This window comes from Rugamonas violacea, from assembly GCF_016461825.1.
Lineage (GTDB): Bacteria > Pseudomonadota > Gammaproteobacteria > Burkholderiales > Burkholderiaceae_D > Rugamonas.
The window spans coordinates 18,340-75,492 of the sequence record NZ_JAEMNU010000138.1 but is presented as its reverse complement, the minus strand read 5'-3'; the positions used below and the strand labels follow the sequence as shown (position 1 = coordinate 75,492).

The following is a 57,153-nucleotide window of genomic DNA, read 5'->3' as shown; positions in this document are numbered from 1 at the left end:
GGCGGCGCGAACCCAGTAGCCGTCGCCAGGAAAGCGCAGCCAGACGAAGCGCCACGCGTTGCGTCCGTTTGTGTGGCGGTTGGCGAACAGTGACGGAGTCAACGCTGTGCCATCGTCGGAAACGATGTGGTCGCCAACCACCTTGGCGAATTCGATGCTATCGCGATAGCTTGTTCGTAGGCTGGTTCCGTCGGGCAGGAAGACTTTCTTCCATTGAAAGCCGCGCATTGCTGTGCCATTTTTGCGCAGCGCGAGTCGCTCCATGTCAACCGCCAGCCAGCGTTGCACGAGTTCTGTCACAAAGGCTTCAGGCTTCACACCGGGACGGGTATCCATCAAATGGAGTTCTAGATCCAGGAAATCGCATGTGGGCAGGTAGACAGCTTGCTTCGGTTCACATTCCATGATTCAATCCTTCCGATATGGGTCTAAAAATTAGACTGAGCAATGGGAATTTAGTTCGTTTTAGATTTTCGCCTCGGAGAACGGGACCATATTAGACTTGCGCTGTGAATTTTTAGGCCGTTTTCGACAAGCGCCTATGAATTTCGGACTGGATTCGCCTCGAATAGCTTCAAATAGACTGAAATAGACCAATTTCTGATTTGAAGTACCCCGCCCAAGAAGGGGCCGTGAGCGCTCGCGAATTTCTGCGAAGAGGCGGTTTCCACTTAAGGTGAAAATGTGTAAGTTTGGCAGAAGAGTAAACTGCTATACAGAACGCCGTTGGCCGGCTTCGGCCAGAAGCAGCCGCACACGAACGAGCCTTTTTTTAGGAATGGCAGAGGGAAACGCTAGCACGTGCATTAATTCTGGCGACAAAATATGTGGACGGTCGCACCTGTGACGACGCGTTGGACGACGATATTGCGGCTCTCGAGAGCGTTTCGGATGAATTGAAAAGATGTTCAATGGATGAAAAGCGTTGCCTTATCCGCGTTGCAAAAGAGCTAGGATTCGAGTCGTGGCCGGATGAAATGGGAATTGTGTAAATTTAGAAATCAAACACATCTTCCGCTTACGGCCAGCAGCAGACATTGGACTAGATTTTAAGATAGAGAGGAATGTATGTCGTTCGATGTACCAGAACCATCAAAAGGTGATGTAGCACATGCTTTAACTAAGGCTGGGCTGTCTGTTATTCCCGTAGTCGGAGGGCCAGCCGTTGAACTCTTCCAATTACTAGTCCAGCCACCTCTAGAACGCCGTCGCACCGCATGGATGGAACAAGTTGGACAGAAACTCCTTGAGCTGGAAGCACAAGGGTTAGACCTGTCAAAATTGCAGGAAAACGAGCAATTTGTAACCGCTGTTATGCAAGCTTCATCTGCCGCGATTCGAACTCATCAACATGCGAAATTGGATGCGCTGAAAAACGCGATTATCCATATTGCTATAGGCGAAGGACCAGAAGAAACGTTCCAGCATATTTTGCTAGGCTTCATCGATGAGTTTTCCGAGATGCACTTCCGGGTCTTGGCTTTTGCTCATGCGCCCGTTGCACCTGCTGGCATCACAATGGGAAGTCTTTCTAATGTATTGGAAGACAATATACCTACGCTGCGTGGGAAAAATACGTTATACAACCAAATTTGGCAAGACCTTTACGTTCGTGGCCTAGTGAGCACCGAAGGATTAAATACCACGATGAGTGGGAATGGATTGTCACAGAGTAGGACTTCGCCGATTGGAGTAACGCTTTTGAATTTTATTTCTGATTCCTAAAGTGCGTAGTGCGCTTTCGACCACAAGCCGACAAATGCGATTTTTATAAATAGTGAAATAAAGTTATCAATAACAACAGAGGGCGACCTATGTCCAAGAAGATTCTCACGGTTGGTATGGAATTGGCTTCAGACAATGCTGCGATGGAAGCGTTCGACTCCAAGGTCTCGTTGCTTGACTGGGATCTCATTCTTTTTAGACCAGATATTTCTGATAGTTTGTACTCCACCGACTATTACCAAGGCAAGCCGAGCCTTGGCGACTCAGCGTCATTTTTGCTAAAGGAGAAATGCGAACATTGGCGTCGTGAAATCAAGCAAGCTGTCGACTCCGGTAAGAATGTTTTCATTTTCCTTTCCGCTATCAAAGAAGTCTATGTAGACACGGGACAGCGCCAGCACTCTGGTACAGGGCGCAATCGCGCGACGACGCGCATCGTTGACCTATATAGTAATTACGCAACGGTGCCTCTGGATTTGAAACCGGTAAATACGAATGGCAAGGCAATGAAGCTGAGCACTCTAGGGGCGGAAATACTCGCCCCATACTGGGACGAATTTTCTGAAAACTCATCTTATGCGGTGCTACTTGATAAGACGATTCCGGGAATATGTTTGACTACGAAACACGGCGACAAGCCGGTAGGAGCGATTATTCGTGCCAAGCATTCAAATGGTGCATTGGTCCTTTTACCAGACGTAGAATTCTACGCAAGCGACTTTCTTGAGGACGATGACGAAGAAGGGGCGAAATGGACAGCAAAAGCCGAAGAGTTCGCCGTTCGTTTTCTCAGCACGGTCAGCAATCTGGACAAGGCGCTGAAAAGCACAACAGAGGTTACTCCTGAGCCTCTTTGGGCGGCTGAATCGGCATATATTCTTGCCCAAGAGCAGGTGTTGAAGCTTAAACTACTAGAGGCAGAACGAAGAGTTGAAGAAGCTCAGCGAGAAAAAGAGGCGCTTCAGGACGCGGTAAATGGGGCAGGCACACCAAGAGCCTTGTTATTCGAGAAGGGAATGCCGCTAGAAACCGCCATTGTGGAAGGTCTGAAGGCTTTAGGTTTTACCGCTGCGCAATTCAAGGATGGTGCTTCTGAGTTCGATGTTGTGTTTGAATGTGCTGAGGGGCGACTGCTAGGAGAAGCCGAAGGGAAAGATACGAAAGCGGTGAATGTGGATAAGCTAAGACAACTGGCGATGAACATTCACGAAGATTTGCAAAGGGAAGAAGTCACTGCTCCTGCGAAGGGGGTGCTATTTGGTAATGGATACCGACTTACTCCGCCATCGGAGCGTAAGACTCAGTTTACGGACAAGTGCATTACGGCCGCAACTTCTCAGGTTACAGCTTTGGTCACTACTTCAAGCTTATTTAAAGCAGTGAAGTATATATCTGGTCAAGAAGATGATGAGTATGCATCCAAATGCCGAGCAGCTATGTTGATAGGGATTGGTCTTGTTGAAATGCCCGAGCCACCGAACTGCCAAGTTGTGCAAGTATCGGATGATACGTCCATCGGGAATGTGCATCAAGTTGCGTAGCGATTGTGGAGATGTTTAGCTTCGCATATTTAGGACTGACCGCTTTGGGGCGGAAGCGGAAGTTCAGTAGGCCGGCTCACCAGCCAGTTCACCGATGAACGCCTGATCCGAGGGGCGACCGTCATCTTGTCTACGCTCCACGCTCCACGCTCCAAGCCGATCCGTCCCGCGCTGCGGGCAGGAATCGCGCCATATATTCATTTCCCAATCAATAATTTCACAATATAATCTTTGCTTTCTATTACCATCTTCGGATGACCAGTTGGCAATGTATTTCCACTTCCGCAACGCGGCGCCGCGTCCTTGGCACTGCCTTTTCCTGTTTTTGCTGCTCGGCCTGCTGTTGACGCGGCCGGCCCGGGCGCTGGACCCCAACGTGCGCCTGGAGGATTTCCGCCACGATACCTGGCGCATGAAGGATGGCGCGCCGAGCGGCATCACCAGCATGGCCCAGACGGCCGACGGCTGGCTGTGGATAGGCACCCAGGCCGGGCTGTACCGCTTCGACGGCCTGTAGTTCGAACGCTATCAATCGCCAACCCAGCAACGCCTGCTGAGCAAACGCATCTCCACGCTGACCGGCAAACCCGACGGCGATCTGCTGATCGGCTACGTGGACGGCGGCGTCAGTCAAATACACCGGGGCGAACTCAGCCATCTGACGGTGAAGGGCGGCAGCCAGGTCACGATGGTGTTCGAGATGACGCCGGATGTCGACGGCAGCCTGTGGGTGGCCACCAGCACCGGCCTCATGCACTACGCGCAGGGCGTCTGGAGCAAGGCCGGCGCCGCTTGGGGCTTGGCCGAGAGGACCAGCCAGGAAAGCACCCTGGACCAGTATGGTCAGTTCTGGGTGCAGAATGACGGCTTTTGGTTCAAGCTGGACCGCGCGAACAAGCGCTTCCATGCGGTCCTCGATGGGGCGGGGGAGCAGAACGGGCCCTTGTTCTTTTCCCCCGACGGGCGCATGTGGGTGCGCCAGGGCAATCTGATCCGCAGCGTGCCGGCCGCCGCGGCCGGTCCGGTCCGGCCGCGCGTGGAGGCGCGGCGCTACTTGACCCGGCAAACCGGCAACCTGTTCGACGCCGACGGCAATCTGTGGCAGGTCTTGTCGCCGGCCGGCATCGTGCGCATCCGGCGGCAGGACATCCCGGCCGGCGACAGCTTCGACTTCACCACCTTGCCGGCCGAGCGCATGGACCAAGCCTGGCAACTGAGCAGCGTCACGCTGACCAGCTTGCTGGAGGACCGCGAGGGCAACCTCTGGGCCATGTCGAGCACGGGCTTGGAGCGCTTCCGCCACAACAAAATCCGCACCCTCCGGCCGCCGGCCGGGGCCGAGTACTTGAGCCTGGCGGCCGATGACGGCGGCACCATCCAGGTCGGCGCCGAAAACATGGACGGTGTGTGGGCCATCTCCACCGGCGCCGCGCCGCCGGCCTTGCGCCACGGTGCGCGCAGCCTGATCAACAGCGGGCGCGATGGCGCCATCTTCACCGCCACGCCGCGCGGCATCGAGCGGCGGCGGCAGGGGCGCACCGTGTTGCTGCCCATGCCGCCGGCCTGCGCCGGCACCAGCCACGTGCGTGTCAACCGCATCGTCGAGGACTTCGACTCGACCTGGGTCGGCGTCGGCGGCTGTGGCTCGTTCCGCCACGTCGACGGCGCATGGCGGCCGTTCGCCGACTATGGCCTGCCCGCCAAGGAGAGCTATATGGCGTCGGCGCCGGACGGCGGCATGTGGTTCAGCTACCGCAACGGCGAACTGTGGCGCTTCAAGGACGGCAAGACCGAGCGCTACGGAGCGGCCGAGGGCCTCAACCTGGGCGCCCTGCGCTACATCGATACCCGCGATGGCGTGCTGGTGTCGGGCAACGACGGCAGCGCGGTGTTGCGCCAGGGCCGCTTCGAGCCCTTGCGCGGCGACGATCCCGACGCGCTGAGCAACATCGGCGGCATCGCCGTGGCCGCCACCGGCGAGCGCTGGATCAATGCCGGCAGGGGCTTGTTGCGCGTCGCGGCGGCCGATTGGCGCGCCAGCATGGCCGACCCGCGCACGCCGCTGCGCTTCGAAACCTTTGCCGTCATGGACGGCTATCCCGGCACGGCGAGCATCTGGCTGGGCACGCCGAATATCGCTTTCGACGCCGGTGGCCGGCTGTGGTTTGTCGGCACCGAGGGCATCGGCAGCGTCGATCCGCGGCGCTTGTACCGCAATCGCCTGGCGCCGCCGGTGCAGATCGTCGACCTGGCCGTCGACGGGCAGCGCTACCGGCTCGATCGCGCGGTGCGGCTGGTGTCGGGGAGCGGCCGGCTGAACATCCGTTTCGCGGCGCTGGGGCTGACCAGCCCGGAGCAGTTGCAACTGCGCTATCGGCTGGAGGGCGTCGACACGGCGTGGCAGCAGGCCGGCCTGGCGCGCTCGGTGTCATACGACAATCTGGCGCCGGGGTACTATCGCTTCGCCGTCAAGGCCGCCAACGAGGACGGCGTGTGGAACGAGGCGGGCGCCACGCTGAACTTCGAGGTGACGCCGCGTTTCACGCAAACGGTCTGGTTTTATCTGCTGTGCCTGGGCGCCGTCGGCGGCCTAGGCTATGTGCTGTACGCGCTGCGCATGCGCCAGGTGGTGCGCGGCATGAACGCGCTGCTGAAGGAGCGCCTGCGCGAACGCGAGCGCATCGCCCGCGCCCTGCACGACAGCCTGTTGCAGAGCGTGCAGGGTTTGATCCTGCTGTTCCAGGGCGTCAACCGCAAGCTGCCGGCCGGCAGCGACACGCGGGCGCGCATGGAGGCGGTGCTGGTGCAGGCCGACACGGTGATGAGCGAGGGCCGCGACACGGTCATGGGCCTGCGCCGCAGCATGGTGTCCGGCTTCGATCTCGGCCCGGCCTTGGGGCAACTCGGCGCGGTGTTCGAAAACCAGTTCGGCGTGCCCTTCAGCTTGCGCGCGACGGGCCAGGCGCGGCCGCTGCGCGAACGCGCCGCCGAGGAGATCTACTTCATCGGCCATGAGGCCTTGTGCAACGCCTACCGGCACGCCGGCGCGCGGCACATCGAGCTGGAGCTCGACTACGGCGCCGATCGGCTGAGTCTGCTGGTGCGCGACGACGGCCGCGGCATCGCGCCGGAGGTGCGCCAAGCCGGCGGCAAGGCCGGCCACTGGGGCCTGGTCGGCATGCGCGAGCGCGCCGCCAGCATCTCCGCCGGCATCGAGTTCGGCAGTCCACCGGCGGGCGGCACGCAAGTGCGCCTGCACGTTCCGGCCAGCCGAGCCTACGCCGTCAAGGCGCGCTTGAGGCTGTGGCAACGGCTGCGCGCCGGCCTGTCGCGCGGCCGATTGCATGGCTAGTGCGGCAAGCTGCATTTTTCCCGTCGCTACCCGCGGATGCCCGATCAGCGCCATAGTCTTCTAGTCGCCGGTCGGATTGGGGACGGCACGTCGCCCAAGTCCGGCGCCGGTATCGGCACCCAGCGTCGCCAGCTGTTCGTGGAGTTCCACATGCCGGGGCAGGCCGGGCGCTACCTTGCTGACCTGGGCCAGGACCTCGGCCGCCTCAATCGCCAGGCTGGGGTCGTAGCCGCGCTTCTGCACGTGCGAGATCAGGATTTGCGCCGTGTTGAGCAGGACACGTAAATTGCCCGGCAATTTTTTCCGCTCCGCGCGCATCCATTCGACCGCTTCCTCCAGCCGGTCGGTCTTCCACAGCAGCACGCCTTGGTTCATGATCTCGGTCACTTCTTTGCGGGCGGCCGCGATCATCGCCGCGCCCTCGTCGGGCATGCCCACATAATCAAAGACTTTCTGCACCTCGTCGCTGATGGCCTTGACGTTGTCGTTGTTCTGGATGGTGTAGTAGAGCAGTTTGACTGCGGGCTCCTTGCCGCCCACTTCGAACAGCAGGGTGGCGATATCCATGCAGGTGTTCGGTTCCGGCAGGTCGGCGGCGCTGGCGGCGGCCAGCATGGCTTCGAGTTCCTGCCCGATGGCGCGGGCCCGGTGTGCATCGCCGTTGTCCAGGTAGATCAGGCCCTCCGTGATCCTGGCGCGCAACTGGCTCGATCCGCCGGAAAACTTCTTCTGCACCGTCGCCAGAATCTGCATGGCCTCTTGCGGCGACTGTTTGAGACCGCAGACCCGCGCCAGCCCGAAATAAGGATCTGAGGTCCTATTGATCGAGTGCTCGCCCACGGTGATGCATTTGCGGAAGGCTTTTTCGGCCATCGTCACGTCGCCCAGTCGCAGGGACACTTCGCCCAACCCTTTTTGCCGGAGCACGGAATTGGGGGACAGCTTGGCCGCCCTTTCCAGCACACCGCAGGCCTGTTCTGACTGGCCCAGGCACTTGTGGGCGGCGGCCAGCTGGTCGTAGGCGTCGAGATAGAGCGGGTTCTCGGCGATGACTTCCTGGAACATCTGGCAGGCCAGGAGGTGTTCGCCGTCCTGCAGCAGGATTTTCGCCAGACCCACCTTGGCCCAGGTGAATTCCCGCGCCAGCAGGATGTGCTCGTAGATGGCGCGGGCCTCATTCCGTTCGCCGCATTTGAGCAGCAGGCTGGCCTTCATGCGCAGCAGATCATTTTCGTACAGACTGTTGCCGGCGATCTGGAAGTCGCACAGCATGGCGGCGCCGGCATAGTCGTGCATGGCGTAAGCCTGGTCGATATTTTTGAAAACCTGTTTTTTTTCCACAAACGATTCAGGCGGGTGGTGAGGATGCCTTCGGTGATGGGTTTGATCAGGTAGGCGTCGGGCAGATGTTCCGCCGTGCCAATCACATTCTCCGCGCCTTTCTCGGCCGACACCATGATGAACATGGCGCTGGGCATGAGCGTATTTTTGCTGCGCGCCTCTTCCAGGATCTGCTGGCCATTCCGGCCTTCGTCGAGATGATAGTCGCACAGCACGATGTCGTAGCGCTTGTTGGTCAGCATGGCGATGGCTTCGGCGCCGTCCGACGCCTGGTCGATATACTTGGCGCCCATATTGCGCAAGCTCTCGCGCAGCAACTTGCGGATGCCGGAGCAATCGTCGATCAACAAGTAGTGCTTGTCGGCCCAGTTGACGGACGCGGTGGTCGACGCGCTGGGCGCGCTACGGGCAATCATGTGATCCATGCAATTTCCTCCTGCGGGAGCGAGACGCCACTGCGCTGTCGCTATCAAGGTGCGGTCCGCCAAAGCGTAAGCAGGTATTATCCTCCCAAAATCCGCTATTGCTGGAAAGGTAGTCAGGCAGGTAATGCGATTTTGCAACATCATGTGGCGGGGGCGGATGTCAACGCGACCTGGCCGCCCGAGCCGGCCTGGAGGACTGCGTTTTACTCCCGGCGGACGCGCTTGTGGCGCCCTGCGCCGGGGCGCCGCGATTGCTCCGGCACGCCGGCGCTCTTGCTCGGCGCGCGGCATTGTTACCGAGCGCTGAATCGGGTAAGCTGCCCGTCGTTAAAACAACCACCAGGCCCAGGCTAGTGACCCCAATTCAATTCAAGCTCAGCATCGCGGCGCTGGCCGTGGCCGGCGCGCTGGTCGGCGGCGTCGTCGCCTATTCCATCGCCCCGCACGGCGAGCAAGCCGCCCCGGCCGCCGCCGTCGACAAAATCGCCACCGTCCGCCTGTGGCCGGCGCGCGTCGCCACCCTGGCCGGCGACGGCAGCTCCGGCGGCGAGGAGGGCGCCAAGGCGCGCTTCGCCGACCCCTTCGGCGTGGTGCTCGACCGCGCCGGCAACCTGTACGTGGCCGACGCCGGCGGCAACAACCGCATCCGCAAGATCGCCCCGGACGGCACGGTCAGCAGCGTCGCCGGTTCGACCGAGGGCTATGCCGAGGGCGGCGGCGCGGCCGCCGCCTTCAACACGCCGTCCGGCCTGGCCATCGATGGCGCCGGCAACCTCTACGTGGCCGACACCGGCAACAACGCCATCCGCAAGATCACGCCGCAGGGCCAGGTCAGCACGCTGGCCGGCGACGGCCTGGCCGGCTTCCGCGACGGCAAGGGCGCGCAGGCGCAGTTCAACGGCCCGCTGGGCGTGGCGGTGGACGCCGCCGGCGTGGTCTACGTGGCCGACACCTACAACGACCGCATCCGCCGCATCGCGCCGGACGGCACGGTCAGCACCATCGCCGGCGGCGCCCGTCCGGGCCTGGCCGACGGACCGGCGGCGCAGTCGCTGTTCGACACGCCGTGCGCGCTGGCCTTGACGCCGAACGGCGAGCTGTTGATCGCCGATACGCAGAACAACGCGCTGCGCAAGCTGACCCTGGGCGTCAACGGCCAGGTCAGCACCGTCGCCGGCGCCGACAAGAAGGACCGCGAATCCCTGCTGCGCCGGCCGATGGCGCTGGCGGTCACGCACGACGGCGTGATCTACGTGGCCAGCGGCGGCCACGGCGCCGTGGCCCAGCTGGCGCCGGGCGCCGAGGCGGCCGCGCTGGTCGACGTCGACCATCCGGCCGAGCCCGGCTATGGCGGCGACGGCACGGTGCGCTTGTACGCGCCGCGCGGCATGGCGCTGGCGCCGGACGGTTCCTTGTACCTCAGCGACGCGGCGACCTTCCGTGTGCACCACATCGCGCCGCCCCGGCCGGGTCAGGTGGCGGCGGCGGCACCGGTGCCGGCCGCGCCGGTCTGGGCCCAGCCGATGTTGTGGCCGGTCAAGCCGCAACAGCAGGTGCACGAGGTGGTCGGGTTGATGGGCGAGGTGCGCGGCAACTTCGACGGCGAGAGCCGCGACCATTTCCATGCCGGGCTGGACGTGCAGGCGGCCGTCGGCGCGCCGGTGCTGGCGGTGGCCGCCGCCAAGGTGCGCGACCCCTTGCCGAACTGGGCTTTCGGCGGCCTCAGCGAGGGCTTGGCCATCGACAGCCTGGCCTACATCCACATGCGGGTCGGCCGCAACGCCAAGGACGAGCCGCTCGACGGCCGTTTCCAACTGCTGGCCGACGAGAGCGGCAAGCCGGGCCGCATCCGCGTCAAGCGCGGCACCCGTTTCGACAGCGGCGACACGCTGGGCACGGTCAACCGCATGGCCCACGTGCATCTGGACTACAGCCCGAACGGCGACGATCTCAATCCGCTCAGCCTGCCATTCATCGGCATGCGCGACACGGTGGCGCCGCAGATCCACAGCATCGCCCTGAGCGACGGCGGCGGACGCGAGTTGCAGCGCAAGCAGGGTGGCCGGCTGGCCGTGGCGCGCAGTCTGGGCGAGGTGGCCATCGCGGTGGACGCTTTCGACCTGGTCGACGGCAACCAGGCGCGGCGCCGGCTGGGCCTCTACAAGCTCGGCTACCAAGTGTTGGCGGCCGACGGCAGTCCGCTGGCCGGCTTCGAGCAGCCGCGCGTCATGCAACAGTACGACCGCTTGCCGCGCAATTCGGAGGCGGTCAAGCTGGCCTACGCCGCCAGCAGCGGCATCACCGTGCACGGCAGCAAGGAGACGCGCTTCGTCTATGCGTTGAACAACCAGATGCTGGCCGGCCGCGTCACGCCGGGCATGTGGCGGGTGGCCGACCTGGCGCCGGGCAATTACACGCTGCGCATCCTGGCGGCCGACTATGCCGGCAACGTCGCCACCCAGGGCCGCGACCTGGCCATCGCGGTCGAGTAAACGGCGAAACGGCGCGGCGCGGCGCGGCGGCGGCCGGCATGGCCGCCACCGTTCGGCGCGCGTCGTTCGGCACTATTTTTCGGCTGCTCATTGGACAGTTTGAGCTGCTGCTTGAGCGCGTCCCTGAGCGTGCCCGCCGGCAAGCGCGTGACGTGCTTGCTCGTCAATTGCTGGCGGAAACATCAACCAAGGCCGCCTTGTAGTCGCCCACCGCGCTGCCCAGGTCGGAAATGTTCTGGAGCGCGATCAAGAAGTTGTCCAGCGCGTTCAAGGGGTCCGCATTCGGTTCCCTGGCCGCCTTGATGAAGGCGGCATACGATACCCGCAGTCCTTCGTTTGGATCTTCTATCAGCGCGGTGCCCGACACGTTCTGCAGTTTGACGTAGCGCACCACAAATTGCGTGTAGGCGTCCGCCGCGTTCAGCTGCGGCGAGGGAATCCGCAAGGTCGGGTTGGCCCGGTAGGCGGCGAGATCGAGGTAGTGGCCAAAGGCGCGGCGCGCATAATAGGTCCGCGTCGCTTGAATCGCCGTCTCGAAGCCGCGCTCTTTCCCCAGCAAGTCCAGGGCCCGGGTGATTTCCGCTTCGTGCGCAGTGACGTAGACTTTGACCGCCTCCGCTCGCTTTTGGGTTTCCGCAATCTGGGCGATCTTCGCCGGAATCGCCAGCAGGGCCAGCAGCGCGTCCACCGCCGGCAGAAGCGGGATCGCCGAGGGTTGCAGTTGGCCGGTGAAGGCGAGGTCTTGCTTCACTCGCGGCCCGCATTTTTTTGTCAATTCCGCCTGCAGCGCGGCATAGTCCGTTGGCGCCGCCTTGGCCTTTTTGATGTCGGCGATGGCCTCGTCCAACTGGCGAATATTGCGAATCGAGGCGCCGAGCGATGCCTCGGGCGCCGCTGCCAGGGCGCTGATTTGTTCGTTGTAGGCTTGAAACACCTTGGCGGCAATTACCGCCGAGTAGAACGGTGGAGTGCAAACGGCGGCAGTGAAGGCGGCAAGCTCGTCGGCGGTGCCGCCGATTTGTTGCAGGGTCACCGTGCGGCCCCAACCGAGCGCGTCGCTGGCCCGCTGGGCATCCTGGGCGGCGCCGACCAGGGCGGTGATGTTGGACGAGGCATTGGTCGGCAGCTTGTTGACGCTGGGCGTGCTGCAAGCGGTAAATATCGTGGTGCCACACAAGATGGCGGCGATTCGTCCTGCACGTTTGCTATTTTGGAACATAGATCCTCCGTTTGGCCCGGTGAAATTGATTGTCAATTTGATAGTAATATCATACCGTAGCACATTGCCATGGCATAGGGGCATCTATGCACGGAGGGAAAAAATGCCGCGAACGGTGCGACTTTATGCGGTACAATTTATTTTGAACGGTCGTGCTTTTTTATGCCGAGAAAAATAAGGAGACAGCATGGATTTGAACTATACGGCCGAGGATCTGGCCTTCCGCGACACGGTGCGCGCCTTCCTCGACGCCAATCTGCCCGGCGATCTGCAGCACAAGGTGCGCATGCACCTGCGCCTGCAAAAGGACGACTATGTGCGCTGGCACCGCATCGTCGCCAAACAGGGTTGGGCCGCGCCGGCCTGGCCGGTCGAACACGGCGGCCCGGGCTGGAACGCCACCCGGCGCCACATCTGGGAAGAGGAGTGCGCCCGCGCCGGCACGCCGCCGATCCTGCCGTTCGGCGTCAACATGGTGGCGCCGGTCATCATGGCCTTCGCCAACGAGGCGCAGAAAGCCTACTACCTGCCGCGCATCCTGAGCTGCGAGGACTGGTGGTGCCAGGGTTATTCGGAACCGGGCGCCGGCTCCGACCTGGCGTCGCTGAAGACCACCGCCGAGCGCGTCGGCGAGCATTACATCGTCAACGGCCAAAAGACCTGGACCACGCTGGGCCAGCACGCCGACATGATCTTTTGCCTGGTGCGCACCGACGGCAGCGTGCGCAAGCAGGAGGGCATTTCCTTCCTGCTGATCGATATGAAGACGCCGGGCATCACCGTGCGGCCGATCATCATGCTCGACGAGGACCACGAGGTCAACGAGGTCTTCTTCGACAACGTCAAGGTGCCCGTGGAGAACCTGGTCGGCAAGGAAAACAAGGGCTGGACCTACGCCAAATACCTGCTGGGCCACGAGCGCACCGGCATCGCGGCGGTGGGCCGCTCCAAGCGCGAACTGCTGTTCCTCAAGAAGGTGGCGACCGAGCATCTGAAGCACGGCAAGCCGCTGCTGCAGGACCCGCTGTTCGCCGCCAAGGTGGCCAATCTGGAGATCGAGCTGATGGCGCTGGAGACCACGGTGCTGCGCGTCATCACGCAGGACGCGCACGCGCCGGGCCCGGAGGCGTCGATGCTGAAGGTGCGCGGTTCGGAGATCCAGCAATGGTTGACCGAGTTGATGGTCGAGGCGCTGGGACCGAACGCGCTGCCCTTCGACACCGCCTATCTCGACGGCAGCGCCGAGCACGCCCTGAGCGGCGACGACGCCGCCGCGCCGCTGGCCGGCTACTACTTCAATTTCCGCAAGACGTCGATCTACGGCGGCTCCAACGAGATTCAGAAAAACATCATTACCCAGATGATTCTGGGTCTGTGAGGGGACAGGCATGGACTTTACTTTCAAAGAAGAACAGAAGCAATTCGCCGACGCCCTGCGCCGCTGGGTCGACAAGGACTACGGCTTCGCCGCGCGCCAGCGGATCATCCATTCGCCGGCCGGCGTGTCCGACGCGGCCTGGGCCACCTTGAGCGAACTGGGCATGACGGCCTTGCCGGTGGCCGAGGCGCAAGGCGGCTTCGACGGCACGGCGGTCGACCTGCTGCTGGTGATGCAGGAGCTGGGGCGCGGCCTGGTGGTCGAGCCCTACCTGGCCACGGTGCTGGGGGCGCGCTTCCTGAGCCTGGCCGGCGGCCACGAGGCGGCGCTGCAACAGGTCGCCAGCGGCGAGCTCAAGCTGGCCTGCGCGCTGGGCGAACAGCAGGCGCGCCACGACCTGCACGACATCAAGACGCTGGCCACGGCCGGCGACGCCGGCTTCGTGCTCGACGGCACGAAAACCGTGGTCGTCCACGGCGGCCAGGCCGGCGCGCTGATCGTCTCCGCGCGCAGCGCCGGCGCCCAGCGCGACACGGACGGCATCTCGCTGTTCCTGCTGCCGGCCGGCAGCGCCGGCGTCAGCGTGCGCGACTACCGCACCATCGACGGCCAGCGCGCCGCCACGGTCACGCTGAACCGGGTCGGCGTGCCGGCCTCGGCCTTGCTGGGCGCGGCCGGCGCCGGCTGGGACATCCTCGACGCGGCGGCCGACTACGGCGCCACCTTGTTGTGCGCCGAGGCGGTCGGCGCGATGGACGCGATCTTCGCCGCCACGCTGGAATACCTGAAGACGCGGGCGCAGTTCGGCGCGCCGATCGGCAAGTTCCAGGCGCTGCAGCACCGCATGGCCGACATGTTCATCCACCTCGAACAGGCCCGTTCGATGGCCATGCTGGCCGCCGTCAAGGTCGATTCGGGCGACGCCGAGGAGCGCCGCCGCGTGGTCTCGGCGGCCAAGGTGCGCGTCGGCCAGGCGGCCACCTTCGTCGGCCAGCAGGCGGTGCAACTGCACGGCGGCATGGGCGTCACCGACGAACTGCCGGCGGCCCACCACTTCAAGCGCCTGAGCATGATAGCGCTGACCTTGGGCGACGCCGACCACCATCTGGAGCGCTTCATCGCCCAGCCCGGCTTCGCCCGTTATGCGTGAGCTGGCCACGCTGGAGGCGATGAAGGCCCTGGTCGGGCAGGAGGTGGCCGTGTCCGACTGGGTGGAGATCAGCCAGCAGCGCGTCGACCTGTTCGCCGAGGCCAGCGGCGACCATCAATGGATCCACGTCGACGCCGAGCGGGCGGCGCGCGAGTCGCCGTTCGGCGGCACGGTGGCGCACGGCTTCATGACGCTGGCGCTGGTGCCCAGCATGTTGGTCAACGCGCTGCACCTGGCGGACATGAAGATGGGCATCAACTACGGCCTCAACAAGGTGCGCTTCCCGGCCCCGGTGCCGGTCGGCAGCCGGCTGCGGGCGCGCCTGACGATCCAGGCCATCGAGGACATCGAGGGCGGCGCGCAGGTCGAGTGGGGCGTGGTGATCGAGCGCGAGGGCGGCGCCAAGCCGGTCTGCGTGGCCGAATTCCTGATGCGGCGCTACTGAGGCGTAAGCGGCGGCGGCGAGAAACCCCAGCGGCTGAGACTGGGGTCGGACCCCGAGGGTCCGACCCCGGCAGTTGCCGCTGGGTGGTTTTGGCGCCGCTGGCGCAGGCGGCGCTCAGTCGTGGCCGCCGGCGCAGCCGGTGCTCAGTCGTGGCCGCTGGCGCAGGCGGCGCTCAGTCGCGGCCCCCGGCGCGGCCGGTGCTCAGTCGTGGCCGCTGGCGCAAAAGCGGTTGCGGCCGGTGTGCTTGGCGCGGTACAGCAGCGCGTCGGCGGTGCGGATCAGGCCGCTGGTGTCGTTGCCGGCGCGCGGCCGCGTCGCCGCCACGCCCATGCTGACGCTGACCAGCGCGCCGGTCGGCGAGGCGGCGTGGGGCAGGGCGGCGGCCGTCACCTCGTCGAGCAGGCGCTGCGCCACCGCGCTGGCGCCGGTCAACTCCTCCTCCGGCAACAACAAGATGAACTCCTCGCCGCCGAAGCGCGCCAGCAGGTCCTGCGGCCGGCTGGCGCAGCGGCGCATGGCGTCGCACACCTGCTGCAGGCAGAGGTCGCCCGCCTGGTGGCCGTACAGGTCGTTGTAGCGCTTGAAGTGGTCGATGTCGATCATGATCAGCGCCAGCGCCGCGCCGGAGCGGGCACAGCGGCGCCATTCGTTCTCCAGCGTGTCGTTGAAGCTGCGCCGGTTGGCCACGCCGGTCAGCGCATCGGTCAAGGTCAGCTCGCGCAGCGCGTCGGCCTGGCGCTTGACGGTCAGCTGGGTGCGCACGCGGGCGCGCACCACGGCGATGTTGAACGGCTTGCTGATGAAGTCGACCGCGCCCGCCTCCAGCGCGCGCGTCTCGTCCTCCGGCTGGCTCAGGGCGGTGACGAAGATGACCGGGATGTCGTGCGTCGCGGCCGACTCCTGCAGGGCGGCGCAGACCGCGTAGCCGTCCATGCCGGGCATCATGGCGTCGAGCAGGATCAGGTCGGGGAGCTGCTGGTGGGCCAATTCGAGCGCTTTTTCACCGCTCAGCGCGAACAACACGTCGTGCTCGCCGCGCAAGGCCTGGTGTAGGATCTGGATGTTCTCCATCGCGTCGTCGACCACCAGGATGCGTCCGTTGGTGGCCAGGTTGGTCCAGCTCATGCCCAGTCCTTTCGCTGCAACAGCTCGTCCACCAGTTGGTGGGCGCGCGGGAAGTCCAGTGTCTCGAGGGCGGCGGCCAGGGCGTTGCCATCGTAATGTTGCGCCACCAGCGCCGGACGCAGGGCGTGGAAGCGCGCCAGCGCATGTAGGTTGTTATTTTGAAGCAAAGTCTGGAATTCCGCTAGCGCTAGCTTCAATGGGATGGCGTCACTGTCCGTGACCGCGGGCAATGCCGTGCTCGCCGGCGCGGGCAGGGCGTGGGCGCTGGCGCGCACCACCGCCAGCGCCGCTTCCAAGGCGCAGAGCGCCGTCTCCAGGGCGGCGGCGGTGCCGCTCGGCGCCAGCGCCGCCTCTGCCTGGGCGCAGTGGCGGGCGACGTCGGCCGCGCCCAGGTTGGCGGCCACGCCGCGCAGTCGATGCAGTTGTTGTTTGGCCTCGTCGCGGTGCGCCTCGACCAACAGCGCGCGCAGGGCGCCGACGGTGTCGCCGTTGCTGGCGGCGAAGCGTTTGAGTAGGGCCGACAATGCGGCATGGTCGCCGCCCATCCTTTGCAGGGCCGGCGCCAGGTCGATGCCGGCCGGCGCCAGCGCCGGCGGCACCGCGCTGGAGGTTGCCGCCGTCAGCGGCGTGGCGGCGCGTTGCGCCATCGCCGTCGCGCTTGCCACTGCCGCTGCTGCCGCTGCCGCTGCCGTCGTCGCCGTCGCCGTCGCTACCCGTGGTGCCGCCGACCGCGTCAGGCGGGCCAGCGTGGCCACCAAATGCTCGGCGTCGATCGGCTTGGGCAGGTGCGCGTCCATGCCGGCGGCGATGGCGCGGGCGCGGTCCTCGTCCATCACGTTGGCGGTCATGGCGATCAGCGGCAGGTCCGCCAGGCCCAGCTGACGGATCGCTGCAGCCGCCTCGTAGCCGTTCATCACCGGCATCTGAATGTCCATCAGCACGGCGTCGTAACACTGCGGGTCGGCGCGCAGCAGGGCGACGGCGCGCTCGCCGTTGGCGGCGATATCGACGCTGGCGCCGGCATGGTGCAGGATGAACTGGGCCACCTCCTGGTTGATTTCGTTGTCCTCGACCAGCAGGATGCGCAGGCCGGTAAGGCGGCCGGCCAGCGGCGTGCGCGGGCGCGCCTCGGGCGCCGGTGCGGGCGCCGCGCCGCGCAGGGCCGCCACCGCCGCCAGCAGCCGGCCGGGGGTGACCGGCTTGCGCAGCACGCCGGCCGGTGTCAGGCCGGTGGCGGCGGCGGAACCGGCGGAATCGGCGGAACCGGCGGCGGCGCCGGCCGCCAGCCATAGCACCGGCGGCAGCGCCGGCGTGGCGGCGCCGTCCAGGCCGGTCCAGGCCCGGCCGAGCAGCAGCAGGTCGAAGCGCGCCGGGCCACGCAACAGTTCGAGCGCGGCGGCGCCGTCGGCGGCGCAGCTGGCGCGCCAGCCGAAGCGGACGCAGATGTCGCCGAGCGCGGCGCGGACACTGGCGTTGTCGTCGACCACCAGCACGGCCAGCGGCGGGATGGCCGGCGCCGGCGCGGCCGCCGCGACGCGGCCCAGCGTGCAAGTGAAGCGGAACTCGGCACCTTGGCCGGGCTCGCTGCGCACCTCGATGGCGCCGCCCATCAGGTCGGCCAGACGGCGGCCGATCGCCAGGCCGAGGCCGGTGCCGCCGTAGCGCCGGCTGCTGCTGCCATCGCCCTGGTAGAAGGCCTCGAAGATGTGCTGCTGTTGATCGGCCGGGATGCCGATGCCGGTGTCGCGCACGAGGAATTCGAGGGCGATGCCGCCATCCTCGATGTCGATGTCGCTGTCGATGCCGCTGCTGCGCTCGTTGTCGTCGCTGTGCTCGCTGTCGCCCGCCCGCCCGGCGCTGCCAAGGCCGGCGTCATGGCCACGGCCGGAAGCGCAACCGCGCCGCGCCGGGCGCACCGTCAGCACCACTTCGCCGGCGGCGGTGAACTTGATGGCGTTGCCGAACAGCTTGAGCAGCACCTGTTGCAGCCGCGCGGCGTCGCCCAGCAGCATGGCCGGCACGCCCGGCGCGATGGCGAACACCGGCTCGACGCCCTTGGCCCAGGCCTCGTCGGCGAAGCGCGTGGCGACGCCGTCGAGCAGCTCGTCGAGGGCGAACGGGGCCTGGGTCAGCGCCATTTGGCCGGCCTCGATGCGCGAGACGTCGAAGACGTCGTTGACCAGGTCGAGCAGGGCGTGGGTGGCCTGCTCGATCTTGTCGAGGTGGCCCTGGGCGTGCACGCCCTGCACCGTTTCGCCGAGCAGCCTGGTCAGGCCGACGATGGCGTTCATCGGCGTGCGGATCTCGTGGCTCATGTTGGCGACAAACTCGCTCTTGGCCCGGCTGGCCGCCTCGGCGCGGTCGCGCGCCAGCACCAGCTCGTCGTTCAGCTCCTGCAGGTGCAACTGGCTCTCCTTGAGCGCGCTGACGTCGGCCACCAGCACGAAGATGCCGCGCACCACGCCGGCCTGGTCGAAGTCGGGGATCAAATTGGTCCAGGTGTGGCTGGTGTCGCCGGAGGGCCAGCTGAGCTCGCCGGCATAGCCCTGCGGCCGGCCGTCCAGCGCGCCCTCGACGTAGTGGCGCTGCTGGTCGAAGGCGGCGGCGCCGAGCACGTCCGGCATGGTGGCGCCGTCGATGCGTTCGGCGTCGCTGCCGTGCCAGTCGAGGAAGTAGCGGTTGGCGAAGCGGCAGCGCAGCGCGGCGTCCCAGTAGGCGACCATGCCGGGCAGGTTGTCGGTGATGGTGCGGATGAAGTGTTCGCTGCGCGCCAGCCGCTCGGTGGTGGCGCGCAGGTTCTGCTCGGCCTGCATGCGCTCGGTGACGTCGATGGCGATGCCCAGCATGTGGGTGGCGCGGCCCTGCTCGTCGCGCAGCGCCACCTTGCGCGTGGTCAGCAGGCGCAGCTCGCCGCTGGCGGTGCTGACCTGCTCCTGCTCGGTCTCGCTGACCTGGCGCGTGGCCAGCACGTGGCGGTCGGCGGCGGCGAAGGCGGCGGCCTGGGCGGGCGGGAACAACTCGTCGTCGGTCTTGCCGAGCAACTCCTCGCGGTTGCGCCCGAGCAGCAGCTCGCCGTGGCGGTTGAACATTTCGTAGCGCAGGTCGTCGGCGCGCTTGACGAACAACATCGCCGGCATGTTCTCCACCACCGATTTGAACAACTGCTTCGACTGGCGCAGCTGGGCCTCGGTGTTTTTCTGCGTGGTGATGTCCTGCAGCAGGGCGCTGATGGCGCGCAGCACGCCGTCCGGCCCGAACTGCGGGTAGTAGCTCAGCACCCAGTGGCACAGCTGGTTGGGCGAGCCGGGCGCGGTGCCGCTCAGGGCGATGCCGGTCAGCGGCCGGCCGCTCTGGATCACCTGGCGGTAGTGCTCCAGCACGGCGCGGCGCGCCTCGGGGTCGGCGATCATGTCGGCGATCGGCTTGCCCAGGTGCTCCTCGACCGGGCGGCCGTTGACCGCCGCCAGATAGTCGTTGATGCGCACCACGCGCAGCTGCGGGTCGACATAGCTGAGGCCGACCGGGGCGGTGGCGTAGACGGTTTCCAGCAGGGCGCTGGAGCGTTCCAGCGCGGCGGTGCGCTGCTGCACCAGGCTTTCCAGCTGGTGGCGGTGGCGCAGCAGGTCGGTCTCCAGCGCGCGCAGGGCGTCGGCCACCACCTCGGTCTCGCGGCAGCCGGTCGAGGCCAGGGCCAACGGGGCGCCTCTGGCCAGCGCCTGGGCCGGCGCGGCCAGCGCGCGCACGGCGCGGCCGATGCGGCGCGCCAGCAGCCAGGCCAGCGTCAGGCCGGCCAGCAGCGGCAGCGCCAGCAGCAGGGCGAGCGGCTTGAGCATTTGCAGCAGCGCCTGGTCGGCGCGCATCTGCGGCGTGCTGACGACGACGGTGGCGCCGCTCAGCGCGGCGCGGTGGAAGCCGAGGAAGACCGCCGTGCCGTCGCCGCTGCGGGTGTCGAGCAGGCCTTCGCTGGCGTAGCGCATGTCTTCGCGCAGCTGGGGCGCGGCGGGCTGTTCGGTCCAGGCCGGGCCGGGGCCGGACTGGGCCACGGCGGCGCCGGTGGCGTCGAGCAGCAGGATGCTCAGCGCCGGCGCCACCGGCTCGTCGTCGAGGATGCGGGCCAGGCGCCCCGGCTGGAACACGGCGCTCAGGGCGTAGCCGTCGCGGCCGGCCAGGCGCACCGTCAAGTCGAGGGCGAGCAGGCCGTCCTGGTGCAGCGTCAGTCGGGCCGCCGCCGCCGGCCGGGGCGCGGCGAACAGTGGCGCCAGCCGGGCGGCGTTGCTGGCCGGCGACAGGGCGGCGGGCGGCGGCAGGGTTTCCTTGTTCACCAGCATCAGCTGCTCGCCGTCGGCCTTGCTCAGCAGAAAATAGGCGACCGGCAGCTCGGCCACCAGGGCCTGCGCCTGGCGCCGCAGGGCGCCCAGGTCGCCGTCGGCCAGGCTGGGCGAGCCGGCCAGCGCGAGCAGGGCGCCTTGGCTCTGCGCCAGCTCGCGGTCGATGGCGCCGGCCACCGAGCGGGCGGTCTGGCCGGTGTCCTGCATCAGGTCGAACAGCTCGCGCTGGTGGGCGCGCTGCGCCAGCGCGCCGATGGCGAGCAGCGCCGGCAGCACGCAGGCGAGCGCCAGCAGCACGAAGTGCGAGCGGATCGAGAGCAGGGTCGGGCGGCGTTTTTCTTGCACTGCGAAAACCCCTGTTGCAGCGGCGTCAAAGTGGCGCCGGCTGGCGTGCGAGTGGAATGCTTGCACCAAAATACTATCCGAGCCGGGCGCTTTGCGGAAGGTGCGCGGCGCCGTTGCGGCGAAAAAACACCGCGCCGGTCACGGCTCATGGCGGGGGAGGGGGAAAGCCGGCGGCGCGCGCCGCCGGCCTGCTGTGGCGAGCGCGCGGCCGTGGCAAATGTGCCACGCACCAGGCGGCACGGCGCGGCCGTGCGGCGGACTCAACTGCGGGTGATCGGCAGGCCCAGGTCTTCCTTGGCGGCGGCGTACTTGGCCAGCTCCAGCTTGGCGACGGCGTTGCGGTGCACCTCGTCGGGACCGTCGGCCAGGCGCAGCGTGCGGTTGCCGGCCCACTGGTAGGCCAGCGGGAAGTCGTCCGACACGCCGGCCGCGCCGTGCGCCTGGATCGCCCAGTCGAGCACCTGCTGCGCCACATTGGGCGCCAGCACCTTGATCATGGCGATCTCGGCCTGGGCGCCCTTGTTGCCGACCGTGTCCATCATGTAGGCCGTTTTCAGGGTCAGCAGGCGTGCCGTGTCGATCTGGATGCGCGCCTCGGCGATGCGTTCGCGCCACACGCCCTGGTCGGCCAGGCGCTTGCCGAAGGCGCTGCGGGCCTGCAGGCGCAGGCACATCAGTTGCAGCGCGCGCTCGGCCACGCCGATGGCGCGCATGCAGTGGTGGATGCGGCCGGGGCCGAGGCGGCCCTGGGCGATCTCGAAGCCGCGGCCCTCGCCGAGCAGGATGTCGCTGGCCGGCACGCGGACATTCTCGAAGCGGATCTCGCAATGGCCGTGCGGCGCGTCGTCATAGCCGAACACCGGCAGCGGGCGGACGATGCTGATGCCGGGCGTGTCGGCCGCCACCAGCAGCATCGACTGCTGGGCGTGGCGGGCGGCCTGGAAATCGGTCTTGCCCATGGTGATGAACAACTGGCAGCGCGGATCGCCGGCGCCGGAAATCCACCATTTGTGGCCGTTGATGACGTAGTCGTCGCCGTCGCGTTCGATGCGGGTTTCGATGTTGGTGGCGTCCGACGAGGCGACGCCCGGCTCGGTCATGGCGAAGGCCGAGCGGATCTCGCCGCGCAGCAGCGGTTCCAGCCAGCGCCGCTTGTGCTGCTCCGTGCCGTAGCGCTCGATGGTCTCCATGTTGCCGGTGTCCGGCGCGGCGCAGTTGAACACCTCGGGCGCCCAGGGTACCCGGCCCATGATCTCGCACAGCGGCGCGTAGTCGAGGTTGGACAGGCCCTCGGGCGCCCGCGCCGACTTGGGCAGGAACAGATTCCACAGGCCCTGCTGGCGCGCCAGCGGCTTGAGCCGTTCGATCAGCTCGGTGGGAATCCAGCGGTTGCCGCGCTCGGCGCCGTTGCGGTCGACCTCCTGCTTGAAGGCTTGCTCGTTGGGGTAGATGTGCTGGCCCATGAAGGCCAGCAATTTTTCCTGCAGCGCCTTGCAGCGCTCCGAATACGCGAAATCCATGCCTGTCTCCCCTGTCGTGTGGTGGAACTGCTCAGATCGGTTTGCCGCAGGCGTAGGCCCAGCCCAGCTCGGCCATCGGCCGCGCCATCTTGCCCGACTCCAAGGCCTGGGCGCTGGCGGCGGTGCCGTCGACGTAGCGTTTCATGATGCCCTGCATGATGCTGGCCAGGCGGAACATATTGAAGGCCAGGTAGAAATTGAAGTCCTCCAAGCGGATGGTCTTGCCGCTGCGCTCGGCGTAGCGGGCGATGTACTCCTGTTGCGTGGGGACGCCCAGCGCCTTCAGGTCGAGGCCGGCGACGCCGCGGAACTGGCCCGGCTCGATGTGCCAGCTCATGCAGTGGTAGGAGAAGTCGGCGAAGGGGTGGCCCAGGGTCGACAGTTCCCAGTCCAGCACCGCCAGGATGCGCGGCTCGGTGGGGTGGAACAGCAGGTTGTCGAGGCGGTAGTCGCCGTGCACGATGGCGGTGTCGTCGCCGGCCGGAATGTGCTGCGGCAGCCAGGCGATCAACTGGTCCATCGCCGCGATGCTCTCGGTCTGCGCGGCCAGGTACTGCTTGCTCCAGCGCTCGATCTGGCGGGCGAAGTAATTGCCCGGCTTGCCGTAGTCGGCCAGGCCGATGGCGGCGTAATCGATGGTGTGCAACTGCGCCATGACGCGGTTCATCTCGTCGTAGATGGCAGTGCGCTCGGCCGGCGTCATGCCGGGCAGGGCCTGGTCCCACAGCACGCGGCCCTCGACGAACTCCATCACGTAGAAGGCGCGGCCGATGACGTCCTCGTCGGTGCACAGGGCGTATTGGCGGGCGGCCGGGAAGCCGGCCTTGCTGAGCGCGTCCATCACGCGGTACTCGCGCTCGATGGCGTGGGCCGAGGGCAGCAGCTTGGCGGCCGGCGCCGGCTTGGTGCGCAAGACATAATGCTGCGCGCCCTTGCTCAGCTTGAAGGTGGGGTTCGACTGGCCGCCCTTGAATTGCTCGACCGTCAAGGGGCCGGCCGGGTAGTCGGCGATGTGGGCGGCGAGGTAGGCGTCGAGCGCGGCGACGTCGAACTGGTGGCGCGCCGATACGGCCTTGGTGCCGATGAACTCTTCGAACATGGTGTCTCCTGCGGTCTAGTTAGAAGACCATTCTAGCCGAAAAAAGAACGGGCGTACTTTTATCCGTCGAATATTTTTCACGCCGGCTGTGGCGACGCGGGCACGGCGGTTTGAGCTTGGACGAAGGGCTGGCGGACATGGCGGCCTGCGGTGGCCGCGTCCGCCGCGCGGGCCGGCGCGGCGGTGGCGGGGAACCTAGAAGAACAGCGCGGTGCGGCTGACGATGCTGCCGTTGTTGGTGTAGTTGCCGGTGGCGCGCACCGAGCCGGTGTTGAACTTGCCGTCGTCGAGCTTGCTGTCGATCTGCTCGGCGAAGGAGTCGGGCAGGTTGTCGAAGCGGATGCCGTTGCCGCCACGGCCGGCGACGATGTCGTTGTAGATGTACACGGCGCCGCCCTGGGCGCTGGTCATGAAGTCGGTGCTGCCGTTGTAGGAACCGGTGATGAAGCCGGCCAGCGCCAAGTGTTGCGGCGCCAGCTGGTATTCGGCGATCTGGCCGTCGCCGTTGCCGTTGCCGGTGGCGGACGGCGCGTGCAGCGTGGCCTGGACGTCGTCGCCGGGCAGGGCGCGGAACTTGTCCTGGTAGGCGTTGACGGCGGCCGACAGCGAGTTCGACTGCTGGATGATGTTCTTCACCTTGGCGCTGTCGATCAGGCCCTGGCCCTTGAGCACGCCGCCGAGCAGCAGGCCGATGATGACCAGGACGATGGCGATTTCCACCAGAGTGAAGCCGGCTTGGGCTTGGACTCGCGCGGGGGTGCGTTGCATAAGGGATTCCTTTCGTGACATAAGGCTATTCTACAATTCTTGGACTCATTGCGCATCATAAAGAAGGGCCAAGGAGAAGGGCCAAGGCGGGGGCGGCTCCGCTCAGCGTGGCGGTGGCGGCGCCAGCACCGGCGCCGCCGCGCGCCGTGGCGCGGCGGACGGGGTGGGCGCAGCGGGTGGAGTGGGTGCTGGGGCCGCCAACGCGTCGAGCCGGCGCGCCAGGAAGCGCAGCTCGGCCGGATCGGTGATCAGGCCGTCGTGCAGCAGCGCGCCGATCAGCTTGCGCGCCGCGTCGAGCTCGTTCATATCCTCCAGCACGAACAACTCCAGTTCGCGCGCCCAGGCCGGTACGCCGGGGCCGTCGGCCTGCTGGCGGATGGCCTGGGCGTAACGGCGCGCCAGCGGCAGGTCGTGCAGGCGGTGGCGCGCGACGATGGCGGCGTGGGCCAGCCACGGCCAGCGCCGGTTCGGGTCGGCGCCGAAGTGGCGGTAGACGAAGTCGAGCATCAGGCGCGAGCGCAGCGGATCGTCGACCGCGCCGTACACCTCGCTGGCGACCAGCAAGGGATACTGGCTGCGCGGGTCGAGCGCCAGCGCGCGGTCGAGCCAATCCAGCAGCGTGGCGTAGTCGAGCGTGCGCCAGGGCTGGCTGACACCGTTCTGCTCGTCGAGGCCCTGCACATACAGCACCAGCAGGCGCGACAGCGCGGCCGATTCGCCCAGTCCGGCCAGACGCAGCAGCGCCAACGGCGGCGCCGGCGGCAAGGCGGCGACGGCGCGGCCGGCCGGCGGCGCCGCCAGCTGCCAGCCCAGTTGCAGCGCCAGCGCCGCCGCCAGCAGCAGCGGCGCGGCGCGCGGCACGGCCGACCAGGGCTTGGGCGCCATCAGACGCTCTTGCGGTACAGGTCGACCAGCGCGGCGCCGGCCAGCAGCGCCAGGTAGATCGCGCTCTGCGCCGCCACGGCCAGCAGCTCGGCCGCCGTGCCGCCGTGGTAGACCAGCCAGTCGCTGCGGGTGAAGCGCGCCAGGTGCGGTAGCAGCAGCGCCAGCGCGTCGATGCCGAAGGCCAGCGCGCGTTGCGCCGGCGCGGCCGCCGCGCCGCCCTGGTGGGCCAGCAGTTGCAGCGTGTCGATCAGCCGCGCCAGCAGGTAGAAGCCGGCGCAGGCGGCCAGCGCCGGCACCACCTGGCCCAGGCCGAGCACGCACAACAGGCTGAAGGCGGCGACGATCCACAACTCGCACAACAGCGAGGCGCCCCACAGCGCGGCCTGGGCCGGCGGCGCGACCAGCAGGCCGAGACCGCCGTACAGCAGCGCCGGCAGCAGCGCCAGCGCGGCGAAGCCGGCCAGCTTGCCGAACAGGTAGACGGCGCGCGGCAGCGCCAGCGCCAGCAGCAGTTCCTGGCCCTTGTCGTCGGCCTCGCGCACCATGCTGCTGACCACGAAGCCGGCCAGCAGCGCGGCGGCGGCCAGGCGCAGCAGGGCCGCCAGCAGCGCACCCTGCAGCGCGCGCTGCTCGGTCAGGGCCAGTTGGGCGGCGAAGGCGGCGGCGCCCAAGGCGCCCAGCGCGGCCAGCGCGAACAGCCACAGCAGCCGGTTGCGCAGCGCTTCGAGCAGGGTGTAGCGGGCGATGGTGAGCGCCGGGCGCAGCAGCGGCAAGCGCGGCGGCGTCAGGTTCATGGCAACCTCTGCGCGGCCACCATGCGGTTGTACAGGATGTTGGGGCTGATCCAGACGACGATGTCGTCGAACTCGCCGCCCGGCGCGTTGAGGTTGTCGTTGCTGGAGCGGGCGATGTACTGGCGGCCATCGCCGCCCAGGTTGGTCTTCTCGTCGGGGTTGTTGGCGGAGCGGTCGGCCAGCACGGTGTTCTGCTCGCTGGTGGCGCCGTAGCCGTTGCGGCCGTGCGACAACAGCACGGCGACGGTGTCGTTGACGCCGGTGGCCGGCGCCAGCGCGCCGCTGCCGTCGCGCGTGGCGACGGTGATGTCGCGCGCGCTGCGCAGGGTGAACACTGGGCTGCTGCTGCTGAAGGCCGGCGAGACGCTGTAGCGGTACAGGTGGTTCCAGGCGTCCAGCTTGGCCAGGCCCAGCGTGGCCCAGGGCAGGTAGCCGAGCCGCTTGTCGTCGCTGCAGTTGGCGCCGCTGCGGTCCTCCAGGCCGTTGCTGGCCGACACGGCCGGGCAGGGCAGGTAACCGTTGCGCAGGGCGAAGCCGTACAGCGCCTCCTTGGCCTCGTCGAGCGCGCGCTGGGTCTCGCTGACCTTGCGCTGTTCCAACTGGGCCGCCAGCGGCGTGACCAAGCCGCCGATGATCAGGCCGACGATGACCAGCACGATGGCGATTTCGACCAGGGTGAATCCGGATTGCTGTGTTTTCATGGTGGATGTGTTGGCCGCGCCGGTGGCCGGCGCGGTTTGCCTAGGGCTGGTTGACTTCCTTGACGCTGCCGCTGTCGGTTTCATAGCGCTGGCCGGCGCGCAGGATCACTTGGCGGCCCGAGGGCAGTTGCAGTTGCAGTGCCGGCGCGCCGTTGCCGGCGGCGGGGCGCAGGCGGTTTTGCTGGTCCTCCTGCGGCACCTGGTTGAGCCAGACGGTGCTGCGTCCGCTGCTGCGCCGCACGACGCCGTTCAGCACCATGCTGTCGGGCGGCGCCTCGGCGCCGGCGGCGGCCGCCGGCGGCGCGGCCTCGGCCGGTGGCGCCAGCGGCAGGGCGGCGCCGGCGCGGCGCTGGTCGAGCTGGGCGCGTTCGGCCGGCGTGCTGAACAGGCGGCCCAGCGGCGCGGCGGCGTGCGCCTCACTGGGGGCCAGGGCCAGGGCCAGGGCCAGAAGCATGGCGCCGGCCGCCGCCAAGGCCGGCGACGCGGCGCCGATGTCGATGTTGATGCTCAGGCGGCCGCGCGCGCTGTGGGCGGTGCGGTTGGACTTCATGGTGGACTTCATGGCGCCCCCTTCTGCGCGCCGGCCGCCGGCGCCGCCTCGGCGGGCGCCAGCGTCAGCCAGTTGAAGGTGCAGTCGGCCGCCAGCATCGCCGAGGTGGCGACGTTGACGGCGCCGGCCTGGCGTTTGATGTTGCAGTCCTGCACGGTGAAGAGGGCGTACTGGCGCAGGTCGTCGATAAAATTGAACAGGTCCATTTCGTGCAGCAACTCCATGTGCAGCGTCATGCGGCTGCCGCGCAGCTGGTAGTCGCCGGCGGCCATCGGCGGCGCCGCCGCGAAGGCCTGCTGCGGCGCGATCTCGTAGCTGAGCGGCAGCAGCTTGCGCCGTTCCTGCACCTGGCGCACCGCTTCGATCCAGTCGAGCCGCTTGCCCGGCCCGATCAAGCCCTTGTTGCGCAGGGCCAGGAACCGCGGCTGGTAGGCGCGGATCTCGCGTTTCTCCGTTTCGACCTGGGAGAAGCGGGTGTAGGCGGCGTCGCGGGTTTGCTGGGCCTGCTCGCGCGCCTGCAGCGCGCCGTCGCGGTGCCACTGGCTGGCGAACACGGCGGCCGCGCCTATGCCCAGCGTGCCGGCCAGCGCCGCCGTGGCCAGGCGGATGCGGCCGAACTCGCGCAACCAGTAGGGCAGCGCGACGCGGCTGGCGGCCGCCTTCTTGCCGGGGAGGGGATGGCTGCTCATGGTTGCCACGTCAGGTTGAGGGTGAATTTGGCCTTGCCCTCGACGCTGCCGCTGCCGGCCTTGCCGCTCAGCTTGGCGTTGGGGCGGGTGTCGAGCGGCTGCTGCTCGATCTCGACCAGCAGCCGGGGCTGGCGCGCCAGCTCCTGGGTGAAGCGGTTCATGCTGTCGAGCACGCTGCGGTAATTGTCCTGCACCACGGCGATCTCCGCCTCGATGTGCAAGCTCTGCGCCGGCCGTTGCGGAATGCCGACCAGCAGCGCCGGCAGCGGCGCGGCGGCGGCCGGCTCGGCGCCGGGCGGCGCGCCGTTGGCGGCGGCCGGCGCCGGCAAGGCCACCTTGACGCGCCAGTCGAGCTGGCTGAGCTGGACCTGCGGCGCCCGTTCCAGCGCCGCGCTGACCAGTGTCAGCAACGCCTGCGGCGACGGCCCCTGCGCCGCCAGCATGCGTTCGGTCTCGACGGCGGCCTTCATGCTGGCGGTGCGCGCCACCGCCGGCGGCAGGTCGGCCATGACGCCACGGTAGCGCGCGTCGAACTGTGCGGCCTCGGCGTGCAGTTGCAGCGCCGCCGCGTCGGCCTGGCGGTAGTCCCACAGGTTGGCGCCGACCCACAGCAGGGCGCCGGCGCACAGCGCGGCGCTGGCCGCCAGCATCGCCAGGCGGGCCCGGCGCAGCTGGAAGTAGCGGCGCGCCTCGCCCAAGGTGTAATGGCTGGCCGGCGCGGCGCGGCCCAGCAGGTGCAGCAGCAGCGGCTCGGCCAGCGCGCCGGGCCGGGCCAGGCCGACGGCGGCGGCGGCGTCCTCCAGCGCGAGGAAGCGGTAGGCCGTTTCCGGCCCGTCCTGGCACAGCTCCTGCAACCGGGCGATCTGTTCGGCCGGCGTCAGGATCGCCGTGTGCAGCACGTCGCCACGGCCGAGCAGACGCACGCTGGTCAGGAACTGTTGGGTCTTGCCGGTCTCGGCGGCGAGGTTGACCGGCGCGCCGTCGCGGTCGACGGCCAGGGTCAGGCGCGAGAACTTCAGCTGGCCGCGCTGGAAGTAGCTCTGCCGCAGGCCGGCCGATTGCTGACTCACCAGCAGCAGGTGCTCCTCGCCCGGCGCCAGCTTGGGCAGCAGGGCGCCGCTCAGCAAGGTGGCCGAGTACAGCCCGGCCAGCGGCGCCTTCAACTGTTCCAGCGCGGCCACCCAGGGTTGCACCACGGCGGGGTTGGTCAGCGCGCACAGCAGCACGATGTCGTCGCGCCGGCCTTCGCTGGCGCGACCCTGGATGCTCAGGTGGCGGAACGGCGTGTCGCGGTAGTGTTGCAGCAGGCGCCGCGCCAGCAGCCGGCGGCCGCCGCGGCCGCCGACGTGGGGCAGCAACTGGCGCTGGAAGTCTTCCTCGATCAGGTCGGCCAGCAGGTAGACCGGGACGTCGCCCTGCGCCTCGACGTAGTCCATGAAGGCGTCGATGCCGGCGCGGTCGGCGGCGAAGCGCTGCGGCGCCGACAGCGCGCCGGCGTGCCACTGGTAGGCGCACAACTGTTCGCTGCTCAAATAGAATAATTGTTTTCGGAACACGGCGGCCTCAGGTCTTGATCTTGCTGATGGTGTCGTAAATCGGCCCCAGCACCGACAGCATGATCCAGCCCAGCAGCAGGCCCAGGATCACCGTCATGGCCGGCTCGATCATCGCCTGCACCTTCTCGATCATCTCCTTGACCTCGCGGTTGTAGAAGTAGCTGACGTTGCGCAGCGCGCCGTCGAGGGCGCCGGTGGCCTCGCCCACCTTGAGCATGCGGATCACCAGCGGCGGGAAGATGCCGGTGTTCTGGAACGCCGCCGTCACCCCCTGGCCCTCGGAAATGAGTTGGGCGGCGCGGCGCAGGCCGGCGGCGACGACGCGGTTGCCGACGATGCCCTCGGACAGGCGGATGCACTCCAAAATGGTGATGCCGGAGGCGTACATCATGGCGAAGAAGGTGGCGAAGCGGGCCAGGATGATCTTGTGCAGCACCGGCCCGATCAGCCAGGTGCGCAGCTTGAAGGCGTCGAAGGCGTAGCGCGCCGCCTCGCTGCGCGCCAGCCAGGCGCGCAGGCCGAACCAGGCGGCGAAGGGCAGCGCCAGCAGCACGTACCAGTAGGCGATGAAGACGTTGGAGACGGCGATCAGCACCTTGGTGTGCAGCGGCAGCTCGTTGCCCATGTTCTTGATGAAGGCGGTCAGCTGCGGCACCAGGTAGATCATCAGGAAGAAGGTCACGCCGATCACCACCACCGCCACCACGGCCGGGTACATGACGATCTTCTTGGTCTGGGCGGCCAGCTCGTCCTGCCACTTCAGGCTCTCCGACAGGTTCTTGAACACCTCGGCCAGCTTGCCGCTCTGCTCGCCGGCGGTGATCAGGCTGGTGAAGGTCAGGTCGAACACCTCGGGGTAGGCGGCCAGCGCGGCCGACAGTTGCAGGCCGCCCTCGATGTTCTCGATCAGGTCGGTGATGATCTCGCGGAAGCGCGGGTGGTCCAGGCTGTCGCGCAGGTCGCCCAGGCCTTCGAGGATGGGCACGCCGGCGCCGGTCAGCTGCTCCATGTGGAAGCAGAAGTTGATCAGGTCGCCGCGATTGATCTCGCGCCGGCCCAGCGCCACCACGCGCTGGCCGGTGGCGCGGCAGTCGATCAGGTCGAGCCCCATGCGGTGCAGGCGCAGTTCCAGGTCGGGCTCGTTGGCGGCGTCCATATTCCCCGGCAGCATTTGCCCGGCGGCGTCCATGGCGCGGTAGATGTATTGCGGCATCAGGCGAGCCTGTCGGTCAGGTCGACCACGCGCGCCACCTCGTCGAGCGTGGTGATGCCCTCGAGCACGCGGCGCACGCCGTCGTCGACCAGCGAGTGGAAGCCGGCGGCGGCGGCGGCGTTCTTCAGCTCGCGCGAGGAGGCGCGGCGCGCCACCAGTTCGTCGAGCTCGGCGCTCATCTTGAGCAGCTCGATGATCGCGATGCGCCCCTTGTAGCCCTGGTGGGCGCAGCGCTCGCAGCCGACGGCGCGGTAGATGGTGCGCGGCGCCTGCTCGGCGCCGCCGCCCTCGCCCTCGTCCTCGACGGCCAGGCCGAGCAGGCGCCGTTCCAGCGCGTCGGCCCGGGCCGGCGCGCGGCAGTGCGGGCACAGCTTGCGCACCAGGCGCTGGGCGACGATGCCGATGATGTTGCCGGCCATGATGTCGGGCACGATGCCGATGTCGAGCAGGCGCGACACCGAGCCGATCGCCGAGTTGGTGTGCAGCGTCGAATACACCTGGTGGCCGGTCATGGCGGCGGCGAAGGCCATCTCGGCGGTCTCCTTGTCGCGGATCTCGCCGACCAGGATGATGTCCGGGTCCTGCCGCATCATCGAGCGGATGCCCTCGGCGAAGCCCATCTTGGCCGACTCGTTGACCGAGGTCTGCCGGATCATGTTCATCGGGTACTCGACCGGGTCCTCCAGCGTCATGATGTTGACGCTCTCGGTGTTGATGTGGTTGAGGATCGAATACAGCGTGGTGGTCTTGCCGCTGCCGGTCGGGCCGGTCACCAGGATCACGCCGTCGGGCCGGGCGATCATCAGCTTGAGCAGGCTCAGCTCGTCCTCGCCCAGGCCGAGGCCGTCGAGCGGGACGATGCCTTTTTGCCGGTCGAGCACGCGCAGCACGAAATTCTCGCCGTGGGTGGTCGGCTGGGCCGAGGCGCGGAAGTCGATCTGCCGGCCGGAGAACTTGATCGAGATGCGGCCGTCCTGCGGCGCGCGGGTCTCGGCGATGTTCATGTTGCTGATGACCTTGAGCCGCACCGCCATGGCCGGCCAGTAGGACTTGTGCAGGCTGCGGATCTGCCGCAGGATGCCGTCGATGCGGTAGCGGATGCGCAGGAAGCTTTGCTCCGGCTCGAAGTGCAGGTCGGAGGCGCCGTTCTGCACGGCGTCGGCCAGCAGCGCGTCGATCAGCCGCACCATCGGCTGGCTGTACTCGTCGGACACGGTGCCCAGGCTTTGGTAGTTGACCTCGCCCGTTTCGATCTCGTGCAGGATGCCGTCGATCGACAGCTCGAAGCCGTAGTACTGGTCGATCGCGCGCGAGATGTCGGAATCGTTGACCAGCAGCGGCGTCACCGTGATGCCCTTGACCAGCATCGCGCTGATCTGGTCGAGCGCGACGATGTTGCTGGTGTCGGCCATCGCCAGGATCAGGTTGTCGCTGTGCCGCTCGTAGACGATGGGGAAGACGCGGTAGCGCTTGGCCACCTCCTTGGGGATCAGCTTGAGGGCGATGGCGTCGACCACCAGGTTGCCCAGGTCGGCGGTCTGCTGCTTGAGGTTTTCCGACAGCGCCTCGCGCACCGTCGCCTCGGTGACGAAGCCGAGCGTGATGAGCAGCTTGCCGAGCGGCTCGTTGCTGCGCTTTTGCTCGATCAGCGCGATGCGCAGCTGGTCCTCGCTGATGACGCCTTTCTGGATCAGCAGTTTGCCGAGCGGGAGTTTTGCTTGTTCTGCCATGTAGTGGTATGCCGTGTTGTCCTGTGCTGTCGGGGGTGCTGCGGCGGCCGCGCTCAGCGCGTCGGCGCGCCCGTGCCGGCCGCCTCCGCGGCGGCGCCCAGCTCCTGGGTGCGGCGGCGCAGCGCCGCCGGGTCGAAGTTGGCCGGGCCGCTCTGGGCCAGCGCCAGCGCGCGCTGGTAGTAGTTCAGCGCCAGCTTGGGCTGGTTCAGCCGGTCCAGCGCGACGGCCAGGTTGAAGGCGTAGTCGGCGTTGGCCGGGGCGGCGCCGAAGGCGTTGAAGTAGAGCGGCTGGGCCTCGGGCCAGCGGCCTTGGCGGGCGTACAGGTTGCCCAGCGCGAACAGCAGCGGCGCCGAGTCGGGCGCGCCCTGCAGCAGCTTCTTCAGGCGCAGTTCGTTCTGGCCGGGGTCGCCCTGGCGCAGGCCGATCAGGCCGGCCAGCGCCTCGGCGTCGTTGGGGTCGAGTTCGAGCAGGCGGGCGTACAGGCCGGCGGCCTGCTGGTCCTGGCGCTGGCGCAGCGCCAGCGCGGCCAGGCCGAGCAGGGCGTCGCGGTTGTTCTGGTCCTGCCGCAGCACGGCGTCGTACTGCTCGCGCGCCTGGGCCAGGTCGCCGCCGTTGAAGGCTTGGTAGCCGCTCTGCAGCGCCGGGTTGAGTTGCGGCGCGACGTGGTGGCGCTGCACCTTGATGTCGCCGCTGTCGGCCGCCACCACCGGCGGCAGTGCCTCGGCGCGCGGCGCCGGCGGCGCCTGCGCCAGTTGTTGCAGGCGCGCCTGCGCCTCGGCCAGTTGCTGCGCCATCAGGGCTTCGCGCGGCGGCGCGGCTGCCGCTTCGGCCGGCGCCGGTGTCGACTCGGCGGCGCCGTCTTGCTGCGCGGCCACCACCACGGTGGCGCCGGTGGCGCCGGTGGCGTTGAGCGGCGGCATCGGCACCATCGGCAGGCGGGCGCCGGAGCCGCTGCCGTACACGCCCTGCCAATACATATAGCCGAACACCAGCGCGATCACGGCGGCCAGGCTGCCCAGGCCGATCAGGCGCAAGGTGGCCGGTTCGAGGCCGGCCCTGGCCTCGGCCGGCGCGGCGGCGCGGGCGCGCGCGCCGCTGCGCGGCGCCGGCTTGGCGGCGCTGGCTTTGGCGGCGCCGGCGGCGTGGCCCGGCTGGCCGCCGGCGTTGCCCTGCGCCGGCGCGTGGCTGGCGGCCGGCGCGGCGGCCGGCTCGGCGCCATGGTGCCTGGCTTGCGGCGGCACCGGGTCGTGGATCACCTCGGCGGCCACGTTCAGCACTGGAATCGGCGGCAGGCCGTCGACGGCGAATTCGAGCGGCGCAGTCGGTGCCGCCGCCGACGACGGCGAGGGCGCCGTGCTCTGCGGCGTGTGCATCGGCGTGTTCATCAGCGTGTGCGGCGGCGTGTGCGGCGGCGTCAGGCCGGCCTCGGCCAGCGGCGACAGGCTCAGCCCGGCCGACTCGGCGCGCGGCGCGGCGGCCGGCTGTTCGAGCGGGGCCAGCGACAGCACCTCGTCGAAGGCCTCCGATGGTTTCTCCAGCTCGGCCTCCGGGCTGCTGTTCTGTTTGGCACGTTCGGCCTTCTTCAAGGCCTGCATCAATAAGCTCATGGGCGACCTCCAGCGGCCGGCGCGGCCGCTTCGCCGTACGGTTGCCGGTTCAGCGCTTGCTGGTCCGGCAACATGTAACGGAAGTCCTTGTAGTCGCCGTTCAGGCTGGCGTCCTTGACCACCACCGGCCGCATGAAGATGACCAGCTCGGTCTTGGTGTTGTTCTCATTGCGGTAGGCGAACAGGTCGCCGACCACCGGCAGCGAGCTCAGGCCGGGCACGCCGTCCTTGCTGTTGTCGACCGAGTCCTGCATCAGGCCGCCCATCACCGCCACCTGGCCGCTGGCCACCTTCATGATCGATTCCAGTTCGCGCGCCTGGATCACCGGCACCTTGCTGACCACCTTGCCCTCGGCCAGCGCCGGATTCGGGTCCTGCACATAGCCGACGATGCGGGTGATGGTGGGGCGCACGTTGAGGGTCACCTCGTCGTTTTCGGCGATCTGCGGCGTCACGCTCATGACGAAGCCGACCGGCACCGTTTCCAGCCGCGACTCGTAGGTGGCCGGCGTGGTGATGGTGTTGCCGTCGCTCGAACGCACCGCCGGCGTCACCTTGATGGTGAAGAAGATGTTGTTGTCGACCACCTTGAGCAGCGCGGTCTGGTTGTTCAGCACGCTGATTTTCGGGCTCGACAGCACTTTCACCTTGCCGAACGATTCGAGCAACTGGATGGTCGAGGCGATGTTGCCCAGGCGCGAGGTCGGATTGGTGTAGTTGAGCACGAACACGCCGGGCGAGACGCCGGGCGCCACGGCCGACGGCAGGGTGTTGAGGCCGACCTGGCCCTGGGTCATGCGCAGGCCGCTGTTGCTCAGGCTCGACCAGTTGATGCCCTGCTGGTATTGGTCGCCCAGGCGCACCTCGATGATGGTGGCCTCGATCAGCACCTGGCGCTTGGCCGCGCCGAGCACGATGTCGAGAAATTCCTGGATCTTCTCGTGCTGGCGGCCGGTGGCGCGCACGGCGATCAGGCCGCCCTCGACGTTGACCACCACCGAGGTGCTGGCCTTGCCGCCCTTGCCGGACGGGCTGGCTTGGCCGGACTGGCCGAACTGGCCGGGGTCGAATTGCGCCTGCGGCGGCGGTTGGTACTGTTGCTGCTGCATCGGCTGCTGTGGCTGCTGGTTGGGCATGCCCGGCATGCCGCCTTGTTGCGCCTGCTGTTGCGCCGCTTGTTGCTGCCCTTGCTGCCCTTGCTGTGCTTGCTGCGGCTGGGCGCCGGCCGACTGGTCGTGGAAGGCCGCCAGCGGATCGGTCAGATTGTCGTTGATGTTGGTCGGCCGCAGCATGTCGCGGATGTTTTTTTCCAGCGTGTACCAGAAATTGTTCTCCGAGCGGTTGTTCACCGAGGTCGTCGAGTTGTTGTTGCCGCCGGCGCTGTTGTTGCCGTTGCTGGTGCCCGGGCTGTTGCTGCTGCCGGTGCTGCTGTTGTTGTTCGAGCCGCCGCCGGTGGTCGAGATCTGCGTCGCGATGTTGACGCTGCTGCTGGTGCTGCGCGCGATGTTGACGTAGTCGACCTTGTAGTTGCGCCAGTGCGGCGCGTCGGGCAGCACCAGCAGGTTGTTGCCGTCGATCTCGTAGCGCATGTCGACCTGCTTGGAGATGCGGTTGAGCAACTGGGGCAGCGTCTGGTCGAGCGCGTTGAGGGTCACCGTGCCTTCGATGCCGGGGTGGATGTCGACGTTCAGGCTGGCGTCGCGCGCCAGGGCGAACAGCAGCGACTGCACCGGCACCTTGTGCACCGTGACGCTATAGGTTTCCACCTTGGCGCTGGCCTTGGGCGGCGGCAGGGCGGTGCTGCGCTGCACCGTCTCGGGAATCGAGCCGACGGCGCGCGGCGCCTCCGTGATGTGGGCCGGCGAGCTGGGCATGCTGCGCGTGGCGCAGGCCGACAGCAGGGCGCTGCACAGCACCGGAAGCAAGGGAGAGGAAAATTTTTTCATTGTTGTTTCAGCCCCCGGAGCTGTGCAAGGTGTTGTAGATTTTCAATAGCCATGATCTTACAATTGTGATCCTACGGCAAATGATTGGCCCTCGATCGGGCAAATAAGCGTCTTGAACGGCTCTTTTTCACCTGCCGCGCCACAGATCGCCCGCACCTCGGCGCGGATCGTCTTGACGGCGCGGATCTGCGGGCGGAAGGTCCAGCGGCCGGCCAGCAAGGTTTGCACCGCCTCGGCCTGGGCCTGGCTGGGGTAGCTGCCGTAGACGATGGCGATCTGCAGGACGCCGCCGATGCGCTGCGGATAGAGGTGGATCTGGCTCAGGCCGACGGCGTCGCGCAGGTCGCCGAGGAAGCGTTCGAGGCGAACCCGGTCGGTCAGCGGGATGCTGTCGATTTGCAGGCCGAGCCGCTCGCCGGGTTCGCTGCGCAACCAGGCCGCGCTGACGCGCAGGGTTTGCTGCAGCAGCTCGGCGCTGGCCAGTGCCGCCGCCGTCCCCGCCGTGGCCGCCGGCTTGACCGGCTTGGTGGCCGGCGGCGGCCGGCTGGCCGCCGCGCCGGACGAGGCTGCCAACGACGGCGCCAAGGCGGGGGCCAACGAGGGTGCCGATGTCGGTGCCAACGACAGCGCCGGCGCCGGCGCGGACGCGGCCGGCGGGCGCAGCGCCAGCCAGCCGATGGCGCACAGCAGCAACACGATCACCAGCGACAAGGCGGCGGTGAGCGGCGAAATGATACTTTTTTTGGTTGCGAACTGGCTTTCCTGTATCGCTTTTCGCGCATGCGCCACCTCCACGGTGGCGCTGTCGTCGGCGAAGGCGGCCAGCAGCGCCTTGTCGGCCAGAATGTTGATGCGCCGCACAATGCCCTGCGAGGTGCGCCCGATCAGCCGCGCCGCCGCCGCGCTGAACGCCGCGTCGCCCTGGTAGCCGGCGGCGCGCAGGCGGAAGTCGAGGAAGTCGGCGACCAGCTCGGGCGCCATGGCCGGCACCTCGAAGCTGTGGGTGATGCGCTCCTTCAACTGGCGCATATGCGGCAAATCCAGGTGCTCGTCGAGTTCGGGTTGGCCGAACAGCACGATCTGCAACAGCTTGTGGTGGGCCGTCTCCAGATTGGTCAGCAGGCGGATTTCCTCCAGCGTGTCGAGCGGCATGGCCTGGGCCTCCTCGACCAGCAGCACCACCTGGCGGCCGGCGCTGTGCTTGCCGATCAGGTCGGCGTGCAGCTCGCGCAACACCTCGTCGCCGCGCTTGCCGTCCGGCTGCAGGCCCAGTTCGCTGGCGATGGCGAACAGCGCCTCCAGCGGCGACAGGCTGGGGTTGACCAGGTAGATCACCTCGATGTGTGGCGGCAACTGGCTCTCCAGCATGCGGCACAGCATGGTCTTGCCGCTGCCGACCTCGCCGGTGACCTTGGTGATGCCCTCGCCGTGGCAAACCACGTACAGCAGGGCTTGCAGGATCTCGCCGCGGGTGTTGCCGGAATAGAAAAAGGTCGGGTTCGGCGTGATGCCGAACGGCGACTGCGACAGGCCGAAGTGGGACTGGTACATGGCGGCCGGTCCTAGGCGATGCAGCGCATGAAGGCCTGCTCCAGGCTGGCGGCGGCGTAGCGTTCGCGGCACTGCGCCGGCGTGCCGGCGAAGGCGATGCGGCCCTGGTGCAGGATGGCCATGCGGTCGCACAGCTCGTCGACGTCGGCCAGCGCGTGGGAGGTGAAGAACAGGCCGTGGCCGTCGGCGCGCCAGCGCGCCAGCTCGTCCTTGAGCAGGGCGCGCGCCTTCGGGTCGAGTCCGCTCATCGGCTCGTCGAGCACCAGCATCGGCTTGCGCGCCAGCAGGCAGGCGGCCAGGCCGAGCTTTTGCGTCATGCCTTTCGAGTAGCCGCGCACGGTGCGTTTCAGGGCGGCCGGCTCCAGGTCGAGCGCGTGCATGAGCCGCGCCACCGCCTCGGCGTCGTAGGCGATCTGTTGCAGCGTCAGCACGTAGCGCAGGAAGTCGGCGCCGGTCAGGTAGTAGGGCGGCATGAAGCGCTCCGGCAAAAAGCTCAGCGGCGCGCGGGCGGCGGCCAGCCGGTGCGGCTGGCCGAAGATGGCGATGTCGCCGCCGTCGAGCGCGCAAAAATCGAACAGACACTTGATCAGGCTGGTCTTGCCGGCGCCGTTGACGCCGACCAGGCCGAAAAATTCGCCCGGCATGACCTGCAGATCGACGCCGTCGAGCACGCCGCGCTCGGCGTAACGCTTGACGATGTGCTGGAAGCGCAAGGCGGGAACGGTCATGGAGCGGTCAAGTGAAGGAGCGACCCATACTGTAGCGCAATATTGGCGAGTTTGCCTAGGGAAACAGAGCAAATCGCAGAGTGAAAAGCGGGGGCGTGGCGCATTCCGGCGGAGAAAGCGAAATACCGCCGCAGATTGTCGACAAGCACGCTTTTCTGGCTTAGCATGGCCGCAATCGAGCCACCGGACCGGGCCGCCGACCAAGGGCGCGGCCGCGCGGGCGGCTCTTCAATGCGAACGGAGCGGGTATGGCAAGGCCGGAAAAAGTCCGACTGGGGGAAATCCTGGTGCAGCAGAAGCTGCTGTCGGAGGAGCAATTGGGCTTGGCGCTGGCCGAGCAGAAGCGCAGCGGGCGCAAGCTGGGCCGGGTCTTCATCGAGAACGGCTATGTCAGCGAGGAGCAGATCTCCGGCGCGCTGGCGCGCCAGCTGGCCATCCCCTACCTGAACCTGAAGTTCTACAACATCAACCCGGAGATCGTCCGCCTGCTGCCCGAGACGCAGGCGCGGCGCTTCCGCGCGCTGGTGCTGGAGGACCGCCACGGCCGCCTGCTGGTCGGCATGTCCGACCCGACCGACCTGTTCGCCTACGACGAGATCGCCCGCATCCTCAAGCAGGACATCGAGCTGGCGGTGGTCAACGAGACCGAGGTGCTGGCCGCCATCGACCGCATCTACCGCCGCACCGAGGACATCACCGACCTGGCGCGCGAGCTGGAGCAGGACATCGGCGACGTCTCGGTCGACTTCGGCGCGCTGGCCGTCAACCCGGGGCTGGAGGAGGCGCCCATCGTCAAGCTGCTGCAGTCGGTGTTCGACGACGCCACCCAGGTGCGCGCCTCGGACATCCACATCGAGCCGCAGGAGGGCCGGCTGCAAATCCGCTTCCGCATCGACGGCGTGCTGCACCTGCAGACCGAGACCGACATCAAGATCGCCCCGGCGCTGGCGCTGCGCCTCAAATTGATGTCCGACCTCGACATCTCGGAGAAGCGCCTGCCGCAGGACGGCCGCTTCGCCGTGCGGGTCAAGCAGCAGCGCATCGACGTGCGCATTTCGACCATGCCGACCCAGTACGGCGAGTCGGTGGTGATGCGTCTGCTCAACCAGGGCGGCACCACGCTGCGGCTCGACGCCATCGGCATGCCGGCCGCCATGGTCGAGAAGTTCCGCGCCATCGTGCGCCGTCCCAACGGCCTGGTGCTGGTGACCGGCCCGACCGGCAGCGGCAAGACCACCACCCTGTACTGCGCGCTGGCCGAGCTCAACTCGGTCGAGAAAAAACTCATCACCGTCGAAGACCCGGTCGAGTACCGCCTGGCCGGCATCAACCAGGTGCAGGTCAACGACAAGATCGAGCTGAGCTTCGCCCGCGTGCTGCGCTCGGCGCTGCGGCAGGACCCGGACATCGTGCTGGTCGGCGAGATGCGCGACCAGGAAACCGCCCAGATCGGCCTGCGCGCCGCCATGACCGGCCACCTGGTGCTGTCGACCCTGCACACCAACGACGCGCTGAGCACGCCGCTGCGGCTGATGGACATGGGCGTGCCGCGCTACATGGTGGGCAGCTCGCTGCAGGCGGTGCTGGCGCAGCGCCTGGTGCGGGTGATCTGCGAGAGCTGCAGCACGCCCTACCAGGCGACGCCGGCCGAGATCGAATGGCTGCGCGCCGAGCTGGCCGAGCGGGCCGACAGCGGCCACTACTTCCATGGCAAGGGTTGTTCGCACTGCAACGGCATGGGCTACCGCGGCCGCACCGGCGTCTACGAGCTGCTGGAGATGACCGGCGCCGTGGTCGACGCCGCCAACCACCACGACCCCTCGCACTTCCTCAAGGTGGCCGGCGCCCAGATGGCCGGCAACACCCTGCGCCGCCACGCCGTCCAGCTGGTGGTCGAGGGCCGCACGACGGTGGCCGAGGCCATGCGCGTGAGCAACCAGTTCGAGGATTGACGTGCCATTTTTCGCCTACAAGGGCCGCAACGCGCGCGGCGAGCTGATGCAGGGCGTGCTGGAGGGCGCCGACAGCGGCGCCGTCGCCGAGCAGTTGTTCAACACCGGCGTGACGCCGATCGAGATCGAGCTCACCAGCAAGACGGTCAGCGCCGGCGGCGACGATCCATGGTGGCAGCGGCTGACCGAGAAGAAGGTCACCTCGATGGACGTGCAACTGTTCAGCCGCCAGTTGTACACCCTGCTCAAGTCCGGCGTGCCGATCATGCGCGGCCTGGCCGGCCTGCAGGAGTCGGCCGTCAGCAAGGCTTTCGGCCGCGTCATCAAGGACCTGCGCGAGTCGCTCGATTCCGGTCGCGAGCTGTCGGCGGCGATGCGCCGCCACCCCGAGGTGTTCAGCCAGTTCTACCTGTCGATGGTGCGGGTGGGCGAGATGACCGGCCGGCTGGAGGAAGTGTTCCTGCGCCTGTTCGACCACCTGGAGTTCGACCGCGACATGCGCGAGCGGGTCAAGACGGCGACCCGCTACCCCGGCTTCGTGGTCTTCGCCATGGTCGCGGCGATGGTGATCGTCAACATCTTCGTGATTCCCTCGTTCGTCAAAGTGTTCGAGGGCTTCCACGCCGAGCTGCCGCTGATGACGCGCATCCTGATCGGCACCTCGAATTTCAGCGTGCGCTACTGGCCGGTCCTGCTGGGCGCGCTGCTGGCCGGCATTTTCGGCACGCGCGCCTGGCTGGCCACCACGGCCGGCCGCTACCGCTGGGACCAGTGGAAGCTGCGCGTGCCGGTGGCCGGCAAGATCGTGCTGAAGGGCACCATGGCGCGCTTCGCCCGCAGCTTTGCGCTGTCCAGCCGCAGCGGCGTGCCCATCGTGCAGGCCCTGACGGTGGTCTCGCAGACGGTCGACAACGCCTATTTGACGGCGCGCGTCGAGCAGATGCGCGACGGCGTCGAGCGCGGCGAGAGCATCCTGCGCACGGCGGCGGCGGCCGGCGTGTTCACGCCGGTGGTGCTGCAGATGATCGCCGTCGGCGAGGAGAGCGGCTCGCTCGACGAGCTGATGGACGAGATCGCCCAGATGTACGAGCGCGAGGTCGACTACGAGCTCAAAACCCTGTCGGCGCAGATCGAGCCGATTCTGATCGTCTTCCTCGGCGCCATGGTGCTGGTGCTGGCGCTGGGCATTTTCCTGCCGATCTGGGACCTGGGCAAGGCGGCCCTGCACCCGAAATGAGCCGCTTCACATTCCATGCAAGGACTGTCTCCATCCAGCAACAGCGGCGGCAGGGGGGCGCCGGTCTGATGGAGTTCGCCGTCAGCGCTTCGGTGGTGGCGATTCTGGCCGCGATGTTGCTGAGCCGGCTGTATTCCTACCAGGGCGAGGCCGAGCGCGTGGCGATGCAGTACACAGTGTCCGCTATCCGCAGCGTCTTGCAGCTGAAGCAGGCCCAGGCGCGCCTGCCCGAGCACCCCTTGAATCTGGCGCAATTGGCCGAACAGAACCCGCTGGAGCTGCTCGACCGCAAACCCAGGAATTATCTCGGCGAATTTTATTCGCCCGATGTGCGGGAATTGGCGCCGGGTAACTGGTATTTCGATAGGGACAGGAAAATTTTGGTGTATTTGTTGAACGAGAGAAGTGTTTTCGGAGATTCTTCACTGAAACAGTTGCAGTTCAAGGTAAAATTATTGCGCTTGCCCTTATCACCCGCCAAGCCGTCGAGTGCCCCGGAAATGTCCGGTGCGACTCTGGAACAATTGAACGGTTGAGGCCGCGCCCACGGAAATTTGTCGTCGTCTCGTACTACTTTGTCCTCGCGACGATTTGGAGAATTTGATGAAAAAGCCAGCACTGACCGCAATGCGTAGTTCCGCCCAAGCAGGTTTCACCCTGATCGAGTTGATCGTGGTGATCGTGATTTTGGGGATTTTGGCGGCCACGGCCCTGCCGAAGTTCGCCGGCCTGTCGGGCGACGCCCGTCTGGCGGCATTGAACGCGGCGCGCGGCGCCGTGCAGTCCACCGTCGCCATGGTGCATGGTCAGAGCCTGGCCAATCCCACCGCCGCCAGCTTTACCAATGAGGGTGCGGTGATTCCCGTCGCCTTGGGCTATCCGACCGCATCGGCCGGCTTCCTCCAAGGGGCGGGTATCAGCGCCAACGGCGCCACCAACAGTGACTACACCATCACCATCGGCGGCGCCGCCGTCGTTCCGGCGACGGCGAACGCGCCGGCAATTCCGATCAACGGCCTGCTGATCATCCCGACCGGCGTCGCCGGTACACCCAGCGGTCTGACTTGCAACTTGATCTACACCCAGACCGCCGCCGCCAATACGCCGCCAACTGTCGTGGTGACAGGAACGGCGGCCGGTTGTCAGTAAGCAGCTAGGCTGGCCGCCGCAGGCCGGTCCGGCGCCGAGCGGCTTAGCCACCATGTCGATCCAACCCGCCCCCTTGGCCTGCCGCTTGTCCGCTTTCCGACGACGGCCCCGGCGGGGGAGCGGTTTCACGATGATCGAGTTGGTGGTGGTGCTGGTCGTCACCGGCATCCTCGGCGCGGTCGCCGTGGGACGCTTTTTCGACAACAGCGTTTTCGAGGCCAGAGAGTACGCCGACCAAGTCCGCGCCATCATCCGTTATGGCCAAAAGGTGGCGGTGGCGCAGAACCGACCGATCTTTGTGATCGCCGACGGCAACCGCTTCGCGCTGTGCTCGGCGGCAGTCTGCACCGCAAACAATATGCTCACTTCTCCCGCCGGCAGCAACAGTGGCAGCACGACCAGCCGCGCCCAGTGCCAGATCGGCGGCAATTACATCGCCGGCTGGATGTGCGAGGCGCCACCGGCCGGCACCGTGGTGGCCAGCAACAGCGTCAACCAGGTGGGGCCGAACGGCTATTTCTACTTCGACGCGCTGGGCCGGCCCTACGCCAAGGCCGACGCCGCCAATATCGGCGTCAACAATCCGGCCGGCGCGCCATCCACCTTCGGCGTGGTGGCGGGGCAGGCCGCCTTGCAGCCCTTGAGCATCAGCGTCACCAGCGGCGCCAACAATATCGTCATCGTCGTGCAAGCGGAAACCGGCAATGTCTTTTAATCCGCCAGGCAGGCAACGCGGGCTCAGCATCATCGAGCTGATCATCTTCATCGTCGTCATGGGCATCGCGGCCGCCGGCATCATGCAGGTGTTCAATCTGTCGACCAAGGCCAGTGCCGATCCGGTGCGCCGCAAACAGGCGCTGCTGCTGGCGGAAGCCTTGTTGGAGGAAATCGAGTTGGCCCGTTTCACCTATTGCGATCCGACCGACGCCAACGCGGCGACGGCCACCAGCGCCGTCAACGGCGGCGCCGGCAATCCGCTGCAATGCTTCGACAAGGCCGAAGGTTTCGGGCTGGAAGCGGGCAACGTCGGCCGCCCCTTCGACAACGTCAACGATTATGTGACCGGCGCCAATGCCGTATCCACCCCGTTCACCGTCGGCGGCGTGCTGGTCGATGCCGCCGGCATTCCCTTCGAGGGCGACGTCGCCGGCTTCACCGCCAACGTGACGATGAATGTCCCCGGCGTCGCCGCACCGCTGGGGCCGGCGGCCCTGCCGGTGCGCGGCAATGCTTTGGCGGCCAACCTGAACGCAGTGCGCATCACGGTCACCGTCAACTACGGCAGCCCCAATGACAACGTGACGCTGGACGGCTACCGCACCCGTTACGCGCCGACCTCCTATCCATGAGGCCGCCCGCCAACACGCCCGCCAGGCGCCAGCGCGGCTTCACGCTGGTGGAGGCGATCATGGTCATGGTCATCACCGGCGTGCTGGCGGGCATCCTGGTGCTGTTCATCCGCCAGCCGGTGCAGAACTATATGGACGCCTCCGGCCGTGCCGAGATGAGCGACCAGGCCGACCTGGCCCTGCGCCGCATGGCCCGCGAGCTGCGCGGCGCCTTGCCCAACAGTGTGCGCGAGCAGGTGGTGGGCGGCGCCAGCCTGATCGAATTCATCCCCACCAAGATCGGCGGCCGCTACCTCTCCATTGAAGACAACGCCAACGCCGCGCTGCCGGTGCTCGATTTCCAGACGGTCGCCAACACTTTCACCGTCGACGGCGCCATGCCGGTCGGCGTCAGTGCCATCGTGGCCGGCGATGACATGGTTGTCTATAACCTCGGCTCCGGCTATCTGGATGCCGACGCCTACGCCGGTAGCAACCGTGCCCGCGTCTTGGCGGTGGCTGGCAACACGGTCACGCTGCTGGCCAACACCTTCTCCGTGCCGGCGCTGGCGACGCCGGCGCGCCTGCCGAACACCTCGCCGAGCCAGCGTTTCCAGGTGGTGCAGCAGCCGGTGCTGTTCGTCTGCCAGGGCAACGCCGCCGCCACCGGCACGCTGACGCGATTTTGGAACTACGGCTTCCAGGCGGCCATGCCGGTGGCCGGCGCCGGCCAGTCGGCCGTGCTGGCCAGGAACGTGGTCAGCTGTACCTTCCGTTACACCAACCAGCCGAACGTGCACACCGGGCTGATCGGCCTGACCATCGTGCTGGGCCGCCCCAACAGCACCGAGAGGATCACCCTGGCGCACCAAATCCACGTCGAGAACACGCCATGAGCCTGCCGACCCGTTTGCCCACGCCGTTGCCCGGCCCTGTGCCGACCCCTGCGCCGACCGGCTCGCCAACGCGCCTGAGCGCATTCATGCGCGTGCGCGCGTTGCGTCGCGCCGCCGGGGTCGGCATGGTGACGGCGATCTTCCTGCTGGTGGCGCTGGCCGGGCTGGCGGTGGCCATGGTCTCGCTGATGACCACGCAGCAGAGCAGCGCCGCGCTGGACGAGCAGGGCGCCCGCGCCTACCAGGCGGCGCGCGCCGGTTTGGAGTGGGCGCTGTGGGTGCGTCTGCAGGGGGCGAGCGCGGCGCCGCCCATCGCGCTGGCCTGTCCGGGAACCTACAACTTCGATCTGCCGCCGAACAACACCCTGTCGGCCTTCAGCGTCACCGTCGTTTGCACCGCCGCGCAGGGCGTCGGCCAGCGCATCCAGATCCAGTCGACCGCCTGCGCGCCGGCGGCGGCCGGCAGCGTCTGCCCGAATCCGGCGCCGGGTGCGGACTATGTGCAGCGGCAATTGCAGGCGGAGCTCTAGCAACTCGGCACGCCAGCATTGCGCGAAACAGTGGGAATCTGTGCATTTTTGGACGCGGAATGCAATATTGCGACATAAGGCGAAAGCATCTTGAATATAATCAATCAACTAGCGTGTTTTCCTCACGTAGTGTTGACCACATAGATTGCAGGCATGGGTTTCTTCTCAAAATCTAAGAAAAAAGAAGGCTGGCTGACGATCAACCTGCTCGCCGACGGCATCTGCGTCGGCGGCGTGCGCCGTGTCAGGGAGGCCAAGCCGGTGGTCGAGCTGGCGCAATTCCATGCCGTCCAGGCGAATGGCCCGGCCGAGGCGCTCGACAAGCTGGGCCGCGAGCTGCGCGCCGCCAGCTTCCGCTGCGGCACTTTGCTCGGCGGCGGCGAATACCAGTTGCTGGCGGTCGACGCGCCGAATGTGCCGCGCGACGAATTGAAGACGGCGGTGCGTTGGCGCCTCAAGGACATGCTCGACTTCCATGTCGACGATGCCGCCATCGACGTGCTGGATATTCCGCTCGACAAGAGCGCGGCGCAGCGCGCCAACACCATGTTCGTCGTTGCCGCGCGCAACAGCGTGGTCAAGGCGCGCCAGGACCTGTTCGGCGCGGCCAAGTTCCGCCTGCGCGTGATCGACATCCCCGAACTGGCCCAGCGCAACATTTCGACCCTGCTCGAACCGGAGGGGCGCGGCTTGGCCATGCTGTCCTTCGACGCCGATGGCGGCCTGCTCACCGTCACCTACCACGCCGAGCTGTATCTGGCGCGGCGCATCGATGTCACCCTGGCCCAATTGCTGGAGCCGGACTCGGACAAGCAACAGGTCTGCTTTGAAAAGATCGCGCTGGAGTTGCAACGCTCGATGGACCACTTCGACCGCCAGTTTCATTTCATCAGCGTCTCCAAGCTGTTGCTGGCGCCGAGCGGCGCGCCGGGCCTGCATGAATACCTGGCCAGCAATCTTTACCTGCCGGTCGAGGCGATGGAGTTGAGCGACGTCTTCGATCTGAGCAACACGCCCGAACTGGCCGAGGTGGAGCAGCAACGCCGCTTCTTCCTGACGCTGGGCGCCGCGCTGCGCTATGAGGAGAGCAGCCTGTGAGCCAGCAGATCAACCTGTTCAATCCGATTTTCCTGAAGAAGAAGCGGATCTTTGGCGCGCTGCCGATGCTGCAGGCGTTGGCGGTGATATTGCTTGGCGCGTTGGCGCTAGGCGGCTACGCGCAGTTTCGCGTCGGCGAGCTGGAGCGGCGTGCCGCCGCCGGCAAGGTGCTGGTCGAGCAGCGCGAGGCGCGCCTGGTCAAGGTGGCGGCGCAGTTCCAGCCGCGCCAGGCGAATCCCGCGCTGGCCGAGCAGCTGGCCCGCGCCGAGCTGCTGCTCAAGTCGCTGCGCGAGGCCGACGCCGTGCTGCACAATGGCCGGCTCGGCAACACCGACGGCTACGCCGAGTATTTCCGCGCGCTGGCGCGGCAGAACGTCGGCGGCCTGTGGCTGACCGGCGTGACCATCGTCGGCGCCGGCCATGACATCGGCGTGCAGGGCAGGGCGATGCAGGCGACCTTGATCCCCAACTACATCGCCCGTCTGAATGCCGAGAAGGTCATGCGCGGCAAGACCTTCGCCAGCCTGCGCATCGAGCGTGCCACGTTCGAGCCGGCGCCGGCCGTGCCGGCGCCCGCGCCGATCTCGGCGCCGCTGGCCAACCTGGCCGGCATCGGCGCTGCTGCGGCGGCGTCCGCCGCCGCCGCAGCAGCGCAGGCGCCTGCGCCTGCGCCCGTCGTCGCCGGCGCCAAACTGGCGCCCTTCGTCGAGTTCAGCCTGCAATCGAGCGAACCGGAGGCCGCCAAATGAAGCAGCAATGGCTCAAATTGACCACCCGGCTCGACGCGATGACCTTGCGCGAGCGCGCCATGGTGTTCGCCGGCAGCGCCGCCGCCATCATCTTCCTGGTCTACTCGATCATGCTCGACCCGCTGCTGGCGCGGCAGAAGGCCTTGCTGGCGCAGCTCAAGCAGCAGCAAAACCAGATCGCCGGCATCGACATGGAAATCACCAGCAAGGTGGCGGCCTTTGACGTCGATCCCGACGAGGCCGTGCGCAGCCGGCTCAAACAGGCCGCCCAACAGAGCGAGCAGGCCAGCGCCTCGCTGCGCACCTTGCAGAAGGGGCTGGTCGCGCCGGAGCGGATCGCCCCCTTGCTTGAACATCTGTTGCGCGGCAATGGCCGCTTGCAGTTGCTGTCCTTGAGCACGCTGCCGGTCAGCGGCATCAGCGAGGTCGGCGCCGGCATGGACGCCGGCATGTCGCCCGCCGCGTCGGCGACCCAGCCCGTCGCCCAGCTTACCGCTGCCGCCGCCGTTGGTGCTGTCGGTGCTGTCGGTGCCGTGGGCGCCGCCAAGCCGGCCGCGCCGTCGAAGTCGCCGGAGCTGTTGTATCGCCACGGCGTCGAGGTGGTGCTGCAGGGCGGCTATGTCGACATGGTCAACTACATGGCCGCGCTGGAGGCGCTGCCGAGCCAGCTGTTCTGGGGCAAGGCCAAGCTGGACGCCGGCGACTACCCGACCGCCCGTCTGACCCTCACGCTGTACACGCTCAGCCTGGACAAGAAATGGATTTCGATATGAGCACCATCCGATACGCTAAGGCCGCCGTCCGGCGCTGGCTGCCGGTGCTGGCGCTGAGTTTGGCGCCGGTGCTGGCGCCGGCGCAGAATTTTGCCCCGGGGCCGGCGCCGGCCCCGGCCCCGGCCCCGGCTTCGGCTTCCTCGCAGACGCTGCCCGACCCGACCCGGCCGCCGCCCGAGGCGATGCGGGCGCTGGGTGGCGCTGTCGTCGTTGCCGCGCCGCCAGCCAACGGCGGCCGGCCGCAGCTGCAATCGGTGCTGACCGGCAGCCGTGGCCGCCAGGTCGCCGTGATCGACGGCCAGACCGTGCGGCGCGGCGACAAGTTCAACGGCGCCGTGTTGACCAAGGTCGACAAGAACAGCGTCGTGCTGCGGCGCGGCGCCAAGGTCGAGGTGCTCACCCTATTGCCCGCCGAACAGGCGGACGCGCGGCCGGCGACGGCCCGTTGATGTTGCTATTGATGAAGAGACGCATTATGCAAAAATTAATCCTGGTGGTCGCGGTACTGTTGGGCCTGAGCGCCTGCCAGGCGCCGCATCGGCGCGACACCTACGACAAGATCAGCGAGGAGCTGGCGGCGGCGGCCGCCAAGCCTGCCGCGACGACGCAGAGCGAGGCCGTGGCCAGCGCGCTGCTGCCGCCGGTGGCGCAACTGGCCGACAAGCTGCCCAAGGCGCATGCCGTGCTGGAGGAGCGCTTCAACGTCAACTTCAACAACGTGCCGGCGCAGCAGTTCTACCACTCCATCGTCGCCGGCACCCGCTACAACATGCTGATCCATCCCGAGGTGGTCGGCAGCATCAGCGCCAACCTGAAAGACGTCTCGCTGTTCGAGGCGCTCGACGCCGTGCGCGAGCTGTACGGCTACGACTACAAGGTCGAGGGCAGCCGCATCTACATCCGCCCGCTGACCATGCAGACGCGCATGTTCCAGGTCAACTACCTGAGCTCGGTGCGGCGCGGCAGTTCCAGTCTGCGCGTCAACTCCACCTCGGTGGCCAGCGCCGGCACCAGCAGCAACAGCAACTCGACCAACAACGGCGGCAACAACAATAACAACAACCAAAACAATAACAACGACAACAATTCCGGCAACAACCCTAGCGACGGCAGCAACAGCCGCGTCGGCCAGCGCGACAGCAGCAACGTGCAGACCCAGACCAGCAGCGACTTCTGGCTGGAGCTGAAGACGGCGCTGGAGGCCATCATCGAGGTCGGCAAGGACGGCCGCAGCGTGGTCATCAGTCCGCAGTCCGGCGTGGTGTTGGTGCGCGCCATGCCCGACGAGCTGCGCAATGTCGACCAGTACCTGCGCGCCACCCAGCTGTCGGTCGAGCGCCAGGTGATCCTCGAGGCCAAGATCCTGGAGGTCGAGCTGAACAGCGGTTTCCAAAGCGGCGTCAACTGGTCCGCCTTCGGCCGCTTCCGCGACGGTCACGGCAACAACAAGTTCTCCACCGGTTTCCTCGCGCCCGGCACCGTGCTGACACCGCTGGCCCAGGGCGGCGGCGGCGCCACCGCGCCGACCGTGATCGCCAGCAGCGGCGGCACCAGCATCGCGGCCAGCAGCGGCTACTCGCTGGGCTCGGCCGGCGAGGCCGTCGGTTCGCTGTTCGGCCTGGCCTTCCAGACCAGCAATTTCGCCGCGCTGATTTCCTTCCTCGAATCGCAGGGCACGGTGCATGTGCTGTCGAGCCCGCGCATCGCCACGCTGAACAACCAGAAGGCCGTGTTGAAGATCGGCACCGACGAGTTTTATGTCACCGGCGTCAGCACCACCACCACCACCACCGGCAGCGGCGCCGGCGTCACCTCGCCCAGCGTGACCTTGCAACCGTTCTTCTCCGGCGTGGTGCTCGACGTGACGCCGCAGATCGATGCGCGCGGCAACATCACGCTGCACGTGCATCCCTCGGTGAGCCAGGTGTCGACCGTCAACAAGGGCGTCAACCTGGGCGTCGCCGGCAGCCTGACCCTGCCGCTGGCCGCCTCGTCGACCTCGGAAATGGACAGCATGGTGCGCGGCCAGGACGGCCAGGTGGTCGCCATCGGCGGCCTTATGCGCCAGGCCACCACCACCGACCGCTCGCAGGTGCCGGGCGCCGGCGACGTGCCGCTGCTCGGCGCGCTGTTCCGCAACACCAAGGACGTGATGCAGAAGCGCGAACTGGTGGTGCTGATCAAGCCGACCATCGTCGAGAGCGGCGCCAGCTGGAACGAGGACTTGCTGGAGGCGGGCCGCCGCGTCAAGGAACTCGAACCGCGCCGTCCTATGGAGCGTCGTTAATCATGTACCAGCAACATTTCGGCCTGCGCGAGGTGCCGTTCAGCCTGACGCCCGACACCAGTTTTTTCTTCAGCAACGCGCGCTCGCAGGAGGCGCTCAACACCTTGCTGGTGGCGGCGCGTGGCGGCGAGGGCTTCATCAAGATCACCGGCGAGGTCGGCACCGGCAAGACGCTGTTGTGCCGCAAATTCATCGCCACCCTGGGTGAAAATTTCGTCACCGCCTACATCCCCAATCCCTATCTGGAGCCGCGCACCTTGATGCTGGCCTTGGCCGACGAGCTGGAGGTGACCCTGGCGCGCGACGTCGACCAGCACCAATTGCTCAAGTCGATCACCTACCGGCTGATGGAGCTGGCCGGGCAGGGCAAGCAGGTGCTGCTGTGCCTGGACGAGGCGCAGGCGATTCCGCTGCAAAGCTTGGAGGCGCTGCGCCTGCTGACCAATCTGGAGACGGAAAAGCGCAAGCTGTTGCAGATCGTCCTGTTCGGCCAACCCGAGCTGAACCGCCACCTGGAGCTGGACTCGATCCGCCAGTTGGCGCAGCGCATCACCTTCCACTACCACCTGGGGCCGCTCACGCGCGACGACATGGAATATTATCTGGCCCACCGCCTGCGCGTGGCCGGTTACGGCGGCGCCCGCCTGTTCAGCCGGGGCGCGATCGGCAAGTTGTACGCGGCCAGCGGCGGCATTCCGCGCCTGGTCAACATCATCGCCAACAAGGCGTTGATGCTGTGCTACGGCGAGGGCCGCCAGCAGGTCAGCCGGCGCCACGTCAAGCTGGCCGCCGGCGACACCCCGAGCGGCAAGCGTGGCGGCTGGCGTTGGCCCTGGTTGGCCGGGGCCGGCCTGACCCTGCTGGCTGCGGCCTGCGGACTGACCTGGGCGCTGAGCAAATGAGCCTGATCAACAAGATGCTGCAGGATCTGGACGCGCGCGGCGGGCCGGGTGCCCAAGCCGACCGGCAGGAGATCAAGGCGGTGCTGGCGCCGCCGCGCGCGCGCCACCGCGCCGTGCTGATCGGCGCCGCCGCCGCCGCGCTGCTGGCCCTGGCCGCCGGCGGCTGGTTCGGCTGGCGCTATTACCTGGCGCACCGTGCGCCCGCCGCGCCGGCCGCCGTGGCGCCGTCGATTGCGCTGGTGACGCCGGGCGGCGGAGCCGCGCCGGTGCTTGCAGCGGCCTCGGCGGCAAGCGCAGCGGCATCGATGCCTGACGCCGCTGCCGTGCCGGCATCGGCCGCGCCCGTTGCCGTCGGACCATCGGCCGCCGCCGGACCATCGGCCGCCGCAGGGAAAGCCCCGGCGGCGCAGTCGGCAGCGGTGGGTGAGTCGGCCGCTGCTGAACACTCGGCGGCCTATCGCTCGGCCGCTGCGCGGCATTCCGCCGCAGCGAGCTCTTCGCCGGCGACAGCCGCCGGCGCCGCCCGCTCGGGCAAGGCCGGTTCGTTCGGCGAGAGCGCGGCGGAGCGTTTGGCGCAGGCGGAAAGAAAACTGGGCGCCTCGCGCGCCGTCGAGCGTGAGACTAACGAGATGAGTCCGGCGCTGCGCGCCGAGGGCGCCTACCGCCGCGCCCTCGTGGTGCTGCAAGACGGGCGAGTCAACGAGGCGCTGGCCGGCCTGGAGCGCGCGCTGGAGCTGGACCGGCACCACGACGCGGCGCGCCAGACCCTGGTCAGCCTGCTGCTGGAGAATGGCCGCACCGCCGAGGCGGCCCAGCAACTGCGCGCCGCTCTGGCGGCCGACCCGCGCCAGCCCGCGCTGGCGATGCTGCTGGCCCGTCTGCAGGTGGAGAGCGGCGGTCCGGCCATCGAGACGCTGCTGGGCACCATGCCCTACGCCGCCAACAACGCCGACTACCACGCCATGCTGGCCGGCCTGCTGCAACGTGGCCAGCGCAATGCCGAGGCGGCCGAGCACTACCAGGCGGCGCTGCGGCTGGCGCCGCAAAACGGCGTTTGGTGGATGGGATTGGGCATCGCCCTGCAGGCCGACAAGCGCCTGCCCGAGGCGCGCGAAGCCTACGCCCGCGCCAAGACGGCCGGCGGCCTGACGGCGGAGTTGCAATCCTTCGTCGAGCGCAAGCTGGAGCAGTTGGCGCGCTGAGATTGTGCGGTATTTCCAAGTGCACTTTTAAGGGTACCTCGAAAAACCGTCATTCCGCATCGGCGGACCGCCGCGCAGGCGGGAATCTATACCCCGCATGTCCATTGGCTCAGCATGGGTTCCCGCATACGCGGGAACGACAATTTGGTGGTTTTTCGAAGTGCCCTTAAGTTTCCGCAAGAAATTTGCGCCAAAAAATAGACTGCGGGTGCAGCCAAAGATCAACTGCTCAATTTCCTCGAGGCTTTCCTAGGAAGGGTTACTTGCCCACATCGCCAAAAGGCACGCTTGGGTCAGTTCAGCCGCATGGGGAAGATACGCTCGCAACTGGTGCTTCTACGATTCTTGCCGGCATCCAAGATGTTGGATAGATAACTAAGGGAAATTATGGCGTTTGTGAATGAATTCGCTTCCGAGGAGGATGTGGGCACTTTTGAGTTGAAGAAGATTTGGAATAGCTTCCGACTTCCTTTTCAGCAAAATGGATTTGATGAACCAGGTTTTCGCTTTGCATGGACCATCGACCGAAAAAACAAGGTATTTTTAATGCGGATGTTGAGTGGCCGACAAGAACTTTCCAATCGAATTACGTTCGCATTATGGATCGATGGCACTTTGCTCACCGCTGTCTTGGATCTCGGCGCAGAAAGCACTGAAAATGTAAAAAAAGGAACCGGCCAATCGGTTTGGAATTTGCTACGTCTCGAGATACCACCCAACACTTCGCTAAGCTGTGACGACATTGAGACCCTACTAAAGGAAGCACTTGTTGCATATGGATATGATGGTATTTGGCAGTCCATACCTCATTACGCCGTAAAATTTTCTTTTTAAGAGGTAAGGGCAATGGTAAGCGGGGACAGCGCAGCGTGCTGGGCGACTTCATGTCGCCGGTGCAAAAGGCAGTCGGCGAGGCGGCCAGGGAACGCTGAAACGCGCGCGTCGTGGGTGAGTGAGTCGACTGCATGAGGGCAGCTAGTCGTCTGCTTTAACGACGCGAGGTTATAGGCTGGCTTGCACGCCCCAGATCTGCTTCATGCTGAAACGCACGCCGGCCTGGTCCTCGCTGAGCACCTCGGCGATGGCGCAGTCGTTGTCGCCGGTGCTGCGCAGCGGGGCGTCGGCCAGCGTCGCGCCGGCGGCGCCGCGCAGGCAGCGCACGCCCAAGGCGCCGTCGTCGGCGCGGCGTTGCGTGACCACGCCGACCTCGCCGTTTTGCAGCCGCACCAGGCAGCCGGGCGGATAATTGCCCAGCTGGTGGGCGAAGTGCTCGGCCAGCACCGGGTCGAGCGGCGGCACGTTCTCTTCCAGCAGGTTGCGCATGGCCTGGTCCGGCAGCACCGAGCGGCGGTAGTTGCGCGCCGAGACCTGGGCGCAATAACGGTCGGCCAGGCTGATGAGCTTGGCGTTCTGCGTCACCTGCGGGCTGGCCACGCCGGCCGGATAGCCGCTGCCGTCGTCGTTCTCGTGGTGCAGCAGCACGCAGGAGATCCATTCCTCGTCCTCGATGCCGGCGCACTTGAGCAGGTCGGCGCTGTCCTCCGGATGGCGGTGGATGATCGCCATCTCCTCGCGGTTGAGCGGGGTGTTCTTGTTCTGGAAGTTCTCGTGGTGGCGCAGCATGCCGACGTTCATGGTCAGCGCGGCCACCGTCACGGTCAGCGTGTCCTTGGCGGTTTTTTGCATGGCGTGGGCGATCACCACCGCCACCACGGCCGTCTCGATACAGTGGCGCACGGCGTAGCTGCCGGCGATCTGGTTGAGGAAGATGCAGGCCAGCGCGATGTCGGAGTTGAGTTCGACCGCCAGGATGACCTCGCGCGCGATGCCGCGCAACTCGGCCTCGGCGTTGTGCTCGTTGCGCAGCTCGTGCAGCAGGCGCTCCAGGCGCCGGTTCGACAGGTTCAACTGGTGCAGCACCGAGGTCGGCGGCTCCGCCTCGACAAACTGCGGCGCCTCCAGCGGCGCGTCGACCGACTGCGCCATCGCCGCCGCGTTGGCCCCGGTTGCGGCCGCCGGCGCGGCGCCGCTCTCGGCCGACGAGAACAGTTTCCACCGCGAGGACTTGCCGAGCACCAGGTCTTTCAAATTGATACGCCGTTGCACCATGATCGTTCCCGTCTTGCTGTGCCCCGGCGATCATCGCCGCCGTGGCTGATATTGTGTCGCTACACGCCGGCCAGCCGCTGCAAGGCCAAGGCGAGTGTCTCGTCCTGTTTGGCAAAGCAGAAGCGCACGATGCCCGACTCCTTGCCCTGTTGATAGAAGGCCGACACCGGAATCGCCGCCACCTTGATCTCGCTGGTCAGCCACTCGGCGAACTGCGCTTCCGGCAGGTCGGAGATGGCGTCGTAGCGGACGCACTGGAAATAGGTGCCGTCGGCCGGCAACAGTTCGAAGCGGCTGCCCTGCAGGCCGGCGCGGAACAGGTCGCGCTTGCGCTGGTAGAAGGCCGGCAACTCCAGATACGGCGCCGGGTCCGCCATGTAGCTGGCGAAGCCTAGCTGCATCGGCGTGTTGACCGAGAAAACATTGTATTGATGCACCTTGCGGAACTCGGCGCTGAGCGCGGCCGGCGCCGCCACGTAGCCGACCTTCCAGCCGGTCACGTGGTAGGTCTTGCCGAAGCTGGAGACGACGAAGCTGCGCGCCGCCAGTTCGGGCAGGCGGCACACCGATTCGTGGCGCGCGCCGTCGTAGACCATGTGTTCGTAGACCTCGTCCGAGAGGATCAGCACGTCGGTGCCGCGGACGATGTCGGCCAGCGCCGCCAGGTCGGCGCCGCGCAGCACGCTGCCGGTCGGGTTGTGCGGGCTGTTGATGACGATCAGGCGGGTGCGCGCGCCGACGGCGGCGGCCACCTTGTCCCACGGCACGCTGTAGCCGCGCTGGCCCAGCTCCATCTGCACCAGCACCGGCACGCCGCCGGCCAGCGCGATGGCCGGCAGGTAGGAGTCGTAGGCCGGCTCGATGACGATCACCTCGTCGCCCGGATGGACGCAGCACAGGATGGCCGTGGTCAGCGCCTCGGTGGCGCCGGCGGTGACGGTGATCTCGCTGCCGACGTCGTACTCGTGGCCGTAGATGGCGGCGATCTTTTGGCCGATGGCGGCGCGCAGCGGCGGCGCCCCGGTCATCATCGGATACTGGTTGAAGCCGGCGCGCATGGCCTCGCCGACCATGTCGATCAGCGCCGGCTGGCAGGCGAAGTCGGGAAAGCCCTGGCCGAGGTTGACGGCGCCGAACTCGGCGGCCAGCTGCGACATTTGGCTGAACACGGTGGTGCCGACGGCCGGCAGGCGGCTGAGCAACTGCGGGGTGGGGAAGGGCGCTACGGAAAGACGACTATTCATGGCGGCTGGCAAGTTGATCGGGTCTGCCCATTCTAGCGCAGCCGGCCCCATTTGGTGTTGCCCCGAACACCTTTCTATCGGCCGCGCGCCGGGGTCTCATGCCCTTGGCTGGTCGGCGCGCGCGACACCCAAGGGCAAGGACCGGGGTGGGGNNCCCCCCCCCCGGCACTCGTCCTTGGGTGGACTGCTCAGGCGGGCGGCGTTTCCAGCGTCCACTTCTCCGGCACGATGACGCTGAACATGCCGGCCTTGCCCAGCCGGCGCGCCAGCTTGAGCAGCGCCTTGTCCTTGGTGATGAGGATGTCGGCCTGGGCGTCGCGCGCCAGTTCGAGAAACTTCTGGTCGTCGCGGTCGCTGCAAACCGGCAGGCGCACGCCCGACACCGGCGGCGCCACCACCTTGATCAGCGCGTCGAAGCGGGCCGCCGCGAGCGGGCGGCTGGCCTCGTCGAGCGGCAGGTGCTTGTAGTGCAGCACCACCAGGTATTCGGCGCGGCAATCCTCGCGGGTGATCGCCTCGACCGCGCCGGACTCGATGGCGGCCAGCAGGCCGGCCCAGCGCGGGTCGTGGAACACGAACAGGTCGAGGCAAACATTGGTGTCTAGGATGATGCGTTTCGGTGGAACAGGTATCATGTCGGCAATTCTGTAGATGTGTTGATTTGGAATCTTATGCTGATTGTGCTTTCGCCCGCAAAAAGTCTCGATTTGGAGACGCCCCCCACCACGACAATTTCCACCACGCCGGACTTTCTCGACCACTCGACCCAGCTGATCGAGCGTCTGCGCCGCTTCTCGCCGGCCGACGTGGCCAGCCTGATGGACTTGTCGGACAAGCTGGCCAGCCTGAACGTGGCCCGCTACGCCTCTTGGAGCAGCGAGCCGGCCGAGGGCCGCCAGGCCGTCATGGCCTTCAACGGCGACGTCTACGCCGGCCTGGCGGCGCGCAGCCTGACGCCCGGCCAGCTCGACTACGCCCAGTCGCACATCCGCATCCTGTCCGGGCTGTACGGCATGTTGCGTCCGCTCGACCTGATCCAGCCTCACCGGCTGGAGATGGGCACCCGGCTCGACACGCCGCGCGGCAAGGACCTGTATTCGTTCTGGGGCGACACCATCACCCAGGCGCTGAACCGCAACGCCGAGGCGCAGGGCGCCAAGGTGCTGGTCAACCTGGCGTCGGAGGAATATTTCAAGTCCGTCCGTCCGGCCAAGCTGGCCGTGCCCGTCATCACCCCGGTGTTCCAGGAGTGGAAGGGCGGCAAGTACAAAATCATTTCCTTTTATGCCAAGCGGGCCCGGGGGCTGTTGGCGCGCTACGCCGCCGTCAACAATATCCGCGATCCGCAGCGGCTGAAGGACTTCGACGTCGACGGCTACGCTTACGTGCCGGGCGAGTCGAGCGCCAACAGCTGGATGTTCCGCCGCCGCGTCGATTAGCATACCCGCAGGCATCGATTGGAAAACCCAGAGGCATCAATCTGGGGTCGGACCC

Annotated in this window: 49 protein-coding genes (1 of these 49 only partly in view); 25 read left to right on the top strand and 24 right to left on the bottom strand. The window is 67.1% G+C overall.

Annotated features, from left to right (window positions below; translation table 11 throughout):
- Positions 1–405: the 5' portion of a hypothetical protein gene (locus H7U20_RS25950; RefSeq protein ID WP_199762035.1), read on the bottom strand. The gene continues 75 nt to the left of window position 1, outside the view; 405 of the gene's 480 nt are visible here — the first part of the coding sequence; its start codon is at positions 403–405; its stop codon lies beyond the left edge, outside the window.
- Positions 406–1,068: 663 nt separating this feature from the next.
- On the opposite strand from H7U20_RS25950, the gene H7U20_RS25945 reads away from it, so the two are divergent.
- From H7U20_RS25945 to H7U20_RS31020, 4 genes are all read left to right on the top strand, one after another.
- Positions 1,069–1,725, top strand: coding sequence for a hypothetical protein (locus tag H7U20_RS25945; RefSeq protein WP_199762034.1), 657 nt, complete (start codon positions 1,069–1,071; stop codon positions 1,723–1,725).
- An 89-nt stretch (positions 1,726–1,814) separates the two neighbouring features.
- On the top strand, positions 1,815–3,266 hold the full coding sequence (locus tag H7U20_RS25940; RefSeq protein ID WP_199762033.1) for a hypothetical protein: 1,452 nt from the start codon (positions 1,815–1,817) through the stop codon (positions 3,264–3,266).
- Positions 3,267–3,528: 262 nt separating this feature from the next.
- Complete coding sequence (locus H7U20_RS25935; RefSeq protein WP_233411095.1) at positions 3,529–3,783, top strand: two-component regulator propeller domain-containing protein; 255 nt, start codon at positions 3,529–3,531, stop codon at positions 3,781–3,783.
- A 96-nt stretch (positions 3,784–3,879) separates the two neighbouring features.
- Positions 3,880–6,618 carry a sensor histidine kinase gene (locus H7U20_RS31020; RefSeq protein ID WP_199762031.1) on the top strand — a complete coding sequence of 913 codons (2,739 nt, stop codon included), beginning with the start codon at positions 3,880–3,882 and terminating at the stop codon, positions 6,616–6,618.
- Positions 6,619–6,678: 60 nt separating this feature from the next.
- Here the strand turns inward: H7U20_RS31020 and H7U20_RS25925 are convergent, their stop codons facing one another.
- Both H7U20_RS25925 and H7U20_RS25920 read right to left on the bottom strand, forming a co-directional pair.
- A complete protein-coding gene (locus H7U20_RS25925; RefSeq protein ID WP_199762030.1) occupies positions 6,679–7,914 on the bottom strand; it encodes a tetratricopeptide repeat protein in 1,236 nt (411 codons plus the stop codon).
- A complete protein-coding gene (locus H7U20_RS25920) occupies positions 7,830–8,384 on the bottom strand; it encodes a response regulator (protein WP_199762029.1) in 555 nt (184 codons plus the stop codon). Before H7U20_RS25920 ends, H7U20_RS25925 begins: the two co-directional genes overlap by 85 nt.
- Before the next feature lie 353 nt (positions 8,385–8,737).
- Between H7U20_RS25920 and H7U20_RS25915 the strand changes: the two genes are divergently transcribed.
- Positions 8,738–10,876: a gluconolaconase gene (locus H7U20_RS25915; RefSeq protein ID WP_370593256.1), complete on the top strand. Its 2,139-nt coding sequence runs from the start codon at positions 8,738–8,740 to the stop codon at positions 10,874–10,876.
- Between the two features lie 163 nt (positions 10,877–11,039).
- Here the strand turns inward: H7U20_RS25915 and H7U20_RS25910 are convergent, their stop codons facing one another.
- The gene (locus H7U20_RS25910) at positions 11,040–12,095 is read right to left on the bottom strand and encodes a hypothetical protein (RefSeq protein WP_199762028.1); all 1,056 of its coding nucleotides are present in this window, start codon (positions 12,093–12,095) and stop codon (positions 11,040–11,042) included.
- A 187-nt stretch (positions 12,096–12,282) separates the two neighbouring features.
- Between H7U20_RS25910 and H7U20_RS25905 the strand changes: the two genes are divergently transcribed.
- From H7U20_RS25905 to H7U20_RS25895, 3 genes are read left to right on the top strand one after another with little or no spacing between them, the layout of a single operon-like run.
- Positions 12,283–13,473, top strand: coding sequence for an acyl-CoA dehydrogenase family protein (locus H7U20_RS25905; RefSeq protein ID WP_199762027.1), 1,191 nt, complete (start codon positions 12,283–12,285; stop codon positions 13,471–13,473).
- Positions 13,474–13,483: 10 nt separating this feature from the next.
- A complete protein-coding gene (locus H7U20_RS25900; RefSeq protein WP_199762026.1) occupies positions 13,484–14,623 on the top strand; it encodes an acyl-CoA dehydrogenase family protein in 1,140 nt (379 codons plus the stop codon).
- Entirely contained in the window at positions 14,616–15,068 is a 453-nt protein-coding gene (locus H7U20_RS25895) for a MaoC family dehydratase (RefSeq protein ID WP_199762025.1), read from the top strand. Before H7U20_RS25900 ends, H7U20_RS25895 begins: the two co-directional genes overlap by 8 nt.
- Before the next feature lie 201 nt (positions 15,069–15,269).
- Here the strand turns inward: H7U20_RS25895 and H7U20_RS25890 are convergent, their stop codons facing one another.
- From H7U20_RS25890 to H7U20_RS25810, 17 genes are all read right to left on the bottom strand, one after another.
- Positions 15,270–16,193 carry a diguanylate cyclase domain-containing protein gene (locus H7U20_RS25890; RefSeq protein ID WP_199762024.1) on the bottom strand — a complete coding sequence of 308 codons (924 nt, stop codon included), beginning with the start codon at positions 16,191–16,193 and terminating at the stop codon, positions 15,270–15,272.
- A complete protein-coding gene (locus tag H7U20_RS25885; RefSeq protein WP_199762023.1) occupies positions 16,190–20,866 on the bottom strand; it encodes a PAS domain-containing protein in 4,677 nt (1,558 codons plus the stop codon). The genes H7U20_RS25890 and H7U20_RS25885 overlap by 4 nt, the downstream gene beginning before the upstream one ends.
- A gap of 260 nt (positions 20,867–21,126) precedes the next feature.
- Entirely contained in the window at positions 21,127–22,386 is a 1,260-nt protein-coding gene (locus H7U20_RS25880; protein WP_199762022.1) for an acyl-CoA dehydrogenase family protein, read from the bottom strand.
- A 31-nt stretch (positions 22,387–22,417) separates the two neighbouring features.
- Positions 22,418–23,485, bottom strand: a complete 1,068-nt coding sequence (locus H7U20_RS25875; protein ID WP_199762021.1) for a phosphotransferase — start codon at positions 23,483–23,485, stop codon at positions 22,418–22,420.
- Positions 23,486–23,680: 195 nt separating this feature from the next.
- Positions 23,681–24,253 carry a prepilin-type N-terminal cleavage/methylation domain-containing protein gene (locus H7U20_RS25870; protein WP_199762020.1) on the bottom strand — a complete coding sequence of 191 codons (573 nt, stop codon included), beginning with the start codon at positions 24,251–24,253 and terminating at the stop codon, positions 23,681–23,683.
- A gap of 102 nt (positions 24,254–24,355) precedes the next feature.
- The gene (locus tag H7U20_RS25865) at positions 24,356–25,138 is read right to left on the bottom strand and encodes a hypothetical protein (protein WP_233411093.1); all 783 of its coding nucleotides are present in this window, start codon (positions 25,136–25,138) and stop codon (positions 24,356–24,358) included.
- On the bottom strand, positions 25,138–25,932 hold the full coding sequence (locus H7U20_RS25860; protein WP_199762019.1) for an ABC transporter permease: 795 nt from the start codon (positions 25,930–25,932) through the stop codon (positions 25,138–25,140). Before H7U20_RS25860 ends, H7U20_RS25865 begins: the two co-directional genes overlap by 1 nt.
- A complete protein-coding gene (locus H7U20_RS25855) occupies positions 25,929–26,633 on the bottom strand; it encodes a type II secretion system protein (RefSeq protein WP_199762018.1) in 705 nt (234 codons plus the stop codon). Before H7U20_RS25855 ends, H7U20_RS25860 begins: the two co-directional genes overlap by 4 nt.
- A gap of 40 nt (positions 26,634–26,673) precedes the next feature.
- Positions 26,674–27,195: a hypothetical protein gene (locus H7U20_RS25850; RefSeq protein WP_199762017.1), complete on the bottom strand. Its 522-nt coding sequence runs from the start codon at positions 27,193–27,195 to the stop codon at positions 26,674–26,676.
- A complete protein-coding gene (locus H7U20_RS25845) occupies positions 27,192–27,872 on the bottom strand; it encodes a hypothetical protein (protein WP_199762016.1) in 681 nt (226 codons plus the stop codon). The genes H7U20_RS25850 and H7U20_RS25845 overlap by 4 nt, the downstream gene beginning before the upstream one ends.
- Positions 27,869–29,428, bottom strand: coding sequence for a hypothetical protein (locus tag H7U20_RS25840; RefSeq protein ID WP_199762015.1), 1,560 nt, complete (start codon positions 29,426–29,428; stop codon positions 27,869–27,871). The genes H7U20_RS25845 and H7U20_RS25840 overlap by 4 nt, the downstream gene beginning before the upstream one ends.
- 7 nt (positions 29,429–29,435) lie before the next feature.
- Positions 29,436–30,641, bottom strand: a complete 1,206-nt coding sequence (locus H7U20_RS25835; protein WP_199762014.1) for a type II secretion system F family protein — start codon at positions 30,639–30,641, stop codon at positions 29,436–29,438.
- Positions 30,641–32,371 (bottom strand): GspE/PulE family protein, encoded by a 1,731-nt coding sequence (locus H7U20_RS25830; RefSeq protein ID WP_199762013.1) that lies wholly within the window; start codon positions 32,369–32,371, stop codon positions 30,641–30,643. The genes H7U20_RS25835 and H7U20_RS25830 overlap by 1 nt, the downstream gene beginning before the upstream one ends.
- 53 nt (positions 32,372–32,424) lie before the next feature.
- On the bottom strand, positions 32,425–33,978 hold the full coding sequence (locus tag H7U20_RS25825; RefSeq protein WP_233411092.1) for a tetratricopeptide repeat protein: 1,554 nt from the start codon (positions 33,976–33,978) through the stop codon (positions 32,425–32,427).
- Entirely contained in the window at positions 33,975–35,924 is a 1,950-nt protein-coding gene (gene mshL, locus H7U20_RS25820; RefSeq protein ID WP_199762012.1) for a pilus (MSHA type) biogenesis protein MshL, read from the bottom strand. The genes H7U20_RS25825 and mshL (H7U20_RS25820) overlap by 4 nt, the downstream gene beginning before the upstream one ends.
- 57 nt (positions 35,925–35,981) lie before the next feature.
- Positions 35,982–37,475: an ExeA family protein gene (locus H7U20_RS25815; protein ID WP_199762011.1), complete on the bottom strand. Its 1,494-nt coding sequence runs from the start codon at positions 37,473–37,475 to the stop codon at positions 35,982–35,984.
- 11 nt (positions 37,476–37,486) lie between these two features.
- Positions 37,487–38,203, bottom strand: a complete 717-nt coding sequence (locus H7U20_RS25810) for an ABC transporter ATP-binding protein (protein ID WP_199762010.1) — start codon at positions 38,201–38,203, stop codon at positions 37,487–37,489.
- Positions 38,204–38,451: 248 nt separating this feature from the next.
- On the opposite strand from H7U20_RS25810, the gene H7U20_RS25805 reads away from it, so the two are divergent.
- The 16 genes from H7U20_RS25805 to H7U20_RS25730 all read left to right on the top strand — a co-directional run bounded on the left by H7U20_RS25805 (position 38,452) and on the right by H7U20_RS25730 (position 53,140).
- Complete coding sequence (locus H7U20_RS25805; RefSeq protein WP_199762009.1) at positions 38,452–40,155, top strand: GspE/PulE family protein; 1,704 nt, start codon at positions 38,452–38,454, stop codon at positions 40,153–40,155.
- Between the two features lies 1 nt (position 40,156).
- Positions 40,157–41,392 (top strand): type II secretion system F family protein, encoded by a 1,236-nt coding sequence (locus H7U20_RS25800; protein WP_199762008.1) that lies wholly within the window; start codon positions 40,157–40,159, stop codon positions 41,390–41,392.
- Entirely contained in the window at positions 41,389–41,928 is a 540-nt protein-coding gene (locus H7U20_RS25795; protein WP_199762007.1) for a type II secretion system protein, read from the top strand. The genes H7U20_RS25800 and H7U20_RS25795 overlap by 4 nt, the downstream gene beginning before the upstream one ends.
- Before the next feature lie 55 nt (positions 41,929–41,983).
- Positions 41,984–42,541: a type II secretion system protein gene (locus H7U20_RS25790; protein WP_233411091.1), complete on the top strand. Its 558-nt coding sequence runs from the start codon at positions 41,984–41,986 to the stop codon at positions 42,539–42,541.
- 52 nt (positions 42,542–42,593) lie between these two features.
- Positions 42,594–43,256 (top strand): pilus assembly FimT family protein, encoded by a 663-nt coding sequence (locus H7U20_RS25785; RefSeq protein WP_370593255.1) that lies wholly within the window; start codon positions 42,594–42,596, stop codon positions 43,254–43,256.
- Positions 43,246–43,890: a type IV pilus modification PilV family protein gene (locus H7U20_RS25780; protein WP_199762005.1), complete on the top strand. Its 645-nt coding sequence runs from the start codon at positions 43,246–43,248 to the stop codon at positions 43,888–43,890. Before H7U20_RS25785 ends, H7U20_RS25780 begins: the two co-directional genes overlap by 11 nt.
- Positions 43,887–44,765 carry a type II secretion system protein gene (locus H7U20_RS25775; RefSeq protein ID WP_199762004.1) on the top strand — a complete coding sequence of 293 codons (879 nt, stop codon included), beginning with the start codon at positions 43,887–43,889 and terminating at the stop codon, positions 44,763–44,765. Before H7U20_RS25780 ends, H7U20_RS25775 begins: the two co-directional genes overlap by 4 nt.
- Positions 44,762–45,295 carry a pilus assembly PilX family protein gene (locus tag H7U20_RS25770; RefSeq protein ID WP_233411090.1) on the top strand — a complete coding sequence of 178 codons (534 nt, stop codon included), beginning with the start codon at positions 44,762–44,764 and terminating at the stop codon, positions 45,293–45,295. Before H7U20_RS25775 ends, H7U20_RS25770 begins: the two co-directional genes overlap by 4 nt.
- 153 nt (positions 45,296–45,448) lie before the next feature.
- On the top strand, positions 45,449–46,393 hold the full coding sequence (locus tag H7U20_RS25765) for a type IV pilus biogenesis protein PilM (protein ID WP_199762003.1): 945 nt from the start codon (positions 45,449–45,451) through the stop codon (positions 46,391–46,393).
- On the top strand, positions 46,390–47,142 hold the full coding sequence (locus tag H7U20_RS25760) for an MSHA biogenesis protein MshI (RefSeq protein WP_199762002.1): 753 nt from the start codon (positions 46,390–46,392) through the stop codon (positions 47,140–47,142). Before H7U20_RS25765 ends, H7U20_RS25760 begins: the two co-directional genes overlap by 4 nt.
- The gene (gene gspM / locus H7U20_RS25755) at positions 47,139–47,915 is read left to right on the top strand and encodes a type II secretion system protein GspM (RefSeq protein ID WP_199762001.1); all 777 of its coding nucleotides are present in this window, start codon (positions 47,139–47,141) and stop codon (positions 47,913–47,915) included. The genes H7U20_RS25760 and gspM overlap by 4 nt, the downstream gene beginning before the upstream one ends.
- On the top strand, positions 47,912–48,364 hold the full coding sequence (locus H7U20_RS25750; protein WP_233411089.1) for a hypothetical protein: 453 nt from the start codon (positions 47,912–47,914) through the stop codon (positions 48,362–48,364). The genes gspM and H7U20_RS25750 overlap by 4 nt, the downstream gene beginning before the upstream one ends.
- Before the next feature lie 26 nt (positions 48,365–48,390).
- Entirely contained in the window at positions 48,391–50,202 is a 1,812-nt protein-coding gene (gene mshL, locus H7U20_RS25745; RefSeq protein WP_199762000.1) for a pilus (MSHA type) biogenesis protein MshL, read from the top strand.
- Positions 50,203–50,204: 2 nt separating this feature from the next.
- On the top strand, positions 50,205–51,104 hold the full coding sequence (locus H7U20_RS25740; RefSeq protein WP_199761999.1) for an ExeA family protein: 900 nt from the start codon (positions 50,205–50,207) through the stop codon (positions 51,102–51,104).
- Complete coding sequence (locus H7U20_RS25735) at positions 51,101–52,306, top strand: tetratricopeptide repeat protein (RefSeq protein ID WP_199761998.1); 1,206 nt, start codon at positions 51,101–51,103, stop codon at positions 52,304–52,306. Before H7U20_RS25740 ends, H7U20_RS25735 begins: the two co-directional genes overlap by 4 nt.
- A 387-nt stretch (positions 52,307–52,693) precedes the next feature.
- A complete protein-coding gene (locus tag H7U20_RS25730; protein ID WP_199761997.1) occupies positions 52,694–53,140 on the top strand; it encodes a hypothetical protein in 447 nt (148 codons plus the stop codon).
- Positions 53,141–53,308: 168 nt separating this feature from the next.
- Here the strand turns inward: H7U20_RS25730 and H7U20_RS25725 are convergent, their stop codons facing one another.
- The 3 genes from H7U20_RS25725 to H7U20_RS25715 all read right to left on the bottom strand — a co-directional run bounded on the left by H7U20_RS25725 (position 53,309) and on the right by H7U20_RS25715 (position 56,294).
- Entirely contained in the window at positions 53,309–54,415 is a 1,107-nt protein-coding gene (locus H7U20_RS25725; RefSeq protein WP_199761996.1) for an HD-GYP domain-containing protein, read from the bottom strand.
- A gap of 59 nt (positions 54,416–54,474) precedes the next feature.
- The gene (locus tag H7U20_RS25720) at positions 54,475–55,659 is read right to left on the bottom strand and encodes a pyridoxal phosphate-dependent aminotransferase (RefSeq protein ID WP_199761995.1); all 1,185 of its coding nucleotides are present in this window, start codon (positions 55,657–55,659) and stop codon (positions 54,475–54,477) included.
- A 188-nt stretch (positions 55,660–55,847) separates the two neighbouring features.
- Complete coding sequence (locus H7U20_RS25715; protein WP_199761994.1) at positions 55,848–56,294, bottom strand: putative toxin-antitoxin system toxin component, PIN family; 447 nt, start codon at positions 56,292–56,294, stop codon at positions 55,848–55,850.
- 36 nt (positions 56,295–56,330) lie between these two features.
- Between H7U20_RS25715 and yaaA the strand changes: the two genes are divergently transcribed.
- Positions 56,331–57,098, top strand: a complete 768-nt coding sequence (yaaA, locus tag H7U20_RS25710; RefSeq protein WP_199761993.1) for a peroxide stress protein YaaA — start codon at positions 56,331–56,333, stop codon at positions 57,096–57,098.
- Positions 57,099–57,153: the final 55 nt, after the last annotated feature.

Coding starts and splice junctions, on each gene's coding strand:
- H7U20_RS25945 (WP_199762034.1), top strand. CDS start 1,069: ATGTCGTTCGATGTACCAGAACCATCAAAAGGTGATGTAGCACATGCT.
- H7U20_RS25940 (WP_199762033.1), top strand. CDS start 1,815: ATGTCCAAGAAGATTCTCACGGTTGGTATGGAATTGGCTTCAGACAAT.
- H7U20_RS25925 (WP_199762030.1), bottom strand. CDS start 7,914: ATGCACGACTATGCCGGCGCCGCCATGCTGTGCGACTTCCAGATCGCC.
- H7U20_RS25920 (WP_199762029.1), bottom strand. CDS start 8,384: ATGGATCACATGATTGCCCGTAGCGCGCCCAGCGCGTCGACCACCGCG.
- H7U20_RS25910 (WP_199762028.1), bottom strand. CDS start 12,095: ATGTTCCAAAATAGCAAACGTGCAGGACGAATCGCCGCCATCTTGTGT.
- H7U20_RS25905 (WP_199762027.1), top strand. CDS start 12,283: ATGGATTTGAACTATACGGCCGAGGATCTGGCCTTCCGCGACACGGTG.
- H7U20_RS25900 (WP_199762026.1), top strand. CDS start 13,484: ATGGACTTTACTTTCAAAGAAGAACAGAAGCAATTCGCCGACGCCCTG.
- H7U20_RS25895 (WP_199762025.1), top strand. CDS start 14,616: ATGCGTGAGCTGGCCACGCTGGAGGCGATGAAGGCCCTGGTCGGGCAG.
- H7U20_RS25890 (WP_199762024.1), bottom strand. CDS start 16,193: ATGAGCTGGACCAACCTGGCCACCAACGGACGCATCCTGGTGGTCGAC.
- H7U20_RS25880 (WP_199762022.1), bottom strand. CDS start 22,386: ATGGATTTCGCGTATTCGGAGCGCTGCAAGGCGCTGCAGGAAAAATTG.
- H7U20_RS25875 (WP_199762021.1), bottom strand. CDS start 23,485: ATGTTCGAAGAGTTCATCGGCACCAAGGCCGTATCGGCGCGCCACCAG.
- H7U20_RS25870 (WP_199762020.1), bottom strand. CDS start 24,253: ATGCAACGCACCCCCGCGCGAGTCCAAGCCCAAGCCGGCTTCACTCTG.
- H7U20_RS25865 (WP_233411093.1), bottom strand. CDS start 25,138: ATGGCGCCCAAGCCCTGGTCGGCCGTGCCGCGCGCCGCGCCGCTGCTG.
- H7U20_RS25860 (WP_199762019.1), bottom strand. CDS start 25,932: ATGAACCTGACGCCGCCGCGCTTGCCGCTGCTGCGCCCGGCGCTCACC.
- H7U20_RS25855 (WP_199762018.1), bottom strand. CDS start 26,633: ATGAAAACACAGCAATCCGGATTCACCCTGGTCGAAATCGCCATCGTG.
- H7U20_RS25850 (WP_199762017.1), bottom strand. CDS start 27,195: ATGAAGTCCACCATGAAGTCCAACCGCACCGCCCACAGCGCGCGCGGC.
- H7U20_RS25845 (WP_199762016.1), bottom strand. CDS start 27,872: ATGAGCAGCCATCCCCTCCCCGGCAAGAAGGCGGCCGCCAGCCGCGTC.
- H7U20_RS25835 (WP_199762014.1), bottom strand. CDS start 30,641: ATGCCGCAATACATCTACCGCGCCATGGACGCCGCCGGGCAAATGCTG.
- H7U20_RS25830 (WP_199762013.1), bottom strand. CDS start 32,371: ATGGCAGAACAAGCAAAACTCCCGCTCGGCAAACTGCTGATCCAGAAA.
- H7U20_RS25825 (WP_233411092.1), bottom strand. CDS start 33,978: ATGAGCTTATTGATGCAGGCCTTGAAGAAGGCCGAACGTGCCAAACAG.
- mshL (WP_199762012.1), bottom strand. CDS start 35,924: ATGAAAAAATTTTCCTCTCCCTTGCTTCCGGTGCTGTGCAGCGCCCTG.
- H7U20_RS25815 (WP_199762011.1), bottom strand. CDS start 37,475: ATGTACCAGTCCCACTTCGGCCTGTCGCAGTCGCCGTTCGGCATCACG.
- H7U20_RS25810 (WP_199762010.1), bottom strand. CDS start 38,203: ATGACCGTTCCCGCCTTGCGCTTCCAGCACATCGTCAAGCGTTACGCC.
- H7U20_RS25805 (WP_199762009.1), top strand. CDS start 38,452: ATGGCAAGGCCGGAAAAAGTCCGACTGGGGGAAATCCTGGTGCAGCAG.
- H7U20_RS25795 (WP_199762007.1), top strand. CDS start 41,389: ATGAGCCGCTTCACATTCCATGCAAGGACTGTCTCCATCCAGCAACAG.
- H7U20_RS25785 (WP_370593255.1), top strand. CDS start 42,594: ATGTCGATCCAACCCGCCCCCTTGGCCTGCCGCTTGTCCGCTTTCCGA.
- H7U20_RS25780 (WP_199762005.1), top strand. CDS start 43,246: ATGTCTTTTAATCCGCCAGGCAGGCAACGCGGGCTCAGCATCATCGAG.
- H7U20_RS25775 (WP_199762004.1), top strand. CDS start 43,887: ATGAGGCCGCCCGCCAACACGCCCGCCAGGCGCCAGCGCGGCTTCACG.
- H7U20_RS25770 (WP_233411090.1), top strand. CDS start 44,762: ATGAGCCTGCCGACCCGTTTGCCCACGCCGTTGCCCGGCCCTGTGCCG.
- H7U20_RS25765 (WP_199762003.1), top strand. CDS start 45,449: ATGGGTTTCTTCTCAAAATCTAAGAAAAAAGAAGGCTGGCTGACGATC.
- gspM (WP_199762001.1), top strand. CDS start 47,139: ATGAAGCAGCAATGGCTCAAATTGACCACCCGGCTCGACGCGATGACC.
- H7U20_RS25750 (WP_233411089.1), top strand. CDS start 47,912: ATGAGCACCATCCGATACGCTAAGGCCGCCGTCCGGCGCTGGCTGCCG.
- mshL (WP_199762000.1), top strand. CDS start 48,391: ATGCAAAAATTAATCCTGGTGGTCGCGGTACTGTTGGGCCTGAGCGCC.
- H7U20_RS25740 (WP_199761999.1), top strand. CDS start 50,205: ATGTACCAGCAACATTTCGGCCTGCGCGAGGTGCCGTTCAGCCTGACG.
- H7U20_RS25735 (WP_199761998.1), top strand. CDS start 51,101: ATGAGCCTGATCAACAAGATGCTGCAGGATCTGGACGCGCGCGGCGGG.
- H7U20_RS25730 (WP_199761997.1), top strand. CDS start 52,694: ATGGCGTTTGTGAATGAATTCGCTTCCGAGGAGGATGTGGGCACTTTT.
- H7U20_RS25725 (WP_199761996.1), bottom strand. CDS start 54,415: ATGGTGCAACGGCGTATCAATTTGAAAGACCTGGTGCTCGGCAAGTCC.
- H7U20_RS25720 (WP_199761995.1), bottom strand. CDS start 55,659: ATGAATAGTCGTCTTTCCGTAGCGCCCTTCCCCACCCCGCAGTTGCTC.
- H7U20_RS25715 (WP_199761994.1), bottom strand. CDS start 56,294: ATGATACCTGTTCCACCGAAACGCATCATCCTAGACACCAATGTTTGC.
- yaaA (WP_199761993.1), top strand. CDS start 56,331: ATGCTGATTGTGCTTTCGCCCGCAAAAAGTCTCGATTTGGAGACGCCC.